The organism is Lysobacter sp. 1R34A, assembly GCF_051217035.1.
Taxonomy (GTDB): domain Bacteria; phylum Pseudomonadota; class Gammaproteobacteria; order Xanthomonadales; family Xanthomonadaceae; genus Lysobacter.
In genome coordinates, this window is the sequence record NZ_JBPKJP010000002.1 from 114,997 (window position 1) to 171,733 (window position 56,737).

The window sequence follows — 56,737 nt, forward strand, 5'->3', positions numbered from 1 at the left end:
CTCGTCATTCCCGCGCAGGCGGGAATCCAGAGACTTCAGAGCCATGCCGCGGTGAAACCTCTGGATCCCGCCTGCGCGGCGATGGCGGCCCAACCATCGTCTCCATCGTTTAGCCTTTTCCCGAGTCCCGAGTCCCGAGTCCCGAGTCCCGAGTCCCGAGTCCCGAGTCCCGAGTCCCGAGTCCCGAGTCCCGAGTCCCGAGTCCCGAGTCCCTCAATTTCCCATCGCCGACCCACATCATGAAAAAAGCCGTCGTCCTCGTTTCCGGTGGCATGGACTCCGCCGTCGTCATCGCCATCGCGCGCGAGCAGGGCTTCGCCGTGCACGCGCTCAGCGTGCGCTACGGCCAGCGCCACACCTCCGAGCTCGACGCGGCGGCCCGCGTCGCCCATTCGCTCGGCGCGGTCGCCCACAAGACCGTCAACGTGGATTTGCGCAGCATCGGCGGCTCGGCCCTGACCGACGAGACCATCTCGGTGCCGCTCGACAACGACGGCCACGCCATCGGCGAGGCCGCGCTCAAGGACGACATCCCGGTCACCTACGTGCCGGCGCGCAACACCATCATGCTGTCGATCGCCCTGGGCTGGGCCGAAGTGCTCGGCGCCAACGACATCTTCTGCGGCGTCAACGCCGTCGACTACTCCGGCTACCCGGACTGCCGCCCCGAGTTCGTCGAGGCCTTCGAGCGCCTGGCCAACCTGGCGACAAAGGCCGGGGTCGAGGGCGCCGGCCTGCGCGTGCAGGCGCCGCTGCAGTTCATGAGCAAGGCCGACATCGTCCGCGAGGGCCTGCGCCTGGGCGTGGACTTCGCCGAGACCGTCTCCTGCTACCAGGCCGACGCTGGCGGCCGCGCCTGCGGCCATTGCGACGCCTGCCGCCTGCGCGCCGAGGGCTTCAGCGCCGCCGGCGTGGCCGACCCGACCCGCTACGTCTGAACGGCCCGGGCCACAGGGGGCCTGACTGCGCCCCGCAGGTTTTGTTAGAATCACCGGCCCGGCGCAGCGCCGGGACCGCAGCGACCGCTTCGGGCCGTTAGCTCAGTCGGTAGAGCAGAAGACTTTTAATCTTTTGGTCGAAGGTTCGAATCCTTCACGGCCCACCAAATAAGAGAAGCACCTGGACTCGCGTCCAGGTGCTTTTTTCTTTAGCGGGTGCCGTCGGTGCCGATCAGTGTCCAGCTCGTCGCTTGAGTTGGATGGCCGATGCAGCGAACGAGATAACCGTTCTTCTACATTCGGCCAAGAGTCGTACAGACCAGTATCCCGATGCCGTGTCCGAATGCAGTGCGTTACGCGTGAGCGCAAAGACGCAGCGATTCGATCGGTCCGGTCTGGCAGGCCAGGGCCTGCGCATGCGCGCGTTCCCATGCGGCCCATGCCACTTTGCGGGCTTCGGGCCAGGCGAGCGGCGAGTCTCCCTTCAGCGCCTCGTAGCGACCACGCAGATCCGAGCGCGGATCGTCGAAGAAGCGCTCGGGGTGCTCTTCGAAGGTCATCATGCCCAGGTACAGCGCAGGGCCGTAATCGCGGAAGGTGAGGCCGGGCCGGTGGAACGGCGCCGACGGATAATTCAGGACCCAATAGCTCAGGTTCGCGTCCGCCACGCGGCGGACGTACTTCGGAATCGGCTTCATGACCATGACGACGCACTCGGCTAGATCGCCCCCGGATCCCTAAGATGGCGCAGCTCGGGCAGCGAATGCGTAAAGGGCGCGTGAGGGCGTTGCTAATCCGTGAGGTCTGTCGCGTATTCAGGTAGTCACGGAAGGTCACATCTTTGCTTTTTATTTCGTGTAATGAAACCCACTATTATAACCTGGCGCCTTTACTTAACTAATTAAATGTGTTGACAAGTACGTGCATGCTTACGTGTTGGCTAGCTGCAACTTGAATTGGTTGAAAAAAATGGCCCCGACTGGGGCCATTTATGGACGCTCGTGAAAAGCTACTTTTGAGCTTTTAGCTGTGTGGGCGAGGGGCGCCCTGTCACTATTATAATCGCAGCAATTACCGCTCCGGAGAGCCATGAGCCGATAACTAAGGAGACGACGAAGTCGTCAATCAATATGTCGACTACGCCCGTCTGTGCTATTGCTTTTCGTGCGCGCTCCAGGCCGCTTGGGATGAAGAAATTGGCTAGGGTAAGCGATGCAGTTGATGCGATTTGTGAAAGAAGAATCGAGCTTGAGAAAATCCAGATGGGGTGCCATGTCTTGGTATATTTAAAGAATAATATTATGGCTGGGAGGCTCAAAAAGAAGCTGATTGCATAGGGCAGCCTCATGTCCTCAAGTTTTACGAACGATCGAAATACCTCCTGGCTCGGCGGTGATGGCCATACAGCTAGTATTAGCACCCATGCCAGAAGTGGAGGGATAATTTTCTGATTCATTTTGGCTTCGTCGGACATTCTTTTCTGGCCTCCTTGGCCTTGTCGTGAAGTACTCCGGGGAAGCGTGTCGTGGTCATTTTACAATATCCAGAGATAGCAGTTGATACTGTTCGCGCACAACTGAACCCTCTCGGGTCTCCTTGATCTAGTGCATTATTTTTGAATTTATTTTCCTGCTCTAGCGTTGTATTGAGGCGTGTAACCCTGATTTTGCTTCCTAGTTTTGTATGGTAAGAAATATAATCTTTAAGCACTGCTCCGTCGTCCTCGCCTTCAAATACGCCGCCGTCTCCTCGGGTGTTGGTATTTTGCCGGTAAGAACGGCCGGATCATATAGAAAGGGCTTTTGGCCTGGCCTCTCGATAAACAATGCTGAATGGCTTCCGAATTTAATTCCTGCGACTTTATCGTGCGTGGTAATTATGTAGGTGGCTAAACCAAAAGCGTCCGAATTCAGTAAAGGCATGTTTTCGGTGTGCGCATAAAGGCTGATGCCGCCATCAAGCCCAATCGGATCACTCTGCACATACCGGCCAGTAGCCGCATCGTAATCCCGGAAGTAGTTGTAATTCAGCCCCGTGGCCGCGTCATACCGCTGCCCCGGAAACCGCATATCGAACACGAACGCGGTGCCGTCCTGGTCGGGGTCCTGGTTCGGCGGGTTGTTGCCGAAGGCTTCGCCCTTGGCGTCCCAGGTCCAGACCGCGAGGTTGCGGCTCGGGTCGATCACCGCGCGCGGGGTGCCCAGGTGGTCGGGTTGCACGTAACGCAGGGTCTGGGCGACGCCGGCGCCGACGACCAAGCCGACCGGGGCGTCGCCCAGCCAGATGGCCTGCTGCTTGGTCGCGCCGTTGGCGTCGTAGTCGCCCAGCCAGTGGCCGGCCTCGTCGTACAGCGTGTAGCCGGTGATCGCGCCGGTGGCGTTGTCGGCCCGCGAGACCCGCTCGCCCTTGGCGTTGTAGCGGTAGCTGGCTTTCACCACGCCGGCCTGTTTGACCTGGCTCATGCGGTCGTTGGCGTTGTAGACGAACTCCCTCGCCGTGCCGCCGATGCTGGTCGTATTGCCGACCGCGTCGTAACCGCGGCTGACGCCGCCGACATTGCTCAGGCGGTGACTGGTGCCCGGGTAGGTGTAGCTGGTGGTGATGCCGCCATGCAGCAAGCTGTTGCGGTTGCCGGTGGCGTCGTAGCTGTAGGTCTCGACCGGCGTGTTGCTGGGTCGTCGCGGGTGATCCTGCGAACCAGGTCAGAGTGGCTTCCGACAGGGGCTAGACGGAAAGGTGCTCTGACCCGGTTTTTCTAGCAGTTGCAACGATATTCGCAGCAGTCAGTCGTTGGCGAAATGCGAGTTGCATTGCCTTGGCCGCCTCGTGATGCTTGCAGTAGAACAGGAAATCTGCCTCTCTCGCTGGAGAGAAGCAGGGTGGAGGGGGCTTAATTATATAAGGAAGCCCCCCCCCTCTACTTAGCTTCGTCGAGGTTAAAACGGCAATGATGCTCCTCCGAGGTGCGCACCTGTCGCTAAATCCACAGTAAAGCTTTGCTCGGACTCAGTTTGTATATCCAAGAATGTTCCACAAATGACGTCGTCAGTAATTTGGGTGAGCTTCAATCCGTCCCAAGAAAGCCTCTCGGTCCTCCATGCAATACCATTGCTTCCGATCGCCAAAAGTTCAGTGTGATTGGCGAAAATCAATAACTGGTGTTTTTCTGAGTCTCTCACGGCAATTATTGGGATGAGTGGAAGAGTCTCATAAACTGTGGGGGAGGTCACATCGACAATATAGGCCTGCCCTTCTGAGACTACGCAAAGTCTGGCCGGGTCAGGGGTTGAGAATATCCCGGAAACTGTTTTTGGCCCGAACTTTCCCGATGCGAACGTTCCGATCCAGGCGTCGCCTTTGTTCGGATTGACTCTTACAGTTAATCCATCATGCCCTCCTGATTCGACGGCGCCGGGGTAGTAGAAGTGTTTGATATTGCTCGGCACCAACTCGCTTAATATCTTCGGTTCGCAATATAGTGGAAATGGATAGCTCGTGATCATGGCTTCGATGTCGGATTTGGTCTGAAGAAGCGATGCATGATTAGTTCCGTATTTCCTGTTGTGGAAGGGCGGACAGCGATCTCAAATACGCCGGAATGTCCGTTAACTTTTCCAGGGAGCGAATACATGATCGAGTCGTTGCTCATGTTCGGTTTCGCGGTGCGCCAGTAGTCTGGAGTCAGTTTTCTCGTTCCGTTTTGAAATATTTCTTTGTTGAAGGATTCGGGGAAGTTGTGAAATGGACCTGGTTCATTCGCGCGTCGAACAAGTTCGTGGGATGAGTAAATTCTATTGGGCGGTGTGGGTATGGCCTTTGCTAGATCTGCCCCTGCTTTGGTAATGTTGGCGGCATGATTTGCTGCTCTGCTCGCGGCTCCAAGCCCTGTGGCGACTGGTATTACCGCCCCCAAAACATCCAATCCCAGAGCTGTAAGATTCTCTCCTAACTTCTCGCAGGTGCCTCCGGCAATATTGTCGTTACCAATCCGAAACAGATCGTAACCAATCGAGACAACATCGATGGCTGTATCTAATATTTGCCCCGTGCTGTCGCTGTTGCTAATCGGATCCCCAGTGACATAAGCATAAGTATTGATGCCGCCTGTTATTCCTATGGGATCACTCTGCACATACCGCCCGGTTCCCGCATCGTAATCCCGGAAGTAGTTGTAATTCAGCCCCGTAGCGGCGTCGTACCGTTGCCCCGGGAACCGCATATCGAACACGAATGCGGTGCCGTCCTGATCGGGGTCCTGGTTCGGCGGGTTGTTGCCGAAGGCTTCGCCCTTGGCGTCCCAAGTCCAGACCGCGAGGTTGCGGCTCGGGTCGATCACCGCACGCGGGGTGCCCAGGTGGTCGGGCTGCACGTAACGCAGGGTCTGCGCGACGCCGGCGCCGACGACCAGACCGACCGGTGCATCGCCCAGCCAGATCGCCTGCTGCTTGGTCGCGCCGTTGGCGTCGTAGTCGCCCAGCCAATGGCCGGCCTCGTCGTACAGCGTGTAGCCGGTGATCGCGCCCGTGGCGTTGTCGGCGCGTGAGACCCGCTCGCCCTTGGCGTTGTAGCGGTAGCTGGCCTTCACCACGCCGGCTTGCTTGACCTGGCTCATGCGGTCGTTGGCGTTATAGACGAACTCCCTGGCGGTGCCGCCGATGCTGGTGGTGTTGCCGACCGCATCAAAGCCGCGGCTGACGCCGCCGACGTTGCTCAGGCGATGGCTGGTGGTCGGGTAGGTGTAGTTGGTGGTGATGCCGCCGTGCAGCAGGCTGCTGCGGTTGCCGGTGGCGTCGTAGCCGTAGGTCTCCAGCGGCGTGCCAGTCGGGCCGTCGCGGGTGATCTTCAGCCGGCCCAGGGTGTCGTAGTCGTACTGGGCCAGGGCCGCGCTTTGCAGACCGTCCTTGAGCTGGGTCAGCTCGCCGACTTCGTTGTAGCCGTACGACAGCGACAGGCCGCCGCTGGCGCTGTCGAGAATCGTCTTGGCGCGGTAGTCCTGGTCGTAGGTGCGGGCCAGGCTGCGGCCGTTGCCGTAGGTCCAGCCGGTGGCCGGGCCGAACGGTTCGTAAGCCGCATTGTTGAGCAGCACCGTGCGCACGCCGCCGGCCGGCTTGATGCCGACCTCGGTGACCTGGTCCAGGGTGTTGCGGACGTAGTCGACGATGGCGTTGTCCGGGTAGGTGATGGTGCGCACCTGGCCCGAGCTGGTGTAGGCATAGCGCAGGGTGAAGCTGCGCGTGCCGACCGTCTGCACCTTGCGCACGAGCTGGCCCCAGCGGTCGTAGCAGTACTTCAGCTCGGTGCCGTCAGTGCGCATCGCGGTGACGCGTCCGAGGGCGAAGGTCTCGCCGGCGGCGCAGACCGAGTTGACCGTGTCGTAGTCGTACTCGACATCGTTCGCGCCACCGCCGTAGGACACCGTCTTCGGCCGGTTCAAGGCGTCGTAGGTGTAGGTATGCGCCTGGGCGTCGTTGGCGTCCTGCTTGCTCGCGAGCAGGCCGGCGCTGTTGTAGCCGTAGGTGGTGACGCCGGTGTCCGGGCTCGTCAACTGGACCTGATCGCCGAAGCCGTTATAGCCGTAGGTCGTGTTGAGCCCCTTCGGATCGGTGACCTTGGTGACTTGATCGAGCGCGTTGTATTCCAGCTTGGTCTCGACCGCGAGGCCGCCGACGTCCTGCAGGGTGCGGCTGAGGCGATTGAGGGGGTCGTGGTCCTGGTTGGTGACGCGGTTGAGGGCGTCGGTGGTCAGGTCCGGGTTGCCGTCGGTGTCGTAGCTGAAGGTGGTCGCGTGCGCCGACGAGTCCTTGGCGGTCTGCAACTGCCCAAGGGTGTTGAACACGCGCGACAGGGTGCGCTTCAAGGTGCCGGTCGCGGTCTGGGTGTCTTCCTGCTTGCGGTTGCCGGCCAGGTCGAGGGTGTACTGGATCTTGTTGCCGGCCTTGTCGGCCACGCTGGTCAGGCGCTGGGCGGTGTCGTAGGTGTAGGTGATGTAGGCGCCACCCGGCGGGGTGATGCGCTTGACCAGGCCGGTCGGCCAGTACTCGACCCGGGTGATGCGGTCGTCGGTCTCGACGCTGTTGTCGGCGCCGCGGACCTTGGTCGCGGTCAGCCAACCGCGCGGGTGGTACTCGTAGTCGGTGACGATGCCGTTGGCGTCGACGACCGACAGCGGCCGGCCTTGCGGGTCGTAACCGAAGGTTTCGGTGCTGCGGCCCAGCGCGTCGACGACCTTGCGCAGATCGCCCTTGCGGTAGGTGCACAGCGCCGGCTGGGTCGCGCAAGTGCTGTCGTCGCTGCCGTAATACTGGAACGTCGTGACGTCGTTGACGTCGGTGCGCGGGCCGTCGACCGACTTGACCAGGCCCAGGATCGGGCAGGTGCTGTTGCTGGCCGCCACGTCGGCGGCCTCGCAATAGGCGTAGGTCGTCGTGCGGGTCTGGTCGCTGACCGTGTCGCGCACGGTGACCGTGACCGGCTGCAGGCGCGCGTTGCGTACGATGCGGGTCTCGCGGTTGCCGACCTGGGTCAGCACGGTGCGGTTGCTGGCCACGTCGCGGCGTTCGAGGCTGCTGCGCTCCTGCGCCAGGCCGACCGCTTCCTTGACCGTATGCGTGCGCGCCAACTGCCCGGTGACCGGGTCGTTGGCTTCGGCGTACGTGTGCTTGGTCTGGATGCCGTTGCGGTCGGTCACGGTGTCGAGGCGGCGGCGGAAGTCGGTAGCGGTATTGGCGTATGTCTGCGTCACCGAACCGCGGCTGTCGGTGAAACCAGAGACCTTGCGGGGCAGGGCACCAGAGCCTGAGGTCAGGCCATAATCCTCTTGCTGGCCGAGCGCTCCGGTAACTACCGCTCCGCCGGCCGAGGTATAAGCGAGGCTGACGCCATCCGCGCCTCCGGCATGAACGCTGGATATAACTCGACCTTGTCCGTCATACGAGAACGTACTGAACCGCGCATTGTCCTCGGTGCTAACACCCGTCAGATGCTTGGTGAAACGAGTGTCTTCATAATGGTATTTTCGTAACTTCCCATCTGCGTAGGTTGCCGTTTCTATCAGGCCGACCGTTGGAAAGTTTGGAAACTCGTAAAGGTACGTATAACTGACAAGCGTCGTGCCTTCCGACGAGATCGAGCTGATCGGAGAGTCGATCGCGGAGCTTTCGTAGTGCAGTTCGAGGGATCGTCCACTCGTATGAGTGACGCGCTCGATACGACCGTAATTATCGTAAGAGTAAGACAGCGAAATTCCGCTATCGAGCAAGAGCTGTAGAGCGCGCCCTTCAGCATCGAAGGTCAGCACGCTGCCATTGCCGTAAAGCATCCAGCCGGAGCCATTGGCGACAAGACGATCGCCACTGTCGTCTGTTGCCAGATAGGCTGCCCCTTCCTGACGAAACCGCCGTTGGTAACCGCTGCTATCGATCAGGCCGATGCTGGTGCCGTCAATCGCCAGGCGAGTAGATAGCGAGTGTGTCCATCCTGGCCCAAAGCCACCGTTGCTGGTCGTAGAGCCCGAATGATAGAAGCGGCGGAACGCAATCCATCCCAGATCGAAGTCCTGCTGAGTTTCGAACTTCTCGCCTGTCTTTACATCGCAGGGGTTCCCGACTAGGCCGCTAGCTTGGCCCGCCGTTCCTTCGCACGAATTGACTTTGCCAGCGAGAGTTGCGGTGATTTCGGTATTTACGCAGGCGTTGTACTCGTCACTCCATTGCGTATGCCCATTCGGACACTCGATTCGCCTGGTTCGGCCGATGTTGGTGGGGCCGAAGTCGTGCAGGGTACACGGGGAATCTGGCGTGTTCTTTCCGACTTTGGCGAGCTGAGAGTAGCTTCTCTTCTCCATCCGCCCTTCGTAGCCTGGCTGCGACACCTGCCAGTCGCCGAGCGGTTCGGCGACGGCAGAAGGCGCGCAGGCAGCATTCATCCCGTCCAGGGTCTGCTTGATCTTCGCGGCCGCGTCCGCTTCCGCAACAAAGCCGCTGCCATACACGGTGCCATATTTCCAGTCGGGATCAGCTGGTTGCTCCTTGCCCATCCAGTACGTTATGAGGACATTGCCTTCCTCATCTATCTTCGTGCTCTTTATTTGCTCGACGAACTGATAGGCGCCTTCTGTTTCCGGCGAAGGCGCAGGAAGCTCCCAGATCGCCTCTACCGCTTCCTGTTGAGTGTTGTACTCGGTCGATTGCCCAGCCGGATTGGAGATCTTCCATTTATTGCCGCTTTCCTGCGCAGACACTCCAGCGCTGAGCGAGTAACACATTGCAGCGGCTAACAAACTACGGCTCATGGTCGAGCAGGCAATCTGGAGCAGCCCTCTTGCTGAGCTTATGTGTGAAGGCGGTTCGTGAGGTCTCGAAGGCATACCTGGTCCTTGGTAAAAGTCGCTTGCACGACTAGCTGGCCCGTCAGGCCCAAGATGGGGCACGACGGAGATACGAATAAATGTGGGGTGATGCAGATGGGTGGCGCCCTCCCTCCATGGCAACGCAATAGATCGATAGGGGCCGGGTTCCATGGCCGTACCAGATTCTCGTCAGGACAACTCTAAAGTGCAAGCGTCTCGTTGTTTGCGATGAGGACTGGCTACTGGGGCAGCCGGGTATATGTGTTTTATTGCAATCGTCATCGCGCGGGAGCAAACGAAAGTATTGATGACCTCTTCCTTGTGCATCAGCCGATCGGTTGGGCCTAGAGGTTGTTCTGGGTCGGCGGTCGTGGGGTTGGCATGCGAACTCGGCCCGAGATATTTCGATGGCGATCAAGGCCTCGGCCCCCCTGGACCGCTGCAAGCGGCTTCTCGGTCGCACCTAACGATGCCCAGGCAATCAGGGGGAGCTGTCACAGCCGTACTGGATTCTCACCCCCGCTTCGTCATGACCAGCGGATAGACGATCCGCAACCGAAATTCCCAGAGGAACCCATGTCCAACTACTGCAACAAGATCCTGTCTGTCGCCGCCTTGGCCGTGGCGCTGGCGCCCGCCTTGGCCTCGGCGCAGGACGCCACCGCCAAGCGGGTGGCGGATTTCGTCGAGTGCAAGCTCGCCCTGGAGCAGGTCGAGGCGTTCGGCGACGAGATCAATGCCGGGCAGGTCGAGGGCCTGGCGCAGAGCGATGATGGCGGTGCCGCCGCCTTGATGCTGTGGAAGAGTGCGCAGCCGCTGTCGGCCTGGGGCGAGCAGTCGAGCTACGTCAATTACCCGAGCCGGCAGGAAATGCACCTGGCCTACAAGGTGCCGGCGGGGCAGGAGTTGAAGATCGGCGAGGCCTTGGCCAAGCGGATCGGCGGCATGCGCCCGCGTCCCGACCTGGCGGCGATGGTCGAGACTTATGGCTGGGGTTGGACTATCGCAAGGTGCTGCCCGGCGAGAAGACCGTGCGGGTGTTGGTTGATGTGTCGTATGCGCCGGGCTGGGTGACCGTCGGCTGCGGTTACGGCGATGCGATCCAGTAAGCCGCGTTTCGGCCGATCGCACTCGCTGCCCGGGCTCCGCCGGCTGGGCTCGACCCACCGGCTGCGCCAGCTGATCTACGGCCGCATCGGCCCGCGGGCACGAGCTGAGTCGGTCGAACACCGGGGCCGTGTCGCCGCCGCGGCGTGCGTTCGCCGGGCCGCTCGGCATACGGCAGCGCACAGCGCCGGCGCTTCGGATGCGCAAATCCGGGCGATTTTTTCCAATCGCGTGTACGCGACGAATGTGCCCGCTCGCAGTGGGTTCGACCGTCGCCGAAGCTGTGCTAGTTTGGCCGACAGCCAAGAGAGCCTGCCATGTCCTCAAGCCCGCGACGCACCAAGATTCTCGCCACCCTCGGCCCGGCCACCGATCCGCCGGGCGTGCTCGACGCCTTGCTCAATGCCGGCGTCGACGTCGTCCGCCTGAATTTCTCGCACGGCGATCCGTCCTCGCAGGTCGCGCGCGCCCAGGCCGTGCGCGAAGCCGCGCTGCGGGTCGGCGTGGAGGTCGGCATTCTCGCCGACTTGCCCGGGCCGAAGATCCGAATCGAGCGTTTCGCCGAAGGCCGGGTCCTGCTCAAGGCCGGCGACCGCTTCGACCTGCTGGCCAGCGCGAGCGCGCCTCCGGGCAATCTGCGCGAGGTCGGCGTGAGCTACCTCGGCCTGCCCAACGACGTCGCCCCCGGCGACGTGCTGCTGCTCGACGACGGCCTGCTGCAACTGCGCGTCGGCGCGGTCGACGGCGAACGCATCATCACCACCGTGCTCAACGACGGCGCGCTGTCGGACCGAAAGGGCCTGAACAAGCTCGGCGGCGGTCTGTCGCTGGGCGCGCTGACCGAGCGCGACAAGGAGCTGATCCTGGTCGCCGCCGAGCTCGGCGCCGATTTCATCGCCGTGTCGTTCTGCCGCAACGCCGAGGACATGCACGAGGCCCGCCGCATCGCCCGCGCCGCCGGCAGCGACGCCGCGCTGGTGTCGAAGATCGAGCGCGCCGAAGCGATCGAAAACCTGACCGAAATCGTCGACGCCAGCGACGTGGTCATGGTCGCGCGCGGCGACCTCGGTGTGGAGATCGGCGACGCCGAACTGCCCGGCCTGCAGAAGAAGATCATCCGCGAGTCGTTGGCGCGCAACCGCGTGGTCATCACCGCCACCCAGATGATGCAGTCGATGGTCGACAACCCGATCCCGACCCGCGCCGAGGTGCTCGACGTCGCCAACGCGGTGATCGACGGCACCGATGCGGTGATGCTGTCGCAGGAATCCGCGGCCGGCCGCTATCCGGTCAAAGCGGTGGAGGCGATGTCGCGCATCTGCCTCGGCGCCGAGCGCCAGTTCGACCACGACACCGATTTCGAGGCTGCGCCGCGCAACCTGGAACGCGCCGACCAGGCCATCGCGATGGCGGCGATGTTCCTGTCCGAGCACATCGGCGTGCGCGCCATCGTCGCCATGACCGAGTCCGGCGGCACCGTGCGTTTCCTGTCGCGTTTCCGCTCGAATGCGCCGATTTACGCGTTCTCACGCCACGGCGGCGCGCGCCGGCGCATGTCGATGATGCGCGACGTCTACCCGATCGACTTCGATAGCCGAGGCCTGGCCTCGCGCGACGCCGCGCGCAACGTCGTCAAGCAATTGTTCGATGCCGGCAAGCTGGGCCAGGGCGAGAGGGTGATCTTCACCAGCGGCGACACCATGGAACAGCACGGCGCGACCAACACTCTGCGCCTGTTGCAGGTGGGCGAGGGCGGTTGCGCCGAGGGCCTGGGCGAGCTCTGAGCCAACCGGCGGCTCGAATGTCGAGTCCCGATTCCGGCGGGGATGGGGGCGACGCCCTGCGGAAACCTCTTCGGCCGCGAGCCGCGGCCTAGACCTCGCGACCCGCGACATCAGTGCGATGTCGCGGTCGCGGCTTGCGCCGCTCCTACCCTGGGAGCGCGGCGTCAGGACCGGCGCGCGCAGTCCTCAAGCGCCGGTATAGCCGCCCGCGTAAACCGGTTTCCACCGCCCTGACGAGCCCGGTTCCGAGCGGCGTGTCCAGATCTGGTACTCGTTACCTTCGTACTGGTGCAGACGGAAGATCAGCTCGGCCTGGCCGTCGCCGTCCAGGTCGAGGGCGTCGTGGAAGGAATGGGTTTCGATCATGTCGCCGGCGGTTTCGCGCGCGATCTCGCCGACATTGCGGTGTTGCCTGCCCGAGACTTCCAGCAGCAGCACCGCATCGAGGCTGGTGTCGGCCTGTTCGGCGCGCTCCGGCCGTACCGCGGCGTCGGCGGTGGCAACCAGCAACCGTTGGCCGCCGGCCAATGCGACCGCGTGGACGCGCAGGCCGAAGCGCTGCTTCTCGTCGTAAGGACGCAGCGCCTTGTCGATGGCGGCGCGGTCCATGCGCTGACGGATCAGGACGCTGCGCAGCTCGCGCTCGACTGCGCGGCGCTCGTCGGCCGACACGTTCGGTTCGACCCGCGCCGCGCCGGCGCCGAGGCTTTCGTTGCTGGCCAGGCCGCTCAGGCCATCGTCGCGCTCGGTCGCCGGCGGGCGGCGCACCTGCGCTTCCATTCCGAGGCCGACGGCATCGCCGCGGTCGATGATCTGTACCAGTCCGTCGCCGGCGCCGTTGCGGTACAGATGGAAACCGCGCCAGACCGTATAGGTACTCTCCGGCATCGCGGCCTCGGCGTAGCGGCCGGCACCGTCGATGCGCGCGATTGCGATTAAATAACCGCCATCGACGCCGAACAACAGGCGCGGTTCGCCTGCGAGGCGTTCGACTTTGGGCGCGGTCATGCGCTCGCGGCGCAGGATCGCGGCCTGCGCCGCGGCGCTGTCGCCGTCGGCCTGCAGCGCGTCGATCAAGAGCTGATGGCTGTCGCGTGCGAACGGACGCAGCGCGATCGCGCGTTCGGCGATGGTGCGCCGTTCGGCGCCGGCGGCGCGGCGGTAATCCTGTTCCAGCGAGGCCGCGGTCGGCGCGCGCGGCCCCAGCAGGTCGGCGCGGATCCAGCCGACCGACGGGTTCGGCCGTTCTGAGGTCGCCCGCACCCACTCGCCGTACGCGCACTGCACCTTGACCTCGGCGCCGATCGGCACCGAAGTCACCGTGCCGCCCTCGGCGCGCGGCAGGGAGCACATCCTCGCAGCGTCGACCACGACGTAGCGCACCGACGGCGCCGGATGCGATTCGCAATGGGCGACCGCCTCGCGGTACTCGCGGTCGGCGTCGCTGGATTGGGCGATGGCGGTTGCAGGCAGCAGGCTGATCGCACAGGCGAGAGCTGCGGCCTGGATGCGGGGAAAGCGGAGATCGGACATGGGGCTTCCTTGCTGGGCGGAGAGGGCGGCGTCCATGGCGCGCCGAATGTCGGCGGAATGCTCGACGGTGCCGATATGAGTGTCAACGACGTGGTGCGTCCGTGCCACTGCGTCGAAGCGATGACGCAATGGATCGGTCCTGCCATGGGGTCGGCAGAACCACCGTGATACCTCATTCCATGCCGCTCCAATCAGCCCCATGCGGTCCCCAGCCAAGGCGCTCGCAGCGGCGCCGAAGCCGGCAAAGCGGCTGGGTCCGCGCTTCGCAGTGACATCGATGACTGCGCGGCACTGAAAACGGTTTCGGTCGAAACTGGGCGCAAGTGCCTGATTCGACAGGCCCCGGGAGGGGGCAAGGTTCACCGTCAGCGGCTATAATCGCGGGCTTCCCACCGCTGCCGCAGGATCTCCATGAGCATCGAACAGCTTGCCGAAACCGCCCAGGCCATGGTCGCCGCGGGCAAGGGCATCATCGCGATCGACGAGTCGAACGCCACCATCGCCAAGCGTTTCGCCGGCGTCGGCATCGACAACACCGAAGAGAATCGCCGCGCCTACCGCGAGCTGCTGCTCACCACGCCGAAGATCGGCGACTACATCTCCGGCGCCATCCTGTACGACGAAACCATCCGCCAGTCGACCAAGGCCGGCGTGCCGTTCACCAAGATCATGATGGACAACGGCGTGATTCCGGGCATCAAGGTCGACAAGGGCCCGCAGCCGCTGGCCGGCTTCCCCGGCGAAGTCGTGACCGAAGGCCTCGACGGCCTGCGCGCGCGCCTGGAGGAGTACTACAAGCTCGGCGCCCGTTTCGCCAAGTGGCGCGCGGTCATCAACATCGGCGACGACATCCCGTCGGGCACCTGCATCGAGGCCAACAGCCACGCGCTGGCGCGCTACGCCGCGCTGTGCCAGGAGCAGGGCCTGGTGCCGATGGTCGAGCCGGAAGTGATCATGGACGGCAGCCACGATATCGACACCTGCTTCGAGGTCACCGAAGTGACCCTGCGCTCGCTGTTCGGCGCGCTGTACGAGCAGAGCGTGGTGCTCGAAGGCACCATCCTGAAGGCCTCGATGGTCCTGCCGGGCACCCTGTCGAACGACCGCGCCAGCGTCGACGACGTCGCCGCGGCCACCCTGCAGTGCCTGAAGTCGACCGTGCCGGCCACCTTGCCGGGCATCGTGTTCCTGTCGGGCGGCCAGTCGGACGAGGACGCCACCGCGCACCTCAACGCGATGAACCAGATGGGCCCGAACCCGTGGCCGCTGTCGTTCTCCTACGGCCGCGCCATGCAGTCGGCGGCGCTGAAGCTGTGGTCGCAGGACCTGGTCGGCAACATCGCCAAGGCCCAGCAGACCGTGTACGAGCGCGCCAAGGCCAACGGCCTGGCGGCGCTGGGCCAGTGGAAGTCGGCGGCGTAAGCTTCGGCTACGACGCATCGGAAAAACGCCGGCTTCGCGCCGGCGTTTTTCGTTGGCGCCCACCGTTCCTTTCAACCTGCCAGGATCCGGACGCATGGAAACCCAGTGGCGCGCTTTCTCCGTCGCCGCGCTGATGCTGACGCTGATGCCCGGCCCCGACACGTTCCTGGTGATCGGCAACGCGCTCGGCGGCGTGCGCCGCGGGTTCGCCGCGGTCGCCGGCATCACCTTCGGCGGGCTGTTTCATGTTGCGCTGTTCGCGTTGGGCGTGACCCAGTTGTTGATGTATTCCGAGCGCGCGTTCTGGACGGTGAAAATGCTCGGCGCCGCATACCTGGCGTATCTGGGCGTGAAGGCGCTGCGCGCGGCGCTGCGGCCGCGCGCCGACGCGCCGCTGCCGGAACCGGCTACCCCCGCGACCGGGTTGTGGCGTGCGTTCGCGCAGGGCGCACTGACCAATGCGCTCAATCCGAAGATCGCGATGTTCTATCTCGCGTTCCTGCCGCAATTCCTCGCCCCGGGCGCGCACATGGCGCGCGACTCGATGCTGATGATCGGCCTGCACTACAGCATCGGCGCGGTGTGGCTGTGCGTGGTCGCGATGGCCGCCTCGCGCATGGCCGGGACCTTGCGCAGCGCGCGGACGGCGCGTGCGCTCGACGGCCTGATCGGCACGATGATGCTGGGCTTCGGCGCCAGGCTGGCGTGGTCGTCGCGCTGAGGCGCGGCCAGCGCGCGTGACGGATCCGGCCCTGGCCCGTTAGGCTGGCTGGATCCGCAGCCGGCAAGGAGCCCGCGATGAGCGACCGCCGCACGCCCTTCATACCGCCGCAGGCGGCCACGCTGTTGCGCGCCGGCCGCAAGATCGAGGCGATCAAGCTGGTGCTCGATGCGAACCCGGGCCTGGGCCTGCGCCAGGCGAAGGACGCGGTCGAGCACTACCAGCGCCAGCCGTCCGAAAGCGAGCACGCGCACTCCGCCTCCAGCGAGGCAACCCCACCGCCTTCCGGGGGCCTCCCCGCGCAGGCCGAGCTGGCGCTGCGCCGCGGCAACAAGATCGAAGCGATCAAGCGGGTGCTCGATGCGAACCCGGGCCTGGGCCTGCGCCAGGCGAAAGAGGCGGTCGAGCGATACGAGCGGCAGTCTCCGAACGCAGCACATGCGCCGCCGACGCCTGCTGAAGCCGCGGCGTCGGACGGCTTCCCGGCGCAGGCCGAGCTGGCGCTGCGCAGCGGCAACAAGATCGAGGCGGTCAAGATCGTACGCGCGCTCTACAAGCTCGATCTGCACGAGGCCTTGGCGCGGGTCGACGCGCATCTGCAGGGACAGGCCGCGGATGCGCCCGGGGCCGGGAGCGCCGGGCGGACCGAACTTCCGGCCGACGTGGCGATGGCGCTGATGCGCGGCGACCGGGTCGGCGCGCTCGAACTGTTGGAAAAGACCCACGGGCTGTCGAATGCGGACGCGATCCAGCGCGTGCTGCAGTACGAACGGCAGCGCGGCAAGCGCGGCCTGAGCGGCCGCGTCGACGGCACGGTCCGGCCCGGCGACAGCAACGCCGGGATGCTGTGGTGGGCCTTGCTGATCGCCGGGGCGGCGGCGGTGGCCTGGTACGTATTGGGTAGCTAGACCGTCGATTCAGAGCCCGCGGTCCCGATTCTCAGCCCAGCGAAGCCAGCCACTCGTCGTCGCTGCCTTCGTTGATGCCCTCGAACAGGAAGGTGCTGAGGTAGCGCTCGCCGGTGTCGGGCAGCATCGCCAGGATCACCGCGCCGTGCTCGGCGGTGCGCGCGACTTCGAGCGCGGCCGCGGCGGTGGCGCCGGCGGAAATGCCGACGAAGATGCCTTCTTCCAGCGCCAGCCGGCGTGCGGTGTCGCGCGCGAGCACTTCGTCGACCGGCAGCACCGCATGGGCGGCGTCGCGGTTGAGCACGGCCGGGACGAAGTCCGGGGTCCAGCCCTGGATCTTGTGCGGCTGCCAGGCGTTGCCGCCGAGCAGGGCCGCGCCGGCCGGCTCGCAGGCGGTGACCCGCACTTCCGGGCGCGCCACCCGCAGCACTTCGCCGACACCGGTGAGGGTGCCGCCGGTGCCCCAGCCGGTGACGAAATGGTCGAGCCGGCGGCCGGCGAAATCCTGCAGGATCTCCGCCGCGGTGGTGCTGCGGTGATAGGCCGGGTTGGCCGGGTTCTCGAACTGGCGGGCGAGGAACCAGCCGTGCTTCTTCGCCAGTTCCTCGGCGCGCCGGACCATGCCGCTGCCGCGCTCGGCGGCCGGGGTCAGGATCACCTTGGCGCCATAGGCGCGCATGAGTTTGCGGCGCTCGATCGAGAAGGTTTCGCTCATCGTGGCGACGAACTTGTAGCCGAGTGCGGCGCAGACCATCGCCAGGGCCACGCCGGTGTTGCCCGAGGTCGCCTCGACCACGGTGTCGCCGGGCTTGATCAGGCCCTTGGCTTCGGCGTCGAGGATGATCGCCAGGGCCAGGCGGTCCTTGACCGAGCCGCCGGGATTGAAGGATTCGACCTTGGCGTACAGGCTGACGTGGGCCGGGGCGATGCGGTGCAGGCGGATCACCGGGGTGCGGCCGATGGTGTCGAGAATGCTGTCGTGGATCATGACCAGGCTCCAGCAGGGGGACCCACGGAGTATGAACTCCGTCCGTGCCGCCCGCGCACCACCGTCATTACCGCGATGAAACATCGGCGCCGCGAGGACTGCGGCCGAGGCCCGGGACGAGCGCCGGACGAGCGGGCCCGGCCCAACACATCGCCGGGACGACTTTGCCTATACGGTGGTCAACCAATGGCCCACGCGAGCGTTAATGCTGCACCGCTAGAATCGCGCGGCCTCATCGCCGCGCCGGCTCTACCTTCCGCGCGGATCGCCTGCCCGGGTCGCGACAGCGCCCGCCAGACCCGCGCCGCCGCCCTTCCGGGTACCCGTTCAGAGAACCGCATGCGACCACGTACCGGCCTTCGCTCCTGCTGCACCCTTGCCTTCGCCCTCGCTCTGGCCGCCTGCGGCAGCAAGGGCGGAGCGCCCCAGGCAGGGCAGGGCGGCGATCGTCCGATCCCGGTCACCACCGAGCCGGTCCGCCTGCGGCCCTGGAACGACACCGTGCAGGCGCTGGGCAACGTCAAGGCGCGCGAGTCGATCACGGTCACCGCCAAGGTCAGCGAAATCGTCCAGGGCGTGCACTTCGACAGTGGCGATCAGGTCGCCGCCGGCGCATCCCTGGTCACCCTCAGCGGCAAGGCGCAGCAGGCCGCGCTGGCCCAGGCCGAGGCCACCGCCAAGGAAGCCGCCGCCCTGTACCAGCGCCAGAGCGAACTGGCCGCGCAGCAGCTGATCGCGCGTTCGGCGCTCGATACCCAGCGCGCGACCCGCGACGCCGCCCGCGCCCGGGTCGAACAAATGAAGGCCGACATCGGCGACCGGGTGATCCGCGCGCCGTTCGCCGGCGTGCTGGGCATCCGCCAGGTCAGCCCCGGCTCGCTGGTGACGCCGGGCACGCCGATCGCGACCCTCGACGACACCGGCCGGGTCTACGTCGATTTCCCGGTGCCGGAAACCCAGTTGGCCCGCGTGGCCAAGGGCCAGACCGTCGAGGGCCGCAGCGCCGCGTATCCGGACCGGCCGTTCCAGGGCGAGGTCAGCACGATCGACGCGCGGGTCGACCCGGCCACGCGCGCGATCACGGTGCGCGCCGATTTCCCCAATCCCGAGCATCGCCTGCGTCCGGGCATGCTGATGCAGGTGACCTTGTTGCAGCCCGAACGCCAGGCGCTGTTGGTGCCGGAGATCGCGGTGGTGCAGGTCGGTACCGATTCCTACGTGTTCCGGGTCAAGCCGGACAACACGGTCGAGCGCGCCGACGTGGAAGTCGGCACCCGCCGCGAAGGCCTGGCCGAAATCGTCAAGGGCCTCAAGGTCGGCGACGTCATCGTCGTCGACGGCACCGGCAAGCTGCGCGTCGGCAACAAGGTCCAGGCCGCCGGCACGAAGCCGCCGGCACAGAAGGGCGCCGCCGCGGCGAAGGGCGGCGCGAATGGCTGACTGGATGCGTTCCCTGCTGTCCTCGCTGCCGCGCAAGCCCGATGCCGGCGACCTGCGCGCCGCGGTCAAGCGCGCTCTGGACTTCCGTTTGCGCAGCGTGCCGGTGGCGCCGCCTGAAGACCTCGCCAGCGACCCCGAGCAGGCCGCGGGCGACCGGCCCCGGGTCGTGCCGATCTACATAGCGCCCAAGCGCAGCGCGCCCAAGCGCCGCGACGGCGGCGAAGCGCAATGAATATTTCCGACCTGTCGATCCGCCGTCCGGTGTTCGCCACCGTGATGAGCCTGCTGTTGATCGCCCTCGGCGTGATGGCGTTCTCGCGCCTGACCTTGCGCGAATTGCCGGCGATCGACCCGCCGGTGGTCTCGGTCGACGTGACCTATCCCGGCGCCTCGGCGGCGGTGGTCGAGACCCGCATCACCCAGGTGCTGGAAGACGCGCTGGCCGGCATCGAGGGCATCGAAAGCATCGAGTCGCGCAGCGTCAACGGACGCGCCTCGATCAGCATCGAGTTCACCCTGCAGCGCGAGATCGAAGCCGCGGCCAACGATGTGCGCGACGCGGTCAGCCGCGTGTCCAACCGCATGCCGGACGAGGCCGACCCGCCGCAGATCGAGAAGGTCGAGAGCGACGCCGACCCGATCCTGTGGCTCAACATGAGCTCCAAGCAGATGGACACGCTGCAGCTGTCCGACTACGCGGAGCGTTACGTGGTCGACCGCCTGTCGTCGGTCGACGGCGTCGCCCAGGTCCGCATCGGCGGCCAGCAGCGCTACGCCATGCGCATCTGGCTCGACCAGGACGCGCTGGCCGCGCGCGACATCACCGTCAACGAAGTCGAGGCCGCGCTCGGGGCCGAGAACGTCGAGCTGCCGGCCGGGCGCATCGAATCGCAGTCGCGCGACTTCACCCTGCGGGTCGCGCGCAGCTACCAAAAGCCCGAGGACTTCGCCCAGATCCCGCTGAAGAAGGGCGCCGACGGTTATGTGGTGCGGCTCGGCGACGTGGCCAAGATCGAGCTCGATTCGGCCGAACGCCGCGCCTATTACCGCAGCAACGGCGAGCCCAACATCGGCCTGGGCATCGTCAAGACCTCGACCGCGAACAGCCTCGACGTGGCCCGCGCGATCCGCGCCGAGGCCGACAAGATCCGCCCCGGCCTGCCGGACGGCACCGACATCTTCGTCGCCTTCGACACCACCATCTTCATCGAGTCGGCGGTCGAACGCGTGTACCACACGCTGGCCGAGGCGGTGGTGCTGGTGTTGATCGTGATCTGGCTGTTCCTCGGCAGCTTCCGCGCCGCGCTGATCCCGGCGGTGACCGTGCCGGTGTGCCTGATCGCCGCCTTCATCCCGCTGTACGCCTTCGACTTCTCGATCAACCTGTTGACCTTGCTGGCGCTGGTGCTGTGCATCGGCCTGGTGGTCGACGATGCGATCGTGGTGCTGGAGAACATCCAGCGCCGCGCCGACCTCGGCGAGCCGAAACTGGTCGCCGCCGCGCGCGGCACCAAGCAGGTCGCATTCGCGGTGATCGCGACCACCGCGGTGCTGGTCGCGGTGTTCCTGCCGATCGGTTTCATGGAAGGCAACACCGGGCGGCTGTTCCGCGAGTTGTCGGTGGCGCTGGCCGGCGCGGTGGCCTTGTCGGCCTTCGTCGCCCTGACCCTGACGCCGATGATGTCGTCGAAGTTCGTGCGCCCGCACAGCGAAGAGAAATCCAACCCGGTCAACCGCTGGGTCAACGCGCGTCTCGACGGCGTGAGCCGGCGCTACAAGGGGCTGCTCGACCGCACCGTCGAGCGGCCGTGGCTGTTCGGCGTGCTGCTGTTGATCGCGCTCGCCCTGAGCTTCGGCCTGTTCAAGCTGGTGCCGTCGGAGCTGGCGCCGCAGGAAGATCGCGGCTCGTTCCAGGTCTCGATCGTCGGCCCGGAAGGCGCCGGTTACGACTACACGGTCAAGCAGGTGCAACAGGTCGAAAAGATCATCGCCTCGCACACCGGGCCGGACCAGACCATCCAGCGCTACAATCCGCGCGTGCCCGGCGGCTTCGGCGCCAGCGAGGAAATGCATACCGGCCGCATCGCGGTGTTCCTTCAGGATTGGGACAAGCGCGAGGTCAGCACCGCCGACGTCGCCGACGGCTTGCGCAGCGAGCTTGGCCAGCTGACCGGCGTGCGCGCGCTGCCGCAGGTCGGCGGCGGCCTGGTGCGCACCCGCGGGCAGCCGATCCAGATCGTGCTCGGCGGCCCCGAATACGTCGAACTGGCGAAATGGCGCGACCGCCTGCTGGCCCGCATCGAGCAGAACAAGGGTCTGTTCTCGGTCGATTCGGACTACAAGGAAACCCGGCCGCAGATGCGCGTGGAGATCGACCGCCAGCGCGCCGCCGACCTCGGCGTCAGCGTCACCGACATCGGCCATTCGCTGGAGACCATGATGGGGTCGCGCCGCGCGACCACCTTCGTGCAGAACGGCGAGGAGTACGACGTGATCGTCCAGGCCGGGCGCGAAGTGCGCGCCTCGCCTGCCGACCTGGCGGCGATCCAGGTGCGCGCCCGCGACGGCGGCCTGGTGCCGCTGTCGAACCTGGTCACGCTGAAGGAGCTGGCCGAGCCGGGCAGCCTCAACCGCTTCAACCGGCTGCGCGCGATCACCGTCAGCGCCGGCCTCGCACCCGGCTACTCCATGGGCGAGGCGATCACCTGGCTCAACCAGGTGGTCGAGGAAGAACTGCCGGAGCAGGCGCAGATCGACTGGAAGGGCGAATCGCGCGAATACCAGAAGGCCGGCGGCGCGGTCCTGATGACCTTCACTCTCGCGCTGCTGGTGGTGTACCTGGTGCTCGCGGCGCAGTTCGAGAGCTTCATCCATCCGTTCGTGATCATGCTGACCGTGCCGCTCGGCGTGCTCGGCGCCTTGCTCGGCTTGTGGATGACCGGCGGCACCCTCAACCTGTTCAGTCAGATCGGCATCGTCATGCTGGTCGGCCTGGCGGCGAAGAACGGCATCCTGATCGTCGAATTCGCCAACCAGTTGCGCGACGAGGGCCGCAGCATCCATGCCGCGATCGTCGAGTCCTCGGCGGTGCGCCTGCGCCCGATCCTGATGACCTCGATCGCGACCGTGGTCGGGGCCGTGCCCCTGGTCCTGGCCGGCGGCCCGGGCTCGGCGAGCCGCGCGACGATCGGCATCGTGGTGATCTTCGGTGTGTCGTTCTCGACCCTGTTGTCGCTGTTCATCGTGCCGGCGTTCTACGTGCTGCTCGCGCGCTACACCAAGTCGCCCGAGGCGGTCGCACACGAACTGGAGAAACTGGAAAAGGAAACCCCGCAGGCCGGCGGTCACGCCTGATCGGGTAAGCCGTCCGCCTCCGGGCTGGACGGACCGCTCTCAGGGCAGGAGCGGCGCGAGCCGCGACCGCGGGCTGCGGCCAAGACGCAGGTCGCGGCTCGCACCGCTCCTGCCTCCCGATCGGTCTAAAGGCCGCGGTTTCCGCCCGCCGAGGGCGATGCAGTACGCTATCGCCATGAACGCCGCTCCCTTATCCGACCCGGGCGATATCCGCCTGCTTGGCGATGGCTTCGTCCTGCGCCGCTGGCGGCCCGACGACCTCGACAGCCTGGTCCTGCACGCCAACGACGAACACGTCTCGCGTTCCACCAGCGACCGTTTTCCCTATCCCTATACCCGCGAGGACGGCGAACGCTTCCTGTCCGGCCAGGTCGTCGATTTCTCGGCTCCGGTGTTCGCGATAGAAGTCGACGGCCGCGCGTGCGGCGGCATCGGCGTGCGCGCCGGCCAGGGCGAGCGCGGCCACAGCGCCGAGCTCGGTTACTGGCTCGGCCGCGCGCTGTGGAATAGCGGCCTGATGACCCGCGCGGTCGGCGTATTCGCACCCTGGGTCATGCGCGAGCTGTCGCTGTATCGGCTGTGCGCGACCGTGCTCGACCACAACCCGGCCTCGGCGCGGGTGTTGCTGAAGAACGGTTTCGAAGAAGAAGGCGTGCAGCGCTGCGCCGTGTTCAAGCGCGGGCGACTGCACGACCTGCGGGTGTTCGCCAAGGTAAGAAGGAGTCTCGACGATGCGACGTGATCCCCCGCGCGGCCCGCGCGCCCCCATCGCGCCGGGACAGAGCCCCTGGCGTACCGGCCCTCGCCGCGACGACGAACAGCGCCCGCGGCGCGAGCCGGATGCGCCGGCTGGCGCGGGGCCGGTCGAGCCGCCGCCGTCGCCCTATCGCGGTGGACACGACCGCAGCGGACATGCGCACGCCCACCCGCACTCGCGCTCGGAGCGGCGCGAGCAACGCACCCAACACGCCGGCGACACGCGTCCACCGCGCGAGCGGGCCCGGCCGGAACGCCACGAGCGCGACGAGCGGCCCTATCGCCAACGCGACGAGTCCGATCTGCGCCAGCCCCTCGGCGGGGACATGTTCGAGGCGCCGCATCCGCAGCGCGCACGCCGCGACGTCGAGCTGCGCCTGTACGGCCTCAATGCGATCCGCGCCGTGTTCGCGCGCCGGCCGCACGCGATCCGCAAGCTGTACCTGAGCGGCAACCGCATTCCCGCCCTGCAGCCCTTGCTGGCGTGGTGCGTGGCCAACCGGGTCGGCTATCGCGTGGTCGAGGAGGCCGACCTCGACAAACTCGCCGCGAGCGGCCACCACGAAGGCGTGGTCGCCGACGTATTGCGCGAGGAGCCGGTCTCCTTGTCGGAATGGCTGCGCGATTTGCCGGACGGCCCGCAGCTGGCGATCTGGCTCGATGGCGTCGGCAACCCGCACAACCTCGGCGCGATCCTGCGTTCGGCCGCGCACTTCGGCGTCGCCGCGGTGCTGATGCCGAAAGACTCGACCCTGGCCCTGTCCGGCGCCGCGGCGCGCGTCGCCGAGGGCGGCGCCGAAGCGGTGCCGATGGTGCGCATGGGCCGCAGCGACAATGCGCTGACCCAGCTGCGCGGCGCCGGTTTCGCCCTGGCCGCGACGGTGGTCTCCGGGGGCGACAATGCCTTCGCGACCCCGCTGCCGCAGCGCCTGGTCTACGTGCTGGGCGCGGAAAGCGAAGGCATGGATCGCGACCTCGTCGCCGCCTGCGACCTGCGTTTGTCGATTCCCGGCAGCGGCAAGGTCGAAAGCCTCAACGTCGCCGCGGCGACCGCGGTGCTGCTGGCGGCCTGGACGGCGCGCAGCGCCTAGCCCTTGGGGCGGCGAGTGCCCTAACCGCTTCGCTTCCAGGGCGTAGCAGCGCCCTCACCCTGACCCTCTCCCGCAAGCGGAGAGGGGACTGAGCCTGCGTCGCTTCCAGCCGACGACACCACCGTGCCGCGCAAAAACAAAACCCCTCTCCCGCATGCGAGAAAGGGGCTGGCTTTGTCTCCGTCGAGCTAGCGAACCGACCGTCCCGCCCGATTCAAAGCCCCTCTCCCGCGTGCGGGAGTGGGGTTGGGGTGAGGGCGCCGGATCCAAGCAGAGACCAGGGTGGATCGAACAGATTCTGCCGTGGCCTCGGGCAAGCGGCGGTACCGCGGCGCTTCACTCTTCCGGCGGCGTAACCGCCTTGGCTTCGCTGCCGAAATCGCCTTCGGCCGAGGCGGCCAGGTAGGCGAACACCGCATACGCGGCGACGTTCTGCGCCAGCGCCTTCGGGTCGATCTTGTCGAGGGTGTCGTCGGGAGTGTGGTGATAGTCGAAGTAGTCGCTGCCGTCCTGGGCCAGGCGCGCCCAGGCCAGGCCTTGCGCGGCGAACGGCGAGATGTCCGGACCCGGCCCGCCCTTGCCCGGGGTGTGCTCGATGCCGAGCGGCGCCAGGGCTTCGGCGATCTGCTTGTCGGCGGCCTGCGCATGCGCCGGGGCCGAACTCGAATAGGCGTAGATGCGGCCCGCGCCGAAATCGCTCTCGGCGCCGATCTGGTGTTGCTTGACCTGCGCGGCATGCTTGAGCGCATAGGCCTTGCCGCCGTACAGGCCCTGTTCTTCGTTGGCGAAGGCGATCACCCGGATGCTGCGCGCCGGGCGCAGCTTGCTCTGGCCGATCAGCTTGGCCGCGGCCATGGTCAGGCCGACGCCGGCGCCGTCGTCGATCGCGCCGGTGCCGAGGTCCCACGAGTCCAGGTGGCCGCCGATGATCACGACTTCCTCGGGCTTGCTCTTGCCGCGGATCTCGCCGATGACGTTGTGCGAGGTCGCTTCGCCGTCCCAGCCGCAGTCCAGGGCGACGCGCACCCGCACCGGGCCGCGCGCGGCGAGGCGGGCGAGCTGGTCGGCGTCGGGCGCGGCCAGCGCGGCCGACGGGATCGGGGTCAGGCCTTCGTCGAAACGGGTGATGCCGGTGTGCGGGTTGCGGTGCGAGTCGGTGCCGGCCGAACGCATCAGGTAGGCGCTGGCGCCGGCGCGGATCGCCGCCGACGGGCCGCGGCTGCGCACGCGGCCGCCGGGGCCGTAGCCGGCGCCGTCCTTGGCGCGGGTCATGCGGTAATCGATGAAGGCGATCTTGCCCTTGAGCGAACCGGCCGGCGCGGCTTCCAGCGCGGCGAGGTCGGCGAAGCGCACGATCTCGCCCTCGACCTTGCCGGCGGGGCTGCCGCCCAGGGCGGTCAGGTGCAAGGGCTGGCGATGCTCGCCGAGCACTTCGGCCTGCTCGCTACGGCGCTCCCACTTCGGAAACGTCACCGGCTCCAGCCAGACCTTGTCGAAGCCGAGTTCGCGGAACTTGGCTTCGGCCCACTTCACCGCGCGCGCATCGGCTTCGCTGCCGGCCAGGCGCGGGCCGACCTCGGTGGTCAGCGATTCGGTGATGCGATAACCCAGGTCGCTGGCCAGCGCGGCTTCGCGCAATTCGCCGGCAGCGGCGATGGCGGCCTCGGGGATGCGCGTTTCGCGCGGGGCGGCCACGGCGGAGCCGACGAACAACACAGCAGCGATCGCTGCCCACAACGGTGCGCGCATCCCCAACTCCCTGATCTGGAAAGTACGGAGGCCGCCTGGAGCCAGGCGGCCGGAAAAGACGAAGCCGCGAGCTTAGCAACCCGCGGCTTCGTCTCTACCTGTCGCAAGTCACGTTGGACTTGAGGGTTTTTTGTCGCTGCCTATCGCCAGGTTTGAGGCGGTTTGCCGCAACGGGCGAAGCGTTCTCACTTGCGCAGCGAATCGCGGATTTCGCGCAGCAGCACGATGTCCTCGGGCGTCGCCGGCGGCGCCGCGTCGGCGGGCTTGCGGACCTTGTTGTAGGCCTTGAGGAACAGGAAGATCACCAACGCGATCAGCAGGAAGTCGACCGCGGTCTGCAGGAAGGCGCCGTACTTGATCGCCACCTCGGCGGCGACTTCCTTGCCGGCGGCGTCCATCTGCGCCGCGGTCAGCACGTACTTGGCGTCGCTGAGGTTGACCCCGCCGCTGAGGTAGCCGACGAAGGGCATGACAATGCCGTCGACCAAGGCGGTGACGATCTTGCCGAAGGCCGCGCCGATCACCACACCGACGGCCAGATCGACCACGTTGCCGCGCGCTATGAACTCTTTGAACTCGCTGATCATGCCCATCCGCATGCTCTCCCTGGTTGACGACATGAAGGCGGCGCCGCAGCGCCGGAGCGACTATACCGGCGCCGCGATGATGTGTCCGTGCAGCTCGGCCACGCCTTCGAGCACGGCGTGGTAGCGGTCGCCCGGCCGCAGGGGGCCGACCCCGGAGGGCGTGCCCATGTAAACCAGGTCGCCGGCGCGCAGCGCGTACAGCCGCGACAGCTCGTGCAGGATTTCGGGCACGTTCCAGACCAGGTCGTCGAGCGTGCCGCGCTGGCGGACTTCGCCGTTCACTTCCAGGCTCAGGGCGCGCGCGCCGAGTTCGCCGACGTCGGCGACCGGCACGATCGCGCTGATCGGCGCGGCATGATCGAAGGACTTGCCGGTATCCCAGGGCAGGCCCTTGGCTTTGGCCTGCGACTGCAGGTCGCGGCGGGTCAGGTCCAGGCCGACCGCGTAACCGTAGACCAGTGCCTGGGCGTCGCCGACGGCGAGCTCGCCGGCCGGCGCGTCGCGACCGATCGCGACCACCAGTTCGACCTCATGGTGCAGGTCGTCGGTGCCGGGCGGATAGGGCACGGCCTGGCCGAGCTCGATCGCGTCGTGCGGCTTGAGGAAGAACACCGGGCGGCCGCGGTCGGCGGCCGAGGTCGGTACGGCCGCGCCCATCTCGCGTGCGTGTTCGGCGAAGTTGCGGCCGACGCAGTAGACGCGGCGGACCGGGAAGGTGGTGCCCTCGGCGACGGCGGCGCCGCGGACCGGAATGCGGGTGTGCGGCGGTGCCGCGATCGCGTCGCTCATGCGTTCAATGGGTGGAGGAAGTAGGGGCGCGATGGTCGAGCCGTGCCGCGTCGACGACGCGGAACTCGCCTTCGACGATGTCGTGGCCGCGATGCGCCATCGGCTGGCCGCGGCGCTTCCACAGCTTGTAGGCGAGGCCGACGGCGATCATCGCCGCGCCGACCACCACGCTGAACATCACCAGCAGCGCCAGCAGGCCGAGCCCGACCACGCCGAGCACGAAACGCAGGAGGCGGTGACGCGGCTTGCGCGGCTCGAAAGCGTTGCGCACGCGCGACTGGAACGCATTCCATTGCGGTCGGTGATCGGAGAATCGGAAGGTCTGGGCAAACATTTAGGGTGTCGTGAGACAATGCGGCAAACGCCGGACACAGGAGTATCGTTCCAGGCATGGACGAGGGTGTGAGAAGTTCGTTAAATCCTCCCGCCGACGGCGGCAACGCAGCGTTGCCCCTGATCGGGCTTGAACGCCTGGCCGACGGCGCCTTCGCCGAGGTCGAAGCGAGCCTGGACGGCGACGCCGAGTCGCTGCTGCTGTACCGCGACGGCGAGGCCGTGCGCGCCTGGTTGAATATCTGCCCGCATGCCGGCCGTCGTCTCGACTGGGCGCCGGGGCAATTCCTCAAGAGCAAGGACGGCCTGCTGGTCTGCGCCGCGCATGGCGCGAGTTTCGAACTGCAAGGCGGCCAGTGCGTCGCCGGCCCCTGTCGGGGCGAAGCGCTGCGCGCGGTCGCGGTGACCGTGCGCGATGGGGCGGTGTGGCTGGGGTGAGACAGGGCCGTTGACGGTTAGCGGCCGACAGCCAACAGCCAACAGCCTTTCCTGCCACCGCACCGAAGCTGCGGCGTCTGCGAGGTCACTTGCCCCAGAACAACAAATTCACCATCAGCACCGTCACCACGGTGTAGATCAGCGACAGCGGGCCGCCGATGCGCCACAACTCCTTGCCGGTGTAGCCGGCCGGGCCGGTGATCATCGAGATCACCGGGTTCGAGGCGGTCATGAAATTGTTCGAGGCCGACAGCGCCACGATCAGGGCGAAAGCGGTCGGGTTGCCGCCGGCGGCCAGCGCGAGGTTGACCGCGAGCGGCACCACCACGATGGTCGCGCCGACATGGCTGATGACCAGCGAGAACATCGTGGTCAGCAAGCCGATGAAGATCTCCAGCAGCCACACCGGGGTGCCGGTCGGCAGGCGCTCGATGGTGTGGCCGGCGATCCACGCCGCCGCGCCGCTGGAATCCATCGCCCAGCCCAGCGGGATCAGGCAGGCCATCAGGAACACGGTCTTCCAGTTGATCGCCGCGTAAGCCTCGTCGATGTTGATCACTCCGGCGATCAGCATGCCGGCCACGCCGGTCATCAGCGCGATCGACACCGGCAGGCGCGAGGACAGGGCCAGCAGCATCGCCACGGCGAAGATGGTCAGCGCGAGTTTGAGCTTGTGCGGGCGCTGCTCGCCCTTCGGGTAGTCGGTGACCACGACCAGGTCCTTGCTCGCCGCCGCGGTCGCCAGGTCGGTCCAGATGCTGTGGAACACCAGCATGTCGCCGGCGCGCATCGGCACGGTGCGCACGTTGTCGCGCAGCACGCTCTTGTCGCGGTTGATCGCCAGCAGGCTCAGGCCGGCTTGCTTGCGCAGGTGCAGGTCGCCGGCGGTCTTGCCGATGTAAGCCGAAGTCGCCGGCACCACCGCTTCTGAGATGCCGGCGCGGCTGGGATTGAACAGGTCGGCGAAGTTGCGCAGGCGCGTGGACAGGCGCAGGAACTGGTTCTGGGCGAAGTCGGCGACCTGCTGCTTCGGCCCCATCGCGCCGAGCACGCTGCCGACCCAGATGCGGGTCTCGGCAGGCGGCGCCAGCCGCGCTTCGCCGTCGCTCTTGAGCGCGAGCAGCAGCGGTGCGCCGCGCAGGGCTTCGGCCTCGCCGAGCGACATGCCGACCAGCGGGCTGTCGGCGGTGACGGTCATTTCGTAGACGTCGCCTTCGATCCCGTAGGCCTTGGCGAAATAGCTCTGGGTGCGCGCCGGGGTGGCGCCCTTGTCGCTGTCGTCGCGCAGCAGCTTGTCGCCGAAGAAATGGAAGTACGCCAGCGAAGCCACCAGCAGGGCGATGCCGATCGGCAGGGGCGCGAACATCTTCAGCGGCTCGATGGTCGCCGCGCCCGAGGGCAGGTTGCTGTTGGCGTTGAGCAGCAAGTCGTTGAGCAGGATCAGCGGCGAGTTGCCGACCATGGTCAGGGCGCCGCCCATCACGATGGCCGCGGCGATCGGCAGCAGCAGGCGCGGCAGCGACAGGCCGGTGCGCGAGGACAGGCGCGAGGCGACCGGCATGTACAGCGCCATCACCGAAGGGTTCTGCATGAAGGACGAATTGAGCCCGGCCACCGCGGTGGTCAACAGCAGCAATCGTTGCTCGACGCCGTGCGCGCGCCGCAGCAGCCAGGCGGCGAGGCGGTTGAGCGCGCCAGTGCGGTCGAGACCGGCGCCGAGGATCATCGTGGCGATGATGCTGATGACCGCGTTGCCCGAGAAGCCGTTGAACAGCTCGTCGGGCTCGACCAGGCCCGACAGGCCCAGCAGCACCAGCACGACCAGGGCGACGACGTCGGCGCGGATGCGCTCGAACAGGAACATCGCCATCGTGAAGACCACCAGCCCGAGAACGAGCTTCATGTCGGTGGTGAGCGCGAGGGCGGTATCCATTTAAGGCCGGGATTCGGGATTGGGGAATCGGGAATCGGAACAGCAGGGGCAGGGCAACGCGTCGCCACCGGATTCGGGCTCGGCAAGGCATCGCGAATGTTCGGTGGGGCGCATCCGGTTCCCTACTCCCGATTCCCAGTTCCCGGCTTCTTGTCGTACAGCAAATCCCACACGCCGTGGCCGAGTTTCTGGCCGCGGGTCTCGAAGTGAGTCTGCGGACGCCACGCCGGCCGGGCCACGCTGCCGCGCGGGCCGGCGCGGTTGACCAGGCCGACGGTCGCGTCGAGCACGTCCCACATCTGTTCGGCATAGTCCTGCCAATCGGTGGCGAGGTGCAAGCGACCGTCGGGCGAGAGCTTGCGCACCAGCAGCTCGGCGAACGCCGGCTGGACCAGGCGGCGCTTGTTGTGGCGCTTCTTGTGCCAGGGGTCCGGGAAATAGATCCGGACCTCGTCGAGCGAAGCGTCGGCGATTTCGTGGTTCAACACTTCGACCGCGTCGTGGTGATACAGGCGGACGTGGTCGCTGCCGTCTTCGGCCAGGGCGTTCAACAGCCGGCCGACACCGGGCGCGTGGACCTCGATGCCGATCAGGTCGCGTTCGCGGTCGTGCTGGGCGGCGAAGCGCAAGGCCTCGCCGTTGCCGAAGCCGATCTCGAGCACGCGCTTGGCGCTGCGGCCGAAGATTGCGTCGTAATCGCGCGGGACGCCCTGGTAGTCGATGCCGAAGCGCGGCCACAGTTCGTCGAAGGCGCGCTGCTGGGCCGGGGTGAAGCGGCCCTGACGCAGGACGAAGCTGCGCACCTGGCGCCGGCCTTCTTCCACGGTGAACGGCTTGGGCGGGGTCTTGGCGCCGTCGCTCGAGAACGGGTCAGTCATGTCAGCCGATCAACCCGTCCACCGGGCTCGACGCGCTGGCATAGCGCTTGCGCGGGATGCGGCCGGCCTTGAACGCGGCGCGGCCGGCCTCGATCGCCAGCTTCATCGCATGCGCCATCAGGATCGGGTCGCGGGCGCCGGCGATGGCGGTGTTCATCAGCACGCCGTCGCAGCCCAGCTCCATCGCGATGGCGGCGTCCGAAGCGGTGCCGACGCCGGCGTCGACCAGGATCGGCACCTTGGCGTTCTCGATGATCTCGAGCAGGTTGTACTTGTTCTGCACGCCCAGGCCCGAGCCGATCGGCGCGGCCAGCGGCATCACCGCCACGCAGCCGATCTGTTCCAGGCGCTTGGCCAGGATCGGGTCGTCGGAGGTGTAGACCATGACGTCGAAGCCGTCCTTGACCAGGATCTCGGCAGCGGCCAGGGTCTGGACGACGTCCGGGAACAGGGTGCGTTGGTCGCCGAGCACTTCGAGCTTGACCAGCTTGTGGCCGTCGAGCAGCTCGCGGGCGAGGCGGCAGGTGCGCACCGCGTCGTCGGCGGTATAGCAGCCGGCGGTGTTGGGCAGCAGGGTGTAGCGGTCCGGCGGCAGCACGTCGAGCAGGTTGGGCTCGCCGGGATTCTGGCCGATGTTGGTGCGGCGGATGGCGACGGTGACGATCTCGGCGCCGGCGGCTTCGGTCGCCAGGCGGGTTTCGTCGAGGTCCTTGAACTTGCCGGTGCCGGTCAACAGGCGCGAGCGATAGGTTTTGCCGGCGATGACCAGCGGATCGGATAAGGCGTTGTTCGTCATCGGTGAATTATGTCGGATAACGCCCTGCGCTTGGACCCCGCGCGCGCCGGCGTTTCATCCGGCATGCGGTTTTCGCGCTGCTTGCCGCGGTTCGGCCGGCCGAGTGGGGAAGGGCGCTGCAACACCCGGTTCGGCGCCGAACCCAGCCGTCCGCGCCCTTTATCCACGGCGGCGACCGTTCGTCGCCGAATGATGAAAATGTGATTGCAATCACATTTTAAAGCGTATATTGGCCGCCAGGCGGTACCGGGCGGCGCTGTAGTTCGCGACGCACCGGCCATCGCCGGCGGCGTCCGCTGGGGAAGCGGGCGCCGCGCCGTCATACGGGACTCGACAAAGGCACAACCGGCGAGAGCCGGCGTCGCAAAGCCACGGGTGCGAGCCGTCCAGGTCAGCACGGCCGAGCTACCGAGCGCGAAGAACAGGGTGCTTTGCCACCCCGCTCACGGAGTTCTGACATGTCCACCACTCGACGTTGGCGTCCGTTGCTTGCAACGGCGTTCCTGCTCGCTGCCGCTGCCGCCTTGCCCACTGGGGCCTGGGCGGCCTCGGTGCAACCGACCACTTTTCCGGGGAATTTCACCAGTTGCGACGATCTGCCCGGCGTCGCGACCTGGTCCGGATTGGGCGGCAGCACCGGCAGCGCGCCGGTCAACGGCCAAAGTTACAACCTCGGCGCGGCCGGCCAGACCATCACCTTCAACTACACCCCCGCCGACCAAAACAGGTACCTCGGCTTCAGCTCGACCGCGCCGATGGACTACATCGTGGTCAAGGGCGGCAACGCTTACAACGTCTTCCAGTACGCCCCCGGCGTGCTCGGCGACAGCAACCTGTTCGCGCCGCTCAACTCCAGCGGCGAACCCGCCGGCGTCAGTCATGTGGTGTACTGCTTCCTGCCCAAGCCGAGCGGCGACAAGACCGCCACGGCGAGCTGGAAGCGCTATACCGACTGGCAGATCGACAAGACCGTCACGCCCGAGAACATCGTGATGTTCGACGGCGACAGCCATCAGGTCGAATACACCGTCACCGCGACGCCGACCACCCGCGGCATGTACCGCGTCGCCGGCACCATCACGGTCAGGGATCCGTTCGACTTCGGCTGGAAGACCACCGCGGTGGTCGACACCCTGCAGTTCAACAACAGTGCGACCCAGTTCCAGCTCGCGTGGACCTCGCAGGGCGGGGACACCGACACCCTGGCCTGCGCCAAGCCGGCGGCGAATCCGGACAAGATCATCCTGACCTGCGATTACGCATTCGACTTGAGCAGCAACAGCCATCCCTTCCTGCTGGATGCCACCGGAGGCGGTAACGCCGCCGGCGTCACCAGCGAGCGAGCGAGCGGTTCGTACACGTTCGTCGCTTCGGCGTCGTTCTCGGTCCCGGCGAACCCGGCCGAGAGCTACGGCGATACGTTCGCGATCGACGACTCGATGCTGCCGGGCGATCCGAACCACAGCTTCAGTCTCGGCAACGGTCCGTACGTGTGGACCTACCCGCGTCCGTCGCCGTTCGTGTGCGGCGCCGACGAGGGCCGGCACAACAACACCGCGACCGGCACCTGGAGCACCAGCGCCAGCACCAACGCCACTGCCAGCGACTCGGCCATGGTCGACGTCGCCTGCAGGACCGTCGCGATCAGCAAGACCGTGCGGACCCGCTACGACCGCGACTACGCTTGGGCTCCCGACAAGCACGTGGTGGTTTCGCCGGCCGACGCGAAGGTCGTCGGCATGCAGGGCTGCCTGGCCGATCCGATCGCCAGCGGCGTCTACGCCGGCAACTTCCTGTGCGACGATGTGCAGGTGCTGCTCAATGTCGGCGGCAACTACGAGACGGTGTATCGTCTCGCGGCGACCCGCAGCATCGAGTCGGAAAGCGGCTTCGCGGTCAGCGGCGGCATCATGGTCTCCTGGCCCGCCGACGCCACGCCGCAGTTCAGCCCGGCCGATCCGAGCGATACCTTGCACTTCGCCGGCGGAGACACCCAGTCGGTGTCGCCGACCTGCGACCCGCAGGGCCCGACCTCGCTCACCTGCACCTACGAGGCCGCGCTGAGCGGCAAGCTCGAAGGCTATAACGAGGCGAGCATCCAGCGCGTGCTGAAGTGCTACGACGCCGCCGGCCACGCCAGCGACTGCGGCTTCAAGAGCTACACCTCCAACCAGGCCGCACTGGTGTACGGCTCGCCGAACGTCGAAACCGACGCCTGCGTGCAGGTCAGCGACCTGTTCAACGGCACCGCCGGGCTCAACCTCGGCAACAGCTTCGGTTGGCAGGTCAGTCCGCTGATGTGCGACAGCTTCAATCAGTACGTCACCGGCGACATCAACCCCGATCCGGGCATCGTCAACAGCCTCGACATTTTCTCGTCGTGGATATTGCCGAGCCAGGTCGGGCCCGGTAACACATGCGAATTCATGGTTCCGAACCTCCTCAACCTGGCGACCGACAACGGCGCCAACAGGAGCGACGAAGCCGTGATCAGCGTGAAGGTGCCGGAACTGTGCGCCGTGAGCGGATGCACCTACACCCAGGGTTATTGGAAGACCCACTCGACGTACGGCCCCGCGCCGTATGACGCGACCTGGGCTTCGATCGGCGAAGACACCCTGTTCTTCGCGTCCGGTCAGACCTGGTACAAGGTGTTCTGGACCCCGCCGAAGGGTGGCAACGGGTACTACATCCTCGCGCACCAGTACATGGCCGCACGCCTCAATGCCGAAGCCGGCGCGGGCGCTCCGTCCCAGGTGCAGGCCGCGATCGCCGAAGCCACCGCATGGTTCATCGGCCGTAACACCAACGCGCCGAAGGGCCCGGCACGCGACACCGCGATCCGGCTCGCCGGCATTCTCGCCGCCTATAACGAAGGCACGACCGGACCCGGCCATTGCTCGGTCTCGCCGGCCACCGTGATCGACGGAGGCGGCGACAGCTGATACGCACGGTACTCGCAAACCGCAACAGAGCCCCGGCTTCGGCCGGGGCTCTTTGCGTGGAGCGAGGCGGCGCGTCAGTGCCTCACCGAGATCATGGCGATCTGCGTGACCCCGCAGCCTAGCTTCGCTTCGCCTGACGGCGCAGGCACCTGCCGCTCTGTGCAGAGGGGGCGAACTGCCCGGCGCTGATCCACCCGCACAAGCACTCCCCCTTTTGTGGAGGGGGAGGAGTTTACTTGTGCTCTGCGACCGCGCCGTTCTCCGACTCCCCGCGCAACCACGCTTGACCGATCCTGGCGCCAAGCCGCATGCACGCAATCGCATCGACGGCTGTCACGAATCTTTAAACGTCGCGGCTCAGCATGCGCAGGATTGCCGGGCTCGACGCAGGGCCTTCGGACGGAACCGGCCGGCAGCCTTCCCTTCCTTCCGAACGCCGAATCCATGATGCCTTCCACCCGCCAGCTGAGCCGGGCGATCCGCTACGCCCTCGTATCGACCGCTTTCGCCGTCTCCACCGCACAGGCCCAGGACACCGCCGCGGCCTCCGCCAGCGACGCGAGCATGGCCGCCGCCAGCGCCACCGATCTCGACACCGTCATCGTCACCGGCCGCTCCGGCACCCGCCAGCGCAGCAAGGCCGAGACCAGCTATTCGATCACCGCCATCGACGAAGACCGCCTGCGCATGCAGGCGCCGACTTCGGTCACCGAGGCGATGAAGTCGGTGCCGGGCTTCTGGGTCGAAGCCACCGGCGGCGAAGCCAGCGGCAACATCCGCGCGCGCGGCATCCCGGTCGACGGCTTCGGCTCGGTGACCCTGCTCGAAGACGGCATCCCGGTGCAGCACGACCCGGCCCTGGGCTTCCTCAACGGCGACCAGGCGTTCCGCCTCGATGAAACCATCGAACGCATCGAGGTGGTGCGCGGCGGTCCCTCGTCGGTGTTCTATTCGAACGCGCCGGCCGGCGCGATCAACTTCATCCCGCGCGTGGTCGGCGACAGCGCCGAGGGCGTGGTCAAGTACACCGCGGGCGACTACGGCCTGAACCGCTACGATGTCTTCTTCGGCACGCCGCTCGGCGCCGGCTGGAAGCTCGGCCTCGGCGGCTTCTATCGCTTCGACGACGGCATCCGCGACCCCGGCTTCCAGGCCAACGACGGCGGCCAGTACCGGATCAACCTGAGCAAGGAGTTCGAACGCGGCCGCTTCGCCTTCGACTACAAGCGCCTCGACGACAACGTCGCGCTGTACCTGGGCATTCCGATGCGCACCTACGCCGACGGCAAGATCCGCGGCGTGCCCGGTTTCGACGACCACTACGGCACCCTGGCCGGCCCGGAAACGCGCCACGCCTCGATGCTGCAGGGCGACCGCAGCCGCTATGCCTTCGACAACGCGCGCGGCACCGAGGTCGAGCGCGACCAGTACACGATCAAGTTCGACTACGAACTCGGCGCCGGCCTCAAGCTGGCCCAGTCGCTGCGCTACGACCGCACCGAGACCCAGCGCAACGGCGTATTCCCGCTGCAACTGCTCAGCGCCTCCAGGTTCCTGTCCGACCCGGCGCTGAAGAAGCAGCTCGCGGCGATTCCCGGCGCCGCCGGCGCCCAGCTGCGTTATGTCGACAGCCCGGGCCAGGTGTTCGATGTGGCCAACCAGAACGGCAACGGCCTGGTCACGGTCGGTGGCCTGCGCGGCGTGACCATGCCGGTCGACGAGTTGATCAGCGACACCCGGCTGATGCGCCGCTTCGATTTCGGCGGGCAGAGCCACGACCTCACCTTTGGCTACTACTACGCGCGCTTCGACCAGGATTTCGACCGGTATTCGTCGACGACCCTGCTCGACGTGCGCGACAACGCGCGTTTGCTGGACCTGGTCGCGGTGGATGCCACCGGCCGAGCGCTGACGACGCTGACCGACCGGGGCTTCTATCGGTACGGTTACGAATGGGAGAACGCCAGCGGCCGCTCGACCACCCAGGCGGTGTACCTGTCGGACGAATGGCAGGTCAACGACCGTCTGCGCATCGACGCCGGCGTGCGCTGGGAGAAAGTCAACGCCAAGGGCTGGACCGAGATCCGCAAGCAGGTCGACCTCGGCACCCCGGCGAGTTCGCAGATCCTGACCGGCTCGGGCCGCTTCGTGAGCTACGACCGCGACTACGACAAGCTCGGCTGGACCGTCGGCGCCAACTGGCAGTTCGACAAGTACTCCGGCCTGTTCGCGCGCTGGACCCCGACCTTCCGCCTGCCCAATCTGTCGAGCTTCATCACCCGTTATTCCAACTGCACCCAGGCCGCGGCGCAGGACTGCGTCGGCAAGGACACCGCAGCGCAGCCGGTGATCCAGACCATGCAGCTCGGCGAGGTCGGCTACAAGTTCAGCAACGAGACCTTCGACGTGTTCGCCACCTTGTTCTACACCAAGTACGAGAACGTCGGCTTCAGCAATGCGGTGTTCGACCTCAATGCCGGCACCTCGACCGTGCAGCAGGGCTACGCCGACACCAAGACCACCGGCCTGGAACTGGAAGCCTCGTGGTTCCCGGTGCGCTGGTTCGACCTGCAGCTGACCGCGACCGTGCAGGACCCGCAGTACAAGGGCCTGCGCTATACCGAGATCGTCAACGGCGCGCCGGTGTTGCGCGACTTCGTCGGCAACCAGCTGATCCGGGTGCCGAAGAACAGCTTCCGCATCGTCCCCGGCATCAACCTGCTCGACGACCGCCTGCGCCTGCAGCTCGCCTACGAGTACCAGGGCGAGCGCTTCGTCGACACCGCCAATTCGGTGCGGCTGCCGTCGTATAACGTCCTCAACGCCAGCGCCCGCTACGAGTTCACCCCGGGACTGACCCTGTTCCTGTACGGCGACAACCTGACCAACTCGCGCGGCCTGACCGAAGGCAACCCGCGTGCCGGCGAGTTGCAGAGCGCCGACGCCGGCGCCAACACCTTCATCGCCCGCCCGCTGCTCGGCCGGGCGTTCCGCGCCGCGCTGATGTACCGGTTCTGAGCGCGGTGCGGGCACCTACGCCGAAAGTCCGGCTCAGCGGCGCGTTGCTCGTCTGCGCGCTGCATGGCGCCTCGGTCCTTGCAAGCGTAGCCGGCGCGCAAACCGGCGCACGGGCCGCGGAGGCAGGCTGCAGGCTCGGTGCCGAACGTGCCGCGTCGGCCGGCCAGGACTGCAGCCAGGCCTGGATCGATGCCCGCCTGCGGATCAACGATCTGCAGGCGATCGGCACCCATAACAGCTACAAGCTCGCGATACCGCCGGAAGAGTTGGCCGCGCATCGCGCGCTCGATCCGGCCGGCGCGGATTCGCTCGACTATGCGCACCCGCCCTTGTTCGCGCAGTTGGAGCAGGGCGCGCGCACGCTCGAACTCGACGTCTACCACGACCCGCGCGGCGGCCGTTACGCGCATCCGCCGGGAGCCTCGCGTCGCGGCTACGGCGAGGCCGGCCCCTGGCCGCCCGCGGTCGCGGCCGAGATGGCGCGGCCCGGCTTCAAGGTCATGCACCTGGCCGACATCGATTTCCGCAGCCAATGCATGGTCTTCGTGCGATGCCTGCGGCAGATCCGCGACTGGTCGCAACGGCATCGCGAGCACGCGCCGATCCTGATACTGGTCAATGCCAAGGACGGCCGCGGTGGGCCCGGCGCGGTGGCGCCGCTGCCGTTCGACGCCGCCGCCTTCGATGCGCTCGATGCCGAGATCCGCTCGGTGTTCGCCGCCGGCGAACTGATCGAGCCCGACGACGTGCGCGGCGCCGCGCCTAGCCTGCGCGCGGCGGTGTTGGCCGGCGGCTGGCCGACGCTGGGGCAGGCGCGCGGCAAGGTCTTGTTCGCGCTCGACGAGGAAGCGCGCAAGGTCGGCCTGTACCGCGGCGGGCGGCACTCGCTGGAAGGGCGGGCGATGTTCGTCAACACCGACGAGCAGGCCTCCGATGCGGCTTACCTGACCCTCAACGACCCGGTCGGCCAAGGCGATCGCATCGCCAAGGCGGTCGCCGCCGGTTTCCTGGTGCGCACGCGCGCCGACGCCGACACGGTCGAGGCGCGGCGCAACGACCCGGGCCGGCGCGAGGCCGCGTTCGCCAGCGGCGCGCACTACATCTCCACCGACTACCCGCAGCCCGATCGGCGCTTCAGCCGCTATCGCGTGGTATTCCCGCGCGGCGAAATCGCGCGCTGCAACCCGCGGCGCCAGCCGGAGCGTTGCAACCAGCGCCCGGTCGAAGCGATCGAGAAGCACGATTGACCTGTACGGAGCGATCATGAATCCGTTTGCGATGTTTTCGCTGCGCCGTTGCTGCGGTGCGCTGGTCCTGGTCCTGGCTTGCGCGACGGCCACGGCCGCGGAGGTGTCCAGCGCCGCCGACCTGACCATCGAGGGCACGATCGATGGGCGCGACAATCGCAGTTACCGCGAATTGCCGTTCCAGGTGCCGGACGGCGTCGCCCGCATCACCGTCGAGTTCGACTACGGCGGCCGCGAGCACAAGACCACCATCGACCTCGGCCTGATCGGACCGGGCGACTTCCTCGGCCGCGACGGCTTCCGCGGTTGGAGCGGCGGCAACAAACGCGTGTTCACCGTCAGCGCCGCCGACGCCACCCCGTCGTACCCGGCCGGGGCCTTACCGGCCGGCGAGTGGAAGGTATTGCTCGGCATTCCCAACATCCGCGCCGATCAACGCGCCGGGTATGTCGCGCGCATCCATTTCGGCACAGCCGGTCGTCCCGATGCCCTGCCTGCGGCTATCGCCGGCAAACCGCTGCGCTCCGGGCCGGGCTGGTACCGCGGCGACCTGCACATGCACAGCGGCCACAGCGACGGCAGCTGCGCCTCGCAGGCCGGCGCGCGGGTGCCGTGCCCGCTGTTCCTGACCGCACAGGCCGCGAGCAGGCACGGGCTCGACTTCGTCGCCGTGACCGAACACAACACCGTTTCGCATCTGTCGGCCCTGCGCGAGTTGCAGCCCTACTTCGACCGGTTGTTGCTGATGCCCGGCATCGAGATCACCACCTTTCAGGGCCACGCCAACGTGTTCGGCACCTACGCGCCGGTCGATTTCCGCGTCGGCAGCGCCGCCGTGCCGGACTGGGACAGCGTATTGCGCGCGCTGGAAAAGCGCGGCGCGCCGGTGTCGATCAACCACCCGATCCGCCCCTCCGACGAACGCTGCATGGGCTGCGGCTGGACGCCGATGCCGGCGGCGGATCTGTCGCGCGTCGCCATGGTCGAAGCGGTCAACGGCGGCGACGCCGACACGCCGGGCTCCGGCATCGCGTTCTGGCAGCGCGAACTCAATGCCGGCCGCCGCCTCACCGGAATCGGCGGCAGCGACAACCACGACGCGCCGACCGAGGCCGAAGAAACCTACGGCGCCAGCCGCATCGGCAGGCCGACCACGGTGGTGCATGCGCGCGAACTGTCGATGCCGGCGATCCTCGAAGGCCTGCGCGCCGGCAATGTCTTCGTCGACGTGCGCGGTTCGAAGGACCGTGCGCTGGAACTCAGCGCTCGGCACGGCGACCAGCAAGTCGCGATGGGCGGGGCACTGCGCCTGCGCGCCGGAGACGAGGCGAAGTTGAGCCTGACCGTGCGCAACGTCGCCGGTGGCCGGGTCGAGACCCTCGTCGACGGCGTCGTCGCGCCGCTGATCGGCCAGCCGACGATCGACGAAGCCGAACAGCGCTTCGATTTCCGCTGGCGCAGCGACGGCGCCCGCCATTGGCTGCGCGTCGACGTGCGCGATGCGCAAGGCCGCCTGCTGTTGATGGGCAACCCGGTGTATTTCACCCGGCGATAAGCCGCGCGCGCTGCTTATCCGGCTCGCGCTGGAGCAGCGGAGCGGGGCGACGAGAGACATCGAGACTGGCGAGCCCTCGCCCGCATCGGCCGCCGGGGGCGGCGCGGCTCAGCGCGATTGCGCGGTCAACCGCCGCCGAGCGCATGCACGATCTCGACCTTGTCGCCTTCGGCCAGGGCGCGCTCGGCGTGGCGCCCGCGCGGGACGATCTCGCCGTTGATCTCGACCGCGACCCGGCGTTCGCCCAGGCCTTCGTTGTGCAGCAGTTCGACCACGGTGGTCGGCGCCGCGAGCGCGCGCGGTTCGCCATTGAGCAGGATATTCATGCGCCCATTGTCGCGTGAGCGCCGGCTCGCGGCCAGTCTCGGCCGCGGCGGTCGGCGCGCATCGAGCCGGCCGAGTATCCGCGCTCTGTGACCTCTGGCCCCGGCGCCGGAACGTCCGGCCGGGGATAATCGCGGCCTGATTTTGCCGCGCTGCGCCTTGCCTTGATCCGCCGGCGCGTGTTTCGATTCGGCCATCCGCCGGCGTATGTCCGGCTCGGCGGCCGTCTTTCTCCGGCGATCGACCGACCGTTCGATCGCCATCACCCGTCACAACACCGCAGGGAAGTTCATGATGAAACCCGTTCGTACCGCGCTGGCCGCCGCTCTCGTGCTGGCCGCCGCTCCGGCTTTCGCCCAGGAGTATTCGCAGACCGTCTTCATCGGCGACAGCCTGACCGACTCCGGCCATTTCCGCCCGGCGCTGTTCCAGGCGGTCGGTCCGAACGCGGCCCTGATCGGCCGCTTCACCACCAATCCGGGCCTGGTCTGGTCGGAATACGTCGCCGAGTACTACGGCACCAACGCCACCAGCGCCAACCAGGGCGGCACCAACTACGCCGTCGGCGGCGCCCGCACCGGCACCAACACCAGCGGCGCGCTCGGCACGATTCCCTCGCTGGCCACCCAGACCGCCAACTACCTCGCCGCCAACGGCGGCCGCGCCGACCCCAACGCGCTGTACACCGTGTGGGGCGGCGCCAACGACCTGTTCGCGGTGGTCGCCGGCGCACCGGCGCAGACGACCATCACCAATGCCGTCACCGCGCAGATCGGCGTGGTCGCCGCGCTGCAGAACGCCGGCGCCCAGTACGTGCTGGTGCCGACCGTGCCGAACCTCGGCCTGACCCCGCAGTTCCGCGCGGGCGGCGCCGCCGCCCAGGCCGCCGGCACCCAACTGTCGACCACCTACAACAACGCGCTGTACGGCGGCCTCGCCTCGGCCGGCCTGCGGGTGATCCCGCTCAACACCTTCAGCCTGCTGGCGGAAATCGCCGCCAACCCGGCGCCGTACGGCATCACCAACGTCACCGGCACCGCCTGCAATCCGCAGATCACCGGCTCGTCGCTGACCTGCAGCCCGCTCAACTACGCCGCCGCCGACGCGCCGGAAACCTACGCCTTCGCCGACGGCGTGCATCCCTCAAGCAAGGCGCACCGCATCCTCGGCGACTACGCCTTGTCGGTGCTCGAAGCGCCGCGCTTCATCGCGGTGTTGCCGAACTCGGCGGCGATGAGCGGCCGCGCCCGCGCCGACCAGGTCGCCAACCACCTCGCGGGCCCGCAGGACGGCGACGGCATGCGTTGGTGGACCAGCCTGCGCGGCGATTTCCAGCGCTACGGGCACGGCGACCTATACGACGGCGCCGGCCCGGCGCTGAGCGGCGGTATCGACTGGAACCGCGGCAACCTGGTGTTCGGCGCCTTCGCCGGCTACGGCCAGCAGAAGAACGACTTCGGCCTGCGCAACGGCGAATTCGAGCAGAAGGAAGCCACCCTCGGCGGCTTCGTCGGGTGGTACGGCGAGCGCGCCTGGGTCAACGGCCAGGTCAGCTACACCCAACTCGACTTCGACATCGACCGCAACGCCAACCTCGGTCCGGTCACCCGCGTGCACCACGGCTCGGCCGACGGCGACAACCTCACCATCGCCGTCAACGGCGGCTGGGAATTCGGCCAGGACTCGCTGCGCCACGGCCCGGTGCTCGGCCTGGTCTCGCAGAAGATCGAAGTCGACGGCTTCGCCGAAAGCGATCCGGCCCTGTCGACCTCGCTGGCCTATCCGAAGCAGGAGTTCGACTCGCTGATCGGCAGCGTCGGCTGGCAGATCAACTACGCCCACAGCGAAAGCTTCCGCCCGTACGCGCGCCTGACCGTCGACCGCGAGTTCGAGGACGCCCCCGAACACGCCTACGCACGCTTGCAGACGGTGCCGGGCCTCGGCGAATACGCCGTGATGGGCCGCCAGTTCGACCAGAACTACGGCACCCTGCTGTTCGGCGTGCGCACCCACCTGTTCGGCATGGACGCCAACATCGGCGCCAGCGCCACCGTCGGCCAGGGCGGCGGCAACAACACCACGGTGTTCGCACAGGTCGGCCGCGGCTTCTGATCGCCGCGCCGCTGCATCTGGTTCGATCGCATCACCGGAACCGGGCCGAAAGGCCCGGTTTCTTTTTGCGCGACGGCGACGCATCGGTTGGGGACGCTGGCAGGCGCAGCGACGGGGCCGAGCGCGCGGCGGGCAGGGCGCCGACCCCGCGTATGGCGCCACCGGCCCCGGGTTTGCCACCCGCGCGGCAGGCGCTATAAACTGGCCCGCAAGCGGGTGTAGTTCAATGGTAGAACTGCAGCTTCCCAAGCTGCTAGCGTGGGTTCGATTCCCATCACCCGCTCCATTCCCATCGCAGCGACTCGCTGCCGATATCGCCGCAGGCCGAGGCCGTGGTCCATTTCCCGTCGGCCGATTGAGCCTTTGCACGCGAGTCGGGCGCCACGCAGACTGTCTTGAGGCCGGGTTTTTCCAAGGCCATCACCAAGCATCTGGCGGATACTGGCGCAGCCATCGAAGATCCTGCCGATCGGCGAACAGACCGAGTGCGATGCAGCGGCGAAGGCGACGGAGGCTCGCTGGCACTATCGTTTCCGACAGCGACACGCCAACTCCAGCCTTGGGTGCCATGTGACCAAGCCAGATCCCACGCCGAACGACCCCGCCGAGACGCACGAGCGCATCGGCTTCGGACAGGCGCTGCGCGTGTGGGCCAAGATCGGCGCGCTCGGCTTCGGCGGGCCGGCGGGCCAGATCGCGTTGATGCACCGCGAGCTGGTCGAGAAGCGCAAGTGGATCAGCGAGCCGCGCTTCCTGCACGCCTTGAACTATTGCATGTTGTTGCCCGGGCCCGAGGCCCAGCAACTCGCGGTGTACATCGGCTGGCTGCTGCATCGGACCCGGGGCGGCATCGTCGCCGGAGTGTTGTTCGTCCTGCCGGGCGCCCTGGTCTTGGGCCTGCTCGGTTGGCTGTACGTCGTGCACGGCTCGGCCCCGCTCGTGGCGGCCTTGTTCTTCGGCTTGAAGGCGGCCGTGCTCGCCATTGTGATCGAGGCGGTGCTGCGGATCGGCAAGCGCGCGTTGAAGACCCGTTTCCTGGCGACCGTGGCGGGGCTGTCCTTCGTCGCGATCTATGCACTGCATGTCCCGTTTCCACTGATCGTGCTGGGGGCCGGCCTGCTAGGCTGGATCGCGTACCGCATCTCCCCGGACTGGCTGCCGGCATCGCAAGCCTCCGCGGATGGCGAAGACGAGCGCTACGTGATCGACCGGATGCTCGCGTCCGGGGCGGCGCCGCATACCCGGCCCTCCTGGCGTAAAGGCCTGTGGACCAGCGCAGTCGGGCTGGTGCTGTGGCTGCTCCCGGTCGCCCTGGCCGGCTGGTGGCTGGGGCGCGACCACGTCATCGCACGCGAAGGCGTGTTCTTCAGCCAGGCCGCCGTGGTGACCTTCGGCGGCGCCTACGCCGTGCTGGCCTACGTCGCCCAGCGCGCCGTCGAGGACTTCGGCTGGCTGCGCCCGCACGAGATGATCGACGGCCTCGCCTTGGCCGAGACCACGCCGGGGCCGCTGATCATGGTCCTGCAGTTCGTCGGCTTCGTCGCCGCCTACCGCAACCCCGGCGCACTGGACCCGATGTTCGCCGCACTGTTGGGGGCTGCGTTGACGACCTGGGTCACCTTCGTGCCGAGCTTCTTGTTTATCTTCGTAGGCGCGCCCTACGTCGAAAAACTGCGCCAACGCCGCGGCCTGCAGGCGGCGCTCTCGACGATCACGGCAGCCGTCGTCGGCGTGATACTCAACCTCGCCGTCTGGTTCGCACTGCATACGATCTTCCGCGCCACCATCGCATGGCAGTGGGGCCCGTTGACCCTGGACCGGCCGGACTGGACATCGCTCGAACCCGGCGCCGCCGTCCTGGCGCTCGCCGCGTTGATCGCCATGCTGCGCTTCAAGATCGGCATGGGGTGGACGTTGGCGGCAAGCGGGCTGGTCGGGGCGTTGTATTACACGGCGCGCCATGTCTGAGGAATTGCCGGGCGGGGCAGGAGATTTCCGTCGGCGTTCGGGGAGGGATATAGACGATGCAGGGGAGATGATCGCTCTGGCCATCGGTTTTCGCTTTGAGACGAAGGCCTCGCTTGCGCCAGCCAGTAGAGGAGGAGAGGATCTGCGCATCTAAGGAACGGAAGTCTGCGATGCCTTTGTCCGCTCGGTGTGCCGCTTTGGTGTCGTCTCTCGCGCTGACGGTGTTGGCCGCCTGCTCACGCGAGATTTCTGTTCCGCATGCGGAGGTCACGGCCGCCCCGCCCGAACCCGCCGCGGCACCAGTGCCCGAGCCAAATGCAGAATTGGTCGTCGTGGTAGGGGAGCGGGTTGCCTTGGACGCGGTCGACGATCCCTCTTCACTAGGGGGCGGTTACCGGGCTCGCTATCGGGTCCTGGAGCAGTTTCGCGGTCGCCAAGTCGGCCCGATGGTTGAGTTCGACTTCCACCAGCACATCGGCGAGCCGCACTTGTTGGGCTTCACTCATGCACTGCTGTTCTTGCGACGCGACGGCGGGCGCCTGCTGGAGGTAGCCCACTACCCCGTATTCGCCGCGCGCGCTGGCGGCTGGGCCGGTTGCGCGCCGGTCTTTGAAATGGAAGCGCGACAGCGCAAGGACCGTGCCCAGGCAGTCAGGGGCGTGTTCGCTGGCGAGGCGTCCTATACCGAATGGCTGGCGCCGGAGCCGTCCGCGTATCCCGCCGAGCACTTCCAGGTGAGCGGAAACCGTATCCGCTGTCTGACCGGCACTCCGGCGCAGGAATTGTCTGCGTTGGACGAGGACATCTTGGAGACTGGCGCGAGGCCGACCTCATTGACCCCGGAGCAGGTCGAGGCCGTCACACTGCCGATGGTTCAACCCACGGCCCCCGACCCGGAACCCACTGGGGGCTGAGGCTCTCCGGCCATGGGGGTTGAGGCATTCGTCGTCTGAGCGGCATGGCGACGAAGACAGCGGCGAGCTTTAACTCGAACCACGGGGAAAACAGCAGATCAACCAACAGCGGGCGCGGGCTCACGGCCAACGGATGGAAGCGCGGCAAGGGCGGGCTTGGCGTGAGGCGGTGCAGGATGTCACTGGGTCGCCTAACGGTTTATGCATCTTTTTTGGTGCTGCATGCTGCCGCTGGTGTTCGAGGTCAACGGGAATACATCCGGCAGTGCGTAGCGTGCGTCCTCGGTCCCGCTGCCAGTGAAGTCGATCCGATGCATCGCTCGGGAATTGCAAAGCGATCTGGTCGGACACATCCGATGTTCACCGCTCGCGGCGCTTCTTGGCCGTTACACATCCCACGCAGGTTCCAGTTCCACGCCATGTACGAAAACGTGATGCAGCCCCCCGCTGCTGCTGCAGCGCACATTGCGCCCCCTGAAACCATACGCTAGCGTCCGGGGGCGATGGCAGGGGGGCGTGCTGCGAGGTCCGGGCATCCCCATCGTGATTCGGGTTTCGCGTTACTCATCGGGCACCCACCGGTGTCCGCAGCGCTCATCACCTCGAAGGGGAATTAAGGATGAAGACTCTGTTCCGCAATAAGGCGGGGCGGTTGCTTTCGGCTGCGGCGCTGTTCGCGCTCTCGGCTTCGGGCATGGCCAGCACGCTCAACCAGAACGTGTCGTGGACCGTCGACCGGCCCGCGACTACCACCAAGTACCGCGTCGTCGCTTACGGCGATTCGATCTTCGCCGGCTACAACGGTTCGATCAGCAACGCGGCGCGCTACTCGGCGCCGACCGTGGATGCCGAGTACCTGTCGGCGCGCTGGAATGTCGATGTCGAAAGCATTCGCCGGGCCAAGTCCGGTGCGGTGGCGCGGGACGTCTACGAGAACAAGATCGTCGCCGACCGTTCCTACATGCAGGCCGCCTCGACCCGGGTGGTGAGCTTCGAGATGTGCGGCAACGACGGCCTGCAGGCGCGCACCGCGTTCAAGGAGCAGACCGGCACCTGCAATTACAGCGGGCTGGACGCGGCGGTCAGTTCCTGCAGGACCTACGTGGCGGCGGCGATGGACTACATCAACGCCAATGCGCATGCCAACACCAAGCTCAAGGTGATTTCGAATCTGTATTACCCCGGTTACAACGCCGACAACGTGCAGAGCTCGTGCCGCGATGCCGCCACCGGCCAGACGGTGAACATGCGCGATCGCTTCCTGCCCGCCATCGCCAAGATGAACTACTGGATGTGCGAATACGCTCGCCAGAAGGGCTTCCAGTGCGCGGACAGCTTCGCCCAGTACATGGGCGCGGACTACGACAGCAACGGCGACGGCCAGATCGACTCCGACGCTTTGCGCTACGTGGCCGGCGAAAGCGAGGCCAGCTACATCAACCGCACCGCGGTCACCTTGCGTGCGACCTTGCGCGACGCCAACACCAAGTTCGTGTCTTCGTCGAGTTCGTTCGACTACATCCAGTCCGACGATACCCACCCGACCTACACCGGCGGCACGGTGTCGGCTGGGCTGTGGGGCGGCAGCACCGGCACCGGCGCGCCGCGCTATTCCAGCTTCACCAACGGCCGCAGCCCGATCTGGAACCAGTACGGGCACGAGCGCATGGGCTGGGCCCTGTCGGTGTATCAGCCGGCTTCGCCCTGACGCATGCATCCGGCGGATAGCCGACCATGACCAGGCGCGATCGCCCGCATGCCCCGTCGTCCCGAGCGGACGGCGAGGGCATGCGTGTGATCGCGAAGGCACCCGCTGCCCGCGGTGGGCCCGCGCCGTGGATGGCCGTCGCCGCGGTCTTGGCCGCCGTGATTGCGGCGGGGTGGTGGATGCGCGAGCCTGCGGGAAGCGCGGATGCCGTCGCCGCAACGGCCGGCGTGGATCGCGATGCGGCGTCCGCTCCGCTCGACGGCTCACCTGCATCCGCGAATCGCACACGACCCGCCGCATCGTCGCCCGAACCGCCGGCCATGCCGAGCAACGATCCCAACGACCTGGCCGCTTACTTCCGACCCGGCGACCCCGAGCCTACCGGCGCGCAGGTCATCGAGGCCTTGCAGCAAGCCGGCGTGCGTACCGGGCTCGGCGCATTCAATCCGCCCGGCACCAGTCCACCGCTGCTCGGCCTGGCCGTGCCGGAGAACTACGAGCTGCCCACGGGCTATGTTCGCCACCATCAAGTGACCGATGAGGGCGTGCCGATCGAGCCGGTGCTGATGTTCGCTCCGGGCTTCACCTTGCACGACGCGCAGGGCCGCCCCATCGCGATGCCGGCCGACCGGGTGGTGCCGCCGGAACTCGCGCCGCCCGGGATGCCGCAGCGGCCGATCCGGATTCCCCCGCGCTGAACCCGCGACACGGAGTGTTTCGATTGATCCAGGAGCGGTTGTCCTCGTCCCGCTGGCGTAGCCTCGCCGGCATTCTCGCCACCGCTGTCCTGCTCGGCCTGTACGCACGCGGCGGCCCCGCCTGGGGCCTGGGCTTCGTCGCGCTGGTGCCGTGGCTGTTGGTGCTCGATCGCGACAGGTCCACGCCGCGTACGCTGGCGAATGCGGCGTTGATGAGCATCGCCTTCGCGGCCGCGGTGTTTCATTGGTTCGGCGCGGCGATCGGCGCCTATATCGGGGTAGGCGCGCTCACCGCGACGACGGTGTTGCTGATGCTGGCCCCTGTGCTGCAGCCGCAATTCCTCGCCTTCGCGCTGGTGCGCCGGTGGGCGGGGCGGCGTTACGGGCCGGTGCTGCGCGCCCTGGCCGCGGGGTCGGCCTGGGTGGCCTGCGAGTGGTTGCTGCCCAAGCTGCTGGGCGACACCCTGGGGCACGGCCTGTTTCCGTCCGCGGTGTTGCGTCAGGTCGCCGACCTCGGCGGCGCTGCCGGCATCACCTTGTTGTTGCTGCTGGTCAACGAGACGGTCGCATTCGCCGTCCGCCAGCGCGACCGCGGCATGCGCGCACTGCTGCGGCCGCTCGCGCTGGGGGCGCTGATCGTCGCCTGCATGGCGGGCTACGGCGCGGCGCGCCGCGCCGGCTTGCAGGCGCCGGTGGCCGACGATGCGCCGACGCTGCGCGTCGCCATGGTCCAGGCCAACATCACCGACTACGAGCGCTTGCGCAAGGAAATCGGCGCCTATGCGGTGGTGCGCAAGGTGCTCGATACGCACTACGAACTGTCGTGGTCGGCGATCCGCGACCACGGCGCCGACGTGCTGCTGTGGTCGGAGACCGTCTACCCGACCAGCTTCGGCAGCCCGCGCAGCGAGGACGGCGCCGCGCTGGACCGCGAGATCCAGGGCTTCGTCGATACCGCCGGCGTGCCGCTGGTGTTCGGCACCTACGACCGCGACGAACAAGGCGAATACAACGCCGCCGCGTTCCTCGAGCCCGGCAAGGGGCTGCTCGGCTTCTATCGCAAGACCCATCCGTTCCCGCTGACCGAGCACGTGCCGCGTTGGCTCGATGGTCCGCTGTTGCGGAGCTGGCTGCCGTGGACCGGCGGCTGGAGCGCGGGCGACGGCGCGCGCGTGCTGCCCCTGCGCAGCGCGGACGGGCGCGAGGTCAACGTGGTGCCGCTGATCTGCCTGGACGACGTGCATACCGACCTGGCCATCGACGGCGCACGGCTCGGCGCGCAAGCCATTCTCGGCATGTCCAACGATTCCTGGTTCACCGCCTACCCGGTGGGCGCCCGTCTGCACCTGGCGGTCGCGGCGTTCCGCAGTATCGAAACGCGATTGCCGCAGGTGCGCGTCACCACCAACGGCCTCAGCGCGATCATCGACGACACCGGCGAGGTGCTGGCGAACACCTCGGTCGGCGACCAGGCGGTGTTGACCGCCTTCGTCAGCGCCCGCGACCCGTCGCCTACCTTGATGGTGCGCTGGGGCGATTGGGTGGGGCGCGCGGGCGCGGCCTTCCTGCTGGCATTGGCGGCGCTGGCCGCATGGCAGACGTTGCGCCGCCGCGCCGTCGCCGCGCCGGAACCGGAACCGGTCGTCGACGCGGTGGTGCTGTCGCCGTTTTGGCGCGCGCTCAGCGGCGTCCTGAGGCTGTGCGCCGGCGCGGGGCTGTTGTGGCTGGCCTTCGACATGCTCGCGCGCACCGGTCTGCAGATCCAATCCCTGTCGCAGCTGCGGCTGTTCGCCGTGGCGGTGCTGCTGCCGTCGCTGGCGGCCTGGGCCATCGAGTACGCGTTCGCCGCGCAAGCGCGCGTCGAAGCTGCGTTGCTGGTGCTGGATCAGCGCCGGCAACGGATCGAACTGCCGCTGGCCTCGATCGCCGCGTTACGGCCATGGCGCCTGCCGCTGCCGCGTAGCGGCGTCGATCTGCGCCTGTCCACGGGCCCGCTCTGGACGCGGAGCCTGGTATTGACGCGTCCGCAAGCCCTGCGCCGACTGTTGGCGACCGGCGTGCCGATCGTCTGGGAAGGCCGCTTCGCTGCTGCTCGGGCCGAGCTCGTCCAGCACCGCGCCGATGCGCATCGGCGCCGGCTCGATCATCCGCTGGTGAAATTCGCATTGTTCCCGTTGCTGTTGGCGCTGGTCGCGTTCCGCCTGCATCAGGTCATCGCCTTCGGCGGTACCTTCGGCGAGTACTACAGCTACGGGCTGGCGGCCTATCTCACCGGATTGTTGATCTGGTGGGCGTCCTGGTCGATCGGCCTGATGCTGTTCGCCGCCGTGCTGCGCATGGCCATCGAAACGGTCGCGGCACTCGCCATGGCGCTGCGCTACGCGCACGCCGCCGCCCTGCGCGACGCGCTGGAATGGCTGGGCCGCTTGGCGTTCTATCTCGGCGTCCCGGCCTGGCTGGCGTGGCGGCTGCTGTCTGCGGGGTGAGCGGGGGCCGCGTGATCGGCTGCGGTAGCCGAAGCTAGGCGTATCGCCGAACCGGCGATACGAGGCGATCCAGGATGCGCCGCAGCGCACATCCGCCTGACTGGTTCAGCGAACCGGTTGCCGTGCGATGTGAAAGATTCATTGCGATGGGCGCGCCGCAGGCGGTCCGGCCGTCGCGCGGTGCGCATCGACGCTTCACCATCGTCGCGCTAGACTGCGCGCCCGGTCCCGAGTGGGTCGTCGCGCATCGCACCGTAGCCGCAGGCCGGACGATCCGCGCCCGCTCCGGTCCGATACGTACGGCGGCCGCGAGGTCGCCGTTTTTTGTCGCCGCGCCGCGCCTGGAACGGAACGACCGGCGGCGGTCGCGGTCCAAGCCCGGTCGCGGTCGTCCTGGCCGGCAGCATTCGCTACTGCGGAGGTACGATGTCATCGAAGATCGTCCTCGGTTGGCGCGAGGCGGCGGCGTTGCCCGCATTGGGGCTGGCCGCGATCCGCGCCAAGATCGATACCGGCGCGCGCAGCTCGGCGCTGCACGTGGATTCGCAATGGCGCTTCGTCGAGGCCGGCGGGCCCTGGGTGGGCTTCGAGCTGACCCTCGGGGCGCCGGGCGCGGAGCGTGTCGAGGCACGGGCGCCGGTGCACGACGAGCGTTGGGTCACCGACTCCGGCGGTCATCGCAGCAGCCGGGTGTTCATCCGTACCGTGCTGAGTCTGGCCGGCGTCGAACGCGAAATTGAAATAAACCTGGCGGATCGTCGTGGCATGCGTTTCCCGATGTTGCTCGGCCGCACCGCGGTGACCGAGCTGTTCACGGTCGATCCGTCACGCTCGTTCCTCCACGGACGCGTCCGGCGGCGCCACCCGCGCGTCTGAACGCGCCGGCCGCCGGTCTGTCCTCTCCTCCACGTTCTTGCACCCACGCGAATCCCTTCCGATGAAGCTTGCGATCCTGTCGCGCAATACCAAGCTCTATTCGACCCGCCGGCTGGTGGAGGCCGCCCGCGAGCGCGGCCACAGCGTGCGCGTGCTCGACCCGCTGCGCTGCTACATGCGCATCGCGTCCGACGGTTTCGAGATGCACTACAAGGGGCGAGAGATCTCCGGCTACCACGCGGTGATTCCGCGCATCGGCGCCTCGGTGACCCGCTACGGCTCGGCGGTGCTGCGCCAGTTCGAGCTGATGGAGACCTACACCCCGAACACCTCCGACGCGATCCTGCGCGCGCGCGACAAGCTGCGCAGCCATCAGCTGCTGGCCGCCGAGCGCATCGGCCTGCCGGCGACGGTGTTCGGCGACAACCCCGACGACACCGCCGACCTGTTGTCGATGCTCGGCCCGCCCCCGCACGTGATCAAGCTCAACGAGGGCACACAGGGCGCCGGAGTCATGCTGACCGAGAAGCTGTCGGCTTCGAAGGGCGTGATCGAGGCGCTGCGCGGCCTGTACGCCAACTTCCTGGTCCAGGAGTTCGTCGCCGAGGCCAAGGGCGCGGACCTGCGTTGCTTCGTGGTCGGCGGCCGGGTGGTCGCGGCGATGAAGCGGCAGGCGCCGAAGGGCGACTTCCGCTCCAACCTGCACCGCGGCGGCACCGCCAAGGGCGTGCGCGCGAGCGCGGCCGAGCAGGAGGTGGCGGTCCGCGCCGCCCGGGTGCTCGGCCTGGGCGTGGCCGGCGTCGACTTGATCCGCTCGGTGCGCGGCCCGCTGGTCCTGGAGGTCAATGCCTCGCCGGGCCTGGAGGGCATCGAGGAGGCCAGCGGGGTCGACGTGGCCGGGGAAATCATCGAGCACGTGGCCGGCCAGCTGAAGCTCGGGTCCGGGCGCCGCACCGCCACGAGACGCTGAACAGGCGCCCGGCCGGGCCCCTGACCGGGTCGGGCGGGGGGAATGGCAAGCCTGGCAGGTCATCTGCCGGCGATCCGCCGAACGGTGTCTCCCCGGCGCGGAAGGGCCGGGCCCTCAAGATGACAACTTCGGGTTGCAATTAATTATTTTTTAACATCGTTTTTAACGACCGTTTAATCGAAATCCGCGTAGCGTTACCCGGACCGCAGCACTGCCGCTCCTCCAAGTCACGCTCCTCGTCAGAACGTTACGGATAGGGATCTGGTCGAAAGCAGGTTACGGTAATCGGGGCAATACCCTTTTGGCCCAAGCGCGGTGGCCCCGCGCTTGGGCCTTTGTTTTGCGGGTTTTTTGCCGATCCAAGCCCTCGGCCGCCGGCGTCGCGGACGCCGCGCGAGGCGGTCCGGCACCGAGGCGGGCAGGGCGCCGGCCGCGAACCGTGACGGCCGCGGCCTGCCGCCATGCCATCCGGCTCATCCGGCATTGCCCCGCGCTCTGGCAGAATCGTTCGCTTGCCGCTGTTGCGCTTCGCGCAGCAGCCCGACTCTGGAACCCGGGCGCGATCTTGCGGTCGAACGCCACTCAACTGGGAAGAGCCCATGCGCATACTCGTGATCGAAGACAACCAAGACATCGCCGCCAACCTCGGCGATTTTCTCGAAGACCGCGGCCACACGGTGGACTTCGCCGCCGACGGCATCACCGGACTGCACCTGGCGGTCGTGCACGACTTCGACGCCATCGTCCTCGATCTGAACCTGCCCGGTCTGGACGGCCTGGAGGTCTGCCGCAAGCTGCGCAACGAAGCGCGCAAGCAGACTCCGGTGCTGATGCTGACCGCACGCGACAGCCTCGACAACAAGCTGGCCGGCTTCGATTCCGGCGCCGACGACTACCTGATCAAGCCGTTCGCCCTGCAGGAAGTCGAGGTCCGCCTCAACGCCCTGTCGCGCCGCGGCCGCGGCGTGCAGACCCGCGTGCTCAATGCCGCCGACCTGGAATACAACCTCGACACCCTGGAAGTGCGTCGCCAGGGCAAGCTGCTGCAGCTCAACCCCACCGCGCTGAAGATCCTGCAGGCGCTGATGGAAGCCTCGCCGGCGGTGGTCACGCGCCAGGAACTGGAAACCCGCGTATGGGGCGAAGAGCTGCCCGACTCCGACAGCCTGCGCGTGCACATCCACGGCTTGCGCGCGGTGGTCGACAAGCCGTTCGAGACGCCGCTGATCCAGACCCGCCACGGCATCGGCTATCGCATCGCAGCGCCCGAAAGCAACGGTTGACCGCGTGGCTGCAGAGGATCCTTCCGCAGCGCGGCTGAAGAAAAAGAAGCGCTACCGGCGGCGGTTGCGCAGCCGTATCGTCCTGTCGTTCGTGCTGCTGGGCTTCGGCCTGACGGCGATGTTCGCGTTCGCGACCAACTGGACGCGCACAAGGGTCGAGAACCAGCTCGTCGAAGACGTGATGAATCGCAACATCGACGAATATGCGCGGCAATTCTATTCGGCGCCGAACTCCAAGCCCGAGGTGCCGTTCCAGCAAGTCCGCGCACGGGTGGTGAAAAGCGACCGATTCGAAGAGCTGCGCCTCGAGCAACCCGACTGGTATGCCTTGCCGGACGGCATCCACAACATCCAGGGCAAAGACGCCGACGGCACTCCGTTCTCGTACAAGCTCGGGGTGCGCAAGACGCCGACCGAATGGTTCTTCCTGGCCTACGACATGAGCCAGGGCGCGAAGAGCGAGGAGCAGTTCAACCGGGCGATCTATCTGTCGGTGCCGGTGTTCACCCTGTTTTCGCTGCTGGTCGGCCTGTGGGCGGCCTCGCGCGTGATGAGCCCGGTGTCGGAACTGGCCAACCGGCTCAAGCGTTCCGGCCGCAGCGCGCAGGCCGAGGCGCTGGCCGCGCATTTCCCCGACGACGAAGTCGGCCAGCTAGCCGAAGCGCTGGACGACTACGCCGAGCGCCTGACCAACGTGGTCCAGCGCGACCGCGAGTTCAACGCCGACGTCAGCCACGAGCTGCGCACGCCGCTCGCGGTGATCAAGGGCGCGGTCGAGCTGCTGCTGTCGCGCCCGGACATCGAGGAAAAGACTCGCAATCGATTATTGCGTATCCAGCGCGCCGAGCAGCAGTGCACCGACCTGATCAGCGCCTTGCTGCTGCTGTCGCGCAACGAGCGCGGGCACGGCTCGACCGACGTCGCGCGGCTGTCGGAACAACTGCTCGACGCCCATCGCGCCCAGCTCGGCGGCAAGCCGCTGGTGCTGCGCATCGAAGGCGAACAGGGCCTGGTCGTCGACGCCCCGGAAGCGGCGGTCGCCGTCGCGCTGGGCAACCTGATCGGCAACGCGGTCAAGTACACGACCCAGGGCGAAGTGGTGGTGCGCCTGCACGCGCGCTCGGTCGACGTCATCGACTCCGGCCCCGGCCTCAGCGCCGAAGACGCGGCCAAGCTGTTCGAGCGCGGCTACCGCGGCACCCACGCCGGCCACTCGCAGGGCGGCGGCATCGGCCTGTCGATCGTGCGTCGCCTGTGCGAGCTCTACGGCTGGGACGTGCGGGTCAAGCCCGGGAAGGTCGTGGGGGTGGTGGCCACGTTGACGTTCTGAGTTGCCGGGGCTTTGGTTTGCGACTCGGCAAGGAGCCGGGACTCGGGACTGGGGACTCGGGACTCGCTCAAGAGCCGCGACTCGGGGTTCGGGACTCGGGACTCGGTAAAGCAAAAACAAAACGCCCGGCTTCGTCGAAGCCGGGCGTTTTGTTTTTTACCGAGCCGGTGATGAGCTACAAGCTCGCCCCGACCGCTCTACGAGTCCCGAGTCCCGAGTCCCGAGTCCCGAATCCCGTCAGCTCAGCTGACGGGCTCCAGCCACCCATACTTATCCGCCGTCTTGCCGTTGAACAGGCCGAAGAACAGTTCCTGGATGCGTTCGGTGACCGGGCCGCGACGGCCGCTGCCGACCTGGCGGCCGTCGACCGAGCGAATCGGGGTGATCTCGGCGGCGGTGCCGCACATGAACAGCTCGTCGCACAGATACAGGTACTCGCGCGGCAGGTCGCGTTCGATCACTTCGATGCCGACGTCGCGGGCGAGGGTGATGATGGTGTTGCGGGTCAGGCCGTTGAGCAGCGCGGCGCTGACCGGGGTGGTGTGCAGGGCGCCGTTGAACACCAGGAACAGGTTTTCGCCCGCGCCTTCCGAGAGCAGGCCGGTCGAGGCGAGCGCGATGCCTTCGCCGAAGCCCAGGCGACGCGCTTCGCGCGCGACCAACTGGCCGGACAGGTAGTTGCCGCCGGCCTTGGCGCCGGCCGGGATGGTGTTCGGAGCGAAGCGCTGCCAGCTCGACACGCAGGCATCGATGCCTTCCTCGAGCACGCTGGCGCCGAGGTACTGCCCCATCTTCCAGGTCGCCACGGCGACGTCGGTGGGGGTGTCGGCGGACAGGCCGAAACCGCCGAGACCGCGGTAGGCGACCGGGCGCAGGTAGTCGGTGGTGTGGCCGTTGGCCTTGATCACTTCGTGGCAGGCCCGGTTGATCTGCTCGACCGAATACGGAATACCCATGTCGTAGATCTTGGCCGAGGCGAACAGGCGCGTGTTGTGGTCGTTGAGGCGGAAGATCACCGGGCCCTGCGGCGTGTCGTAGGTGCGAATGCCCTCGAATACGGACGAACCGTAGTGCAGCGCGTGCGACATGACGTGGGTGGTCGCTTCGGCCCAGCGCTTGATCGCACCGTTGTGCCAGATCCATTCGGGGTATTGCATCGTCGGCTTCCGTGGTGGGGTTGGGGAAACCCCTATTGTGCCCTGCCTGCCCGGTTCAGGCCCAATCGAGCGGCGTATGGAAGGCCCGCGGCCGCGTGCGCTCAGCCGCCGCGGATCCACCAGCAGCCGAAATGGCGGTGCAGGCCGAACACGGTGCGCGACGGCGTTACCCCGTTGGCCATGGTCTGCTCCAGGCGCAGCGCCACCGGCGTGCGCCGCTGCGCGACCGGCGCTGCGGGCGGCGGCGCGGCGGC

At 67.2% G+C, this 56,737-nt stretch carries 41 protein-coding genes, 2 tRNA genes, 1 pseudogene and 1 riboswitch; of the genes and pseudogenes, 28 read left to right on the forward strand and 16 right to left on the reverse strand.

The window, feature by feature from the left end:
• Positions 1-239: 239 nt before the first annotated feature.
• Positions 240-938, forward strand: coding sequence for a 7-cyano-7-deazaguanine synthase QueC (queC, locus tag ACSAMQ_RS01680; protein ID WP_435393978.1), 699 nt, complete (start codon positions 240-242; stop codon positions 936-938).
• Positions 939-1,029: 91 nt separating this feature from the next.
• Positions 1,030-1,105 (forward strand) — tRNA-Lys (locus ACSAMQ_RS01685).
• Positions 1,106-1,291: 186 nt separating this feature from the next.
• Here ACSAMQ_RS01685 and ACSAMQ_RS01690 read toward each other — a convergent pair.
• From ACSAMQ_RS01690 to ACSAMQ_RS01710, 5 genes and pseudogenes are all read right to left on the reverse strand, one after another.
• Positions 1,292-1,642 carry a hypothetical protein gene (locus ACSAMQ_RS01690; RefSeq protein WP_435393979.1) on the reverse strand — a complete coding sequence of 117 codons (351 nt, stop codon included), beginning with the start codon at positions 1,640-1,642 and terminating at the stop codon, positions 1,292-1,294.
• Positions 1,643-1,947: 305 nt separating this feature from the next.
• A complete protein-coding gene (locus ACSAMQ_RS01695) occupies positions 1,948-2,412 on the reverse strand; it encodes a hypothetical protein (RefSeq protein ID WP_435393980.1) in 465 nt (154 codons plus the stop codon).
• Between the two features lie 412 nt (positions 2,413-2,824).
• Positions 2,825-3,610 (reverse strand): annotated as a pseudogene (locus ACSAMQ_RS01700) (RHS repeat-associated core domain-containing protein); the annotation flags it as partial.
• 264 nt (positions 3,611-3,874) lie between these two features.
• Positions 3,875-4,441 carry a hypothetical protein gene (locus tag ACSAMQ_RS01705; protein WP_435393981.1) on the reverse strand — a complete coding sequence of 189 codons (567 nt, stop codon included), beginning with the start codon at positions 4,439-4,441 and terminating at the stop codon, positions 3,875-3,877.
• Complete coding sequence (locus ACSAMQ_RS01710; protein ID WP_435393982.1) at positions 4,438-9,228, reverse strand: RHS repeat-associated core domain-containing protein; 4,791 nt, start codon at positions 9,226-9,228, stop codon at positions 4,438-4,440. Before ACSAMQ_RS01710 ends, ACSAMQ_RS01705 begins: the two co-directional genes overlap by 4 nt.
• A gap of 633 nt (positions 9,229-9,861) precedes the next feature.
• Between ACSAMQ_RS01710 and ACSAMQ_RS01715 the strand changes: the two genes are divergently transcribed.
• Positions 9,862-10,359 carry a hypothetical protein gene (locus ACSAMQ_RS01715; RefSeq protein ID WP_435393983.1) on the forward strand — a complete coding sequence of 166 codons (498 nt, stop codon included), beginning with the start codon at positions 9,862-9,864 and terminating at the stop codon, positions 10,357-10,359.
• Between the two features lie 350 nt (positions 10,360-10,709).
• Positions 10,710-12,176 carry a pyruvate kinase gene (pyk, locus tag ACSAMQ_RS01720; RefSeq protein WP_435393984.1) on the forward strand — a complete coding sequence of 489 codons (1,467 nt, stop codon included), beginning with the start codon at positions 10,710-10,712 and terminating at the stop codon, positions 12,174-12,176.
• A 186-nt stretch (positions 12,177-12,362) separates the two neighbouring features.
• Here the strand turns inward: pyk and ACSAMQ_RS01725 are convergent, their stop codons facing one another.
• Entirely contained in the window at positions 12,363-13,709 is a 1,347-nt protein-coding gene (locus ACSAMQ_RS01725; protein WP_435393985.1) for a hypothetical protein, read from the reverse strand.
• Positions 13,710-14,120: 411 nt separating this feature from the next.
• On the opposite strand from ACSAMQ_RS01725, the gene ACSAMQ_RS01730 reads away from it, so the two are divergent.
• The 3 genes from ACSAMQ_RS01730 (at position 14,121) to ACSAMQ_RS01740 (ending at position 16,760) form a co-directional block, all read left to right on the forward strand.
• Entirely contained in the window at positions 14,121-15,131 is a 1,011-nt protein-coding gene (locus ACSAMQ_RS01730; protein ID WP_435393986.1) for a class I fructose-bisphosphate aldolase, read from the forward strand.
• Between the two features lie 94 nt (positions 15,132-15,225).
• A complete protein-coding gene (locus ACSAMQ_RS01735) occupies positions 15,226-15,852 on the forward strand; it encodes a LysE family translocator (RefSeq protein WP_435393987.1) in 627 nt (208 codons plus the stop codon).
• A 77-nt stretch (positions 15,853-15,929) separates the two neighbouring features.
• Positions 15,930-16,760 (forward strand): hypothetical protein, encoded by an 831-nt coding sequence (locus ACSAMQ_RS01740; protein WP_435393988.1) that lies wholly within the window; start codon positions 15,930-15,932, stop codon positions 16,758-16,760.
• A 31-nt stretch (positions 16,761-16,791) separates the two neighbouring features.
• Here the strand turns inward: ACSAMQ_RS01740 and cysK are convergent, their stop codons facing one another.
• A complete protein-coding gene (gene cysK / locus ACSAMQ_RS01745) occupies positions 16,792-17,748 on the reverse strand; it encodes a cysteine synthase A (RefSeq protein ID WP_435393989.1) in 957 nt (318 codons plus the stop codon).
• Positions 17,749-18,087: 339 nt separating this feature from the next.
• Between cysK and ACSAMQ_RS01750 the strand changes: the two genes are divergently transcribed.
• The 5 genes from ACSAMQ_RS01750 to ACSAMQ_RS01770 all read left to right on the forward strand — a co-directional run bounded on the left by ACSAMQ_RS01750 (position 18,088) and on the right by ACSAMQ_RS01770 (position 24,389).
• On the forward strand, positions 18,088-19,188 hold the full coding sequence (locus tag ACSAMQ_RS01750) for an efflux RND transporter periplasmic adaptor subunit (protein ID WP_435393990.1): 1,101 nt from the start codon (positions 18,088-18,090) through the stop codon (positions 19,186-19,188).
• 4 nt (positions 19,189-19,192) lie between these two features.
• Positions 19,193-19,420, forward strand: coding sequence for a hypothetical protein (locus ACSAMQ_RS01755; protein WP_435393991.1), 228 nt, complete (start codon positions 19,193-19,195; stop codon positions 19,418-19,420).
• The gene (locus ACSAMQ_RS01760; protein WP_435393992.1) at positions 19,417-22,542 is read left to right on the forward strand and encodes an efflux RND transporter permease subunit; all 3,126 of its coding nucleotides are present in this window, start codon (positions 19,417-19,419) and stop codon (positions 22,540-22,542) included. Before ACSAMQ_RS01755 ends, ACSAMQ_RS01760 begins: the two co-directional genes overlap by 4 nt.
• A gap of 175 nt (positions 22,543-22,717) precedes the next feature.
• A complete protein-coding gene (locus ACSAMQ_RS01765; protein WP_435393993.1) occupies positions 22,718-23,284 on the forward strand; it encodes a GNAT family N-acetyltransferase in 567 nt (188 codons plus the stop codon).
• Positions 23,285-23,600: 316 nt separating this feature from the next.
• Positions 23,601-24,389, forward strand: coding sequence for a TrmH family RNA methyltransferase (locus tag ACSAMQ_RS01770; protein WP_435394017.1), 789 nt, complete (start codon positions 23,601-23,603; stop codon positions 24,387-24,389).
• A 336-nt stretch (positions 24,390-24,725) separates the two neighbouring features.
• Here ACSAMQ_RS01770 and ACSAMQ_RS01775 read toward each other — a convergent pair whose 3' ends face one another.
• From ACSAMQ_RS01775 to ACSAMQ_RS01790, 4 genes are all read right to left on the reverse strand, one after another.
• Entirely contained in the window at positions 24,726-26,138 is a 1,413-nt protein-coding gene (locus tag ACSAMQ_RS01775; RefSeq protein WP_435393994.1) for a M28 family peptidase, read from the reverse strand.
• 185 nt (positions 26,139-26,323) lie between these two features.
• Positions 26,324-26,731 (reverse strand): large-conductance mechanosensitive channel protein MscL, encoded by a 408-nt coding sequence (gene mscL / locus ACSAMQ_RS01780; RefSeq protein ID WP_435393995.1) that lies wholly within the window; start codon positions 26,729-26,731, stop codon positions 26,324-26,326.
• Positions 26,732-26,785: 54 nt separating this feature from the next.
• A complete protein-coding gene (locus tag ACSAMQ_RS01785; RefSeq protein ID WP_435393996.1) occupies positions 26,786-27,514 on the reverse strand; it encodes a fumarylacetoacetate hydrolase family protein in 729 nt (242 codons plus the stop codon).
• 4 nt (positions 27,515-27,518) lie between these two features.
• Complete coding sequence (locus tag ACSAMQ_RS01790; RefSeq protein WP_435393997.1) at positions 27,519-27,848, reverse strand: hypothetical protein; 330 nt, start codon at positions 27,846-27,848, stop codon at positions 27,519-27,521.
• 56 nt (positions 27,849-27,904) lie between these two features.
• On the opposite strand from ACSAMQ_RS01790, the gene ACSAMQ_RS01795 reads away from it, so the two are divergent.
• The gene (locus ACSAMQ_RS01795; protein ID WP_435393998.1) at positions 27,905-28,285 is read left to right on the forward strand and encodes a Rieske (2Fe-2S) protein; all 381 of its coding nucleotides are present in this window, start codon (positions 27,905-27,907) and stop codon (positions 28,283-28,285) included.
• 85 nt (positions 28,286-28,370) lie between these two features.
• Here ACSAMQ_RS01795 and ACSAMQ_RS01800 read toward each other — a convergent pair whose 3' ends face one another.
• The 3 genes from ACSAMQ_RS01800 to ACSAMQ_RS01810 form a co-directional block, all read right to left on the reverse strand.
• The gene (locus ACSAMQ_RS01800) at positions 28,371-30,218 is read right to left on the reverse strand and encodes an SLC13 family permease (RefSeq protein ID WP_435393999.1); all 1,848 of its coding nucleotides are present in this window, start codon (positions 30,216-30,218) and stop codon (positions 28,371-28,373) included.
• A gap of 122 nt (positions 30,219-30,340) precedes the next feature.
• Positions 30,341-31,096: a tRNA (guanosine(46)-N7)-methyltransferase TrmB gene (gene trmB, locus ACSAMQ_RS01805; protein ID WP_435394000.1), complete on the reverse strand. Its 756-nt coding sequence runs from the start codon at positions 31,094-31,096 to the stop codon at positions 30,341-30,343.
• 1 nt (position 31,097) lies between these two features.
• The gene (locus ACSAMQ_RS01810) at positions 31,098-31,892 is read right to left on the reverse strand and encodes a thiazole synthase (protein WP_408952747.1); all 795 of its coding nucleotides are present in this window, start codon (positions 31,890-31,892) and stop codon (positions 31,098-31,100) included.
• Between the two features lie 328 nt (positions 31,893-32,220).
• A riboswitch (cyclic di-GMP riboswitch) is annotated at positions 32,221-32,305 on the forward strand.
• A gap of 45 nt (positions 32,306-32,350) precedes the next feature.
• Between ACSAMQ_RS01810 and ACSAMQ_RS01815 the strand changes: the two genes are divergently transcribed.
• From ACSAMQ_RS01815 to ACSAMQ_RS01830, 4 genes are all read left to right on the forward strand, one after another.
• Positions 32,351-34,837, forward strand: a complete 2,487-nt coding sequence (locus ACSAMQ_RS01815; protein ID WP_435394001.1) for a hypothetical protein — start codon at positions 32,351-32,353, stop codon at positions 34,835-34,837.
• 447 nt (positions 34,838-35,284) lie between these two features.
• Complete coding sequence (locus ACSAMQ_RS01820) at positions 35,285-37,855, forward strand: TonB-dependent receptor (protein ID WP_435394002.1); 2,571 nt, start codon at positions 35,285-35,287, stop codon at positions 37,853-37,855.
• A gap of 5 nt (positions 37,856-37,860) precedes the next feature.
• A complete protein-coding gene (locus ACSAMQ_RS01825) occupies positions 37,861-39,102 on the forward strand; it encodes a phosphatidylinositol-specific phospholipase C1-like protein (RefSeq protein WP_435394003.1) in 1,242 nt (413 codons plus the stop codon).
• A gap of 16 nt (positions 39,103-39,118) precedes the next feature.
• Entirely contained in the window at positions 39,119-40,657 is a 1,539-nt protein-coding gene (locus ACSAMQ_RS01830; protein ID WP_435394004.1) for a CehA/McbA family metallohydrolase, read from the forward strand.
• Positions 40,658-40,782: 125 nt separating this feature from the next.
• On the opposite strand, the gene thiS is transcribed toward ACSAMQ_RS01830, so the two are convergent.
• Positions 40,783-40,983 carry a sulfur carrier protein ThiS gene (gene thiS / locus ACSAMQ_RS01835; protein ID WP_031371396.1) on the reverse strand — a complete coding sequence of 67 codons (201 nt, stop codon included), beginning with the start codon at positions 40,981-40,983 and terminating at the stop codon, positions 40,783-40,785.
• Between the two features lie 313 nt (positions 40,984-41,296).
• On the opposite strand from thiS, the gene ACSAMQ_RS01840 reads away from it, so the two are divergent.
• The 11 genes from ACSAMQ_RS01840 (at position 41,297) to ACSAMQ_RS01890 (ending at position 55,326) form a co-directional block, all read left to right on the forward strand.
• Entirely contained in the window at positions 41,297-43,093 is a 1,797-nt protein-coding gene (locus tag ACSAMQ_RS01840) for an autotransporter domain-containing protein (RefSeq protein WP_435394018.1), read from the forward strand.
• 212 nt (positions 43,094-43,305) lie between these two features.
• Positions 43,306-43,379, forward strand: a tRNA-Gly gene (locus ACSAMQ_RS01845).
• 284 nt (positions 43,380-43,663) lie between these two features.
• Positions 43,664-45,061 carry a chromate efflux transporter gene (gene chrA, locus ACSAMQ_RS01850; RefSeq protein WP_435394005.1) on the forward strand — a complete coding sequence of 466 codons (1,398 nt, stop codon included), beginning with the start codon at positions 43,664-43,666 and terminating at the stop codon, positions 45,059-45,061.
• 170 nt (positions 45,062-45,231) lie between these two features.
• A complete protein-coding gene (locus ACSAMQ_RS01855) occupies positions 45,232-45,975 on the forward strand; it encodes a hypothetical protein (protein ID WP_435394006.1) in 744 nt (247 codons plus the stop codon).
• A 619-nt stretch (positions 45,976-46,594) separates the two neighbouring features.
• Positions 46,595-47,683, forward strand: coding sequence for an SGNH/GDSL hydrolase family protein (locus ACSAMQ_RS01860; protein ID WP_435394007.1), 1,089 nt, complete (start codon positions 46,595-46,597; stop codon positions 47,681-47,683).
• A 26-nt stretch (positions 47,684-47,709) separates the two neighbouring features.
• A complete protein-coding gene (locus ACSAMQ_RS01865; protein ID WP_435394008.1) occupies positions 47,710-48,381 on the forward strand; it encodes a hypothetical protein in 672 nt (223 codons plus the stop codon).
• A gap of 38 nt (positions 48,382-48,419) precedes the next feature.
• Complete coding sequence (gene lnt / locus ACSAMQ_RS01870; RefSeq protein WP_435394009.1) at positions 48,420-50,867, forward strand: apolipoprotein N-acyltransferase; 2,448 nt, start codon at positions 48,420-48,422, stop codon at positions 50,865-50,867.
• 324 nt (positions 50,868-51,191) lie between these two features.
• A complete protein-coding gene (locus ACSAMQ_RS01875; RefSeq protein WP_435394010.1) occupies positions 51,192-51,743 on the forward strand; it encodes an ATP-dependent zinc protease family protein in 552 nt (183 codons plus the stop codon).
• A gap of 61 nt (positions 51,744-51,804) precedes the next feature.
• Positions 51,805-52,713 (forward strand): 30S ribosomal protein S6--L-glutamate ligase, encoded by a 909-nt coding sequence (rimK, locus tag ACSAMQ_RS01880; protein ID WP_435394011.1) that lies wholly within the window; start codon positions 51,805-51,807, stop codon positions 52,711-52,713.
• A 599-nt stretch (positions 52,714-53,312) separates the two neighbouring features.
• Positions 53,313-53,996, forward strand: a complete 684-nt coding sequence (locus tag ACSAMQ_RS01885; protein ID WP_031371404.1) for a response regulator transcription factor — start codon at positions 53,313-53,315, stop codon at positions 53,994-53,996.
• A gap of 4 nt (positions 53,997-54,000) precedes the next feature.
• Positions 54,001-55,326: a sensor histidine kinase gene (locus ACSAMQ_RS01890; RefSeq protein ID WP_435394012.1), complete on the forward strand. Its 1,326-nt coding sequence runs from the start codon at positions 54,001-54,003 to the stop codon at positions 55,324-55,326.
• Between the two features lie 242 nt (positions 55,327-55,568).
• On the opposite strand, the gene ACSAMQ_RS01895 is transcribed toward ACSAMQ_RS01890, so the two are convergent.
• Positions 55,569-56,483 (reverse strand): branched-chain amino acid transaminase, encoded by a 915-nt coding sequence (locus ACSAMQ_RS01895; RefSeq protein WP_435394013.1) that lies wholly within the window; start codon positions 56,481-56,483, stop codon positions 55,569-55,571.
• Positions 56,484-56,737: the final 254 nt, after the last annotated feature.

What these genes read in the sequence shown, in the direction of transcription:
- ACSAMQ_RS01735 (WP_435393987.1), top strand. Translation starts at nt 15,226, where the DNA reads ATGGAAACCCAGTGGCGCGCTTTCTCCGTCGCCGCGCTGATGCTGACG.
- ACSAMQ_RS01740 (WP_435393988.1), top strand. Translation starts at nt 15,930, where the DNA reads ATGAGCGACCGCCGCACGCCCTTCATACCGCCGCAGGCGGCCACGCTG.
- thiS (WP_031371396.1), bottom strand. Translation starts at nt 40,983, where the DNA reads ATGAATATCCTGCTCAATGGCGAACCGCGCGCGCTCGCGGCGCCGACC.
- ACSAMQ_RS01715 (WP_435393983.1), top strand. Translation starts at nt 9,862, where the DNA reads ATGTCCAACTACTGCAACAAGATCCTGTCTGTCGCCGCCTTGGCCGTG.
- ACSAMQ_RS01860 (WP_435394007.1), top strand. Translation starts at nt 46,595, where the DNA reads ATGAAGACTCTGTTCCGCAATAAGGCGGGGCGGTTGCTTTCGGCTGCG.
- ACSAMQ_RS01810 (WP_408952747.1), bottom strand. Translation starts at nt 31,892, where the DNA reads ATGACGAACAACGCCTTATCCGATCCGCTGGTCATCGCCGGCAAAACC.
- ACSAMQ_RS01765 (WP_435393993.1), top strand. Translation starts at nt 22,718, where the DNA reads ATGAACGCCGCTCCCTTATCCGACCCGGGCGATATCCGCCTGCTTGGC.
- ACSAMQ_RS01885 (WP_031371404.1), top strand. Translation starts at nt 53,313, where the DNA reads ATGCGCATACTCGTGATCGAAGACAACCAAGACATCGCCGCCAACCTC.
- ACSAMQ_RS01785 (WP_435393996.1), bottom strand. Translation starts at nt 27,514, where the DNA reads ATGAGCGACGCGATCGCGGCACCGCCGCACACCCGCATTCCGGTCCGC.
- ACSAMQ_RS01755 (WP_435393991.1), top strand. Translation starts at nt 19,193, where the DNA reads ATGCGTTCCCTGCTGTCCTCGCTGCCGCGCAAGCCCGATGCCGGCGAC.
- ACSAMQ_RS01725 (WP_435393985.1), bottom strand. Translation starts at nt 13,709, where the DNA reads ATGTCCGATCTCCGCTTTCCCCGCATCCAGGCCGCAGCTCTCGCCTGT.
- ACSAMQ_RS01865 (WP_435394008.1), top strand. Translation starts at nt 47,710, where the DNA reads ATGACCAGGCGCGATCGCCCGCATGCCCCGTCGTCCCGAGCGGACGGC.
- ACSAMQ_RS01820 (WP_435394002.1), top strand. Translation starts at nt 35,285, where the DNA reads ATGCCTTCCACCCGCCAGCTGAGCCGGGCGATCCGCTACGCCCTCGTA.
- queC (WP_435393978.1), top strand. Translation starts at nt 240, where the DNA reads ATGAAAAAAGCCGTCGTCCTCGTTTCCGGTGGCATGGACTCCGCCGTC.
- ACSAMQ_RS01690 (WP_435393979.1), bottom strand. Translation starts at nt 1,642, where the DNA reads ATGGTCATGAAGCCGATTCCGAAGTACGTCCGCCGCGTGGCGGACGCG.
- pyk (WP_435393984.1), top strand. Translation starts at nt 10,710, where the DNA reads ATGTCCTCAAGCCCGCGACGCACCAAGATTCTCGCCACCCTCGGCCCG.
- trmB (WP_435394000.1), bottom strand. Translation starts at nt 31,096, where the DNA reads ATGACTGACCCGTTCTCGAGCGACGGCGCCAAGACCCCGCCCAAGCCG.
- ACSAMQ_RS01750 (WP_435393990.1), top strand. Translation starts at nt 18,088, where the DNA reads ATGCGACCACGTACCGGCCTTCGCTCCTGCTGCACCCTTGCCTTCGCC.
- ACSAMQ_RS01695 (WP_435393980.1), bottom strand. Translation starts at nt 2,412, where the DNA reads ATGTCCGACGAAGCCAAAATGAATCAGAAAATTATCCCTCCACTTCTG.
- ACSAMQ_RS01895 (WP_435394013.1), bottom strand. Translation starts at nt 56,483, where the DNA reads ATGCAATACCCCGAATGGATCTGGCACAACGGTGCGATCAAGCGCTGG.
- ACSAMQ_RS01800 (WP_435393999.1), bottom strand. Translation starts at nt 30,218, where the DNA reads ATGGATACCGCCCTCGCGCTCACCACCGACATGAAGCTCGTTCTCGGG.
- ACSAMQ_RS01730 (WP_435393986.1), top strand. Translation starts at nt 14,121, where the DNA reads ATGAGCATCGAACAGCTTGCCGAAACCGCCCAGGCCATGGTCGCCGCG.
- ACSAMQ_RS01705 (WP_435393981.1), bottom strand. Translation starts at nt 4,441, where the DNA reads ATGATCACGAGCTATCCATTTCCACTATATTGCGAACCGAAGATATTA.
- ACSAMQ_RS01775 (WP_435393994.1), bottom strand. Translation starts at nt 26,138, where the DNA reads ATGCGCGCACCGTTGTGGGCAGCGATCGCTGCTGTGTTGTTCGTCGGC.
- ACSAMQ_RS01795 (WP_435393998.1), top strand. Translation starts at nt 27,905, where the DNA reads ATGGACGAGGGTGTGAGAAGTTCGTTAAATCCTCCCGCCGACGGCGGC.
- ACSAMQ_RS01830 (WP_435394004.1), top strand. Translation starts at nt 39,119, where the DNA reads ATGAATCCGTTTGCGATGTTTTCGCTGCGCCGTTGCTGCGGTGCGCTG.
- rimK (WP_435394011.1), top strand. Translation starts at nt 51,805, where the DNA reads ATGAAGCTTGCGATCCTGTCGCGCAATACCAAGCTCTATTCGACCCGC.
- cysK (WP_435393989.1), bottom strand. Translation starts at nt 17,748, where the DNA reads ATGATCCACGACAGCATTCTCGACACCATCGGCCGCACCCCGGTGATC.
- ACSAMQ_RS01855 (WP_435394006.1), top strand. Translation starts at nt 45,232, where the DNA reads ATGCCTTTGTCCGCTCGGTGTGCCGCTTTGGTGTCGTCTCTCGCGCTG.
- ACSAMQ_RS01815 (WP_435394001.1), top strand. Translation starts at nt 32,351, where the DNA reads ATGTCCACCACTCGACGTTGGCGTCCGTTGCTTGCAACGGCGTTCCTG.
- ACSAMQ_RS01710 (WP_435393982.1), bottom strand. Translation starts at nt 9,228, where the DNA reads ATGAGCCGTAGTTTGTTAGCCGCTGCAATGTGTTACTCGCTCAGCGCT.
- ACSAMQ_RS01790 (WP_435393997.1), bottom strand. Translation starts at nt 27,848, where the DNA reads ATGTTTGCCCAGACCTTCCGATTCTCCGATCACCGACCGCAATGGAAT.
- ACSAMQ_RS01760 (WP_435393992.1), top strand. Translation starts at nt 19,417, where the DNA reads ATGAATATTTCCGACCTGTCGATCCGCCGTCCGGTGTTCGCCACCGTG.
- mscL (WP_435393995.1), bottom strand. Translation starts at nt 26,731, where the DNA reads ATGGGCATGATCAGCGAGTTCAAAGAGTTCATAGCGCGCGGCAACGTG.